36 protein-coding genes and 2 tRNA genes are annotated in these 42,151 nt (G+C 50.3%); 24 read left to right on the top strand and 14 right to left on the bottom strand.

The features are described 5' to 3' along the window. Both HMPREF3192_RS03245 and HMPREF3192_RS03240 read right to left on the bottom strand, forming a co-directional pair. A partial coding sequence (locus HMPREF3192_RS03245; protein WP_066305286.1) for a DUF3644 domain-containing protein occupies positions 1 to 832 on the bottom strand: 832 nt, incomplete at its 3' end. 72 nt (positions 833 to 904) lie between these two features. Further along, positions 905 to 1,552 carry a LexA family protein gene (locus HMPREF3192_RS03240; protein ID WP_066305285.1) on the bottom strand — a complete coding sequence of 216 codons (648 nt, stop codon included), beginning with the start codon at positions 1,550 to 1,552 and terminating at the stop codon, positions 905 to 907. Positions 1,553 to 1,667: 115 nt separating this feature from the next. On the opposite strand from HMPREF3192_RS03240, the gene HMPREF3192_RS07125 reads away from it, so the two are divergent. After that, positions 1,668 to 1,883: a helix-turn-helix transcriptional regulator gene (locus HMPREF3192_RS07125; RefSeq protein WP_066305283.1), complete on the top strand. Its 216-nt coding sequence runs from the start codon at positions 1,668 to 1,670 to the stop codon at positions 1,881 to 1,883. Positions 1,884 to 2,288: 405 nt separating this feature from the next. Here HMPREF3192_RS07125 and HMPREF3192_RS03225 read toward each other — a convergent pair whose 3' ends face one another. Then, a complete protein-coding gene (locus tag HMPREF3192_RS03225) occupies positions 2,289 to 3,338 on the bottom strand; it encodes an NADH:flavin oxidoreductase (RefSeq protein WP_066305280.1) in 1,050 nt (349 codons plus the stop codon). 228 nt (positions 3,339 to 3,566) lie between these two features. Between HMPREF3192_RS03225 and HMPREF3192_RS03220 the strand changes: the two genes are divergently transcribed. Then, positions 3,567 to 5,936: an HAD-IC family P-type ATPase gene (locus HMPREF3192_RS03220; RefSeq protein ID WP_082715608.1), complete on the top strand. Its 2,370-nt coding sequence runs from the start codon at positions 3,567 to 3,569 to the stop codon at positions 5,934 to 5,936. 152 nt (positions 5,937 to 6,088) lie between these two features. Further along, complete coding sequence (locus HMPREF3192_RS03215) at positions 6,089 to 7,729, top strand: potassium/proton antiporter (RefSeq protein WP_197414555.1); 1,641 nt, start codon at positions 6,089 to 6,091, stop codon at positions 7,727 to 7,729. A 19-nt stretch (positions 7,730 to 7,748) separates the two neighbouring features. Here HMPREF3192_RS03215 and HMPREF3192_RS03210 read toward each other — a convergent pair whose 3' ends face one another. Both HMPREF3192_RS03210 and HMPREF3192_RS03205 read right to left on the bottom strand, forming a co-directional pair. Next, on the bottom strand, positions 7,749 to 9,212 hold the full coding sequence (locus HMPREF3192_RS03210) for an MATE family efflux transporter (RefSeq protein ID WP_066305274.1): 1,464 nt from the start codon (positions 9,210 to 9,212) through the stop codon (positions 7,749 to 7,751). Between the two features lie 162 nt (positions 9,213 to 9,374). Next, the gene (locus HMPREF3192_RS03205; RefSeq protein WP_066305273.1) at positions 9,375 to 10,136 is read right to left on the bottom strand and encodes a class I SAM-dependent methyltransferase; all 762 of its coding nucleotides are present in this window, start codon (positions 10,134 to 10,136) and stop codon (positions 9,375 to 9,377) included. Between the two features lie 223 nt (positions 10,137 to 10,359). Between HMPREF3192_RS03205 and HMPREF3192_RS03200 the strand changes: the two genes are divergently transcribed. From HMPREF3192_RS03200 to HMPREF3192_RS03180, 5 genes are all read left to right on the top strand, one after another. After that, positions 10,360 to 11,583, top strand: a complete 1,224-nt coding sequence (locus HMPREF3192_RS03200) for an FprA family A-type flavoprotein (RefSeq protein WP_066305271.1) — start codon at positions 10,360 to 10,362, stop codon at positions 11,581 to 11,583. A 146-nt stretch (positions 11,584 to 11,729) separates the two neighbouring features. Next, a tRNA-Gly gene (locus HMPREF3192_RS03195) sits at positions 11,730 to 11,805 on the top strand. Between the two features lie 43 nt (positions 11,806 to 11,848). After that, a tRNA-Cys gene (locus tag HMPREF3192_RS03190) sits at positions 11,849 to 11,922 on the top strand. A 409-nt stretch (positions 11,923 to 12,331) separates the two neighbouring features. Further along, the gene (nox, locus tag HMPREF3192_RS03185; protein WP_066305270.1) at positions 12,332 to 13,675 is read left to right on the top strand and encodes a H2O-forming NADH oxidase; all 1,344 of its coding nucleotides are present in this window, start codon (positions 12,332 to 12,334) and stop codon (positions 13,673 to 13,675) included. A gap of 71 nt (positions 13,676 to 13,746) precedes the next feature. Beyond that, positions 13,747 to 14,550, top strand: a complete 804-nt coding sequence (locus HMPREF3192_RS03180; protein WP_156422848.1) for a hypothetical protein — start codon at positions 13,747 to 13,749, stop codon at positions 14,548 to 14,550. A 244-nt stretch (positions 14,551 to 14,794) separates the two neighbouring features. On the opposite strand, the gene HMPREF3192_RS06780 is transcribed toward HMPREF3192_RS03180, so the two are convergent. The 5 genes from HMPREF3192_RS06780 to HMPREF3192_RS03160 form a co-directional block, all read right to left on the bottom strand. Further along, a complete protein-coding gene (locus HMPREF3192_RS06780) occupies positions 14,795 to 14,998 on the bottom strand; it encodes a hypothetical protein (RefSeq protein WP_156422847.1) in 204 nt (67 codons plus the stop codon). A 650-nt stretch (positions 14,999 to 15,648) separates the two neighbouring features. After that, positions 15,649 to 16,500, bottom strand: a complete 852-nt coding sequence (locus tag HMPREF3192_RS03175; RefSeq protein ID WP_082715605.1) for an LOG family protein — start codon at positions 16,498 to 16,500, stop codon at positions 15,649 to 15,651. 153 nt (positions 16,501 to 16,653) lie between these two features. Beyond that, entirely contained in the window at positions 16,654 to 16,986 is a 333-nt protein-coding gene (locus HMPREF3192_RS06775; protein ID WP_156422846.1) for an alkaline phosphatase family protein, read from the bottom strand. A gap of 92 nt (positions 16,987 to 17,078) precedes the next feature. Beyond that, entirely contained in the window at positions 17,079 to 17,570 is a 492-nt protein-coding gene (locus HMPREF3192_RS03165; protein WP_066305263.1) for a hypothetical protein, read from the bottom strand. A gap of 183 nt (positions 17,571 to 17,753) precedes the next feature. After that, a complete protein-coding gene (locus HMPREF3192_RS03160; RefSeq protein ID WP_066305262.1) occupies positions 17,754 to 20,165 on the bottom strand; it encodes an LTA synthase family protein in 2,412 nt (803 codons plus the stop codon). 146 nt (positions 20,166 to 20,311) lie between these two features. Between HMPREF3192_RS03160 and HMPREF3192_RS03155 the strand changes: the two genes are divergently transcribed. The 3 genes from HMPREF3192_RS03155 (at position 20,312) to HMPREF3192_RS03145 (ending at position 23,505) form a co-directional block, all read left to right on the top strand. Beyond that, the gene (locus HMPREF3192_RS03155) at positions 20,312 to 21,430 is read left to right on the top strand and encodes a nucleoid-associated protein (protein WP_066305261.1); all 1,119 of its coding nucleotides are present in this window, start codon (positions 20,312 to 20,314) and stop codon (positions 21,428 to 21,430) included. Between the two features lie 83 nt (positions 21,431 to 21,513). Beyond that, positions 21,514 to 22,830, top strand: coding sequence for a peptidase U32 family protein (locus tag HMPREF3192_RS03150; protein ID WP_082715604.1), 1,317 nt, complete (start codon positions 21,514 to 21,516; stop codon positions 22,828 to 22,830). Between the two features lie 84 nt (positions 22,831 to 22,914). Then, on the top strand, positions 22,915 to 23,505 hold the full coding sequence (locus HMPREF3192_RS03145) for a DJ-1 family glyoxalase III (RefSeq protein ID WP_066305254.1): 591 nt from the start codon (positions 22,915 to 22,917) through the stop codon (positions 23,503 to 23,505). A 38-nt stretch (positions 23,506 to 23,543) separates the two neighbouring features. On the opposite strand, the gene HMPREF3192_RS03140 is transcribed toward HMPREF3192_RS03145, so the two are convergent. Together HMPREF3192_RS03140 and HMPREF3192_RS03135 are read right to left on the bottom strand one after the other, a co-directional pair. Then, on the bottom strand, positions 23,544 to 23,852 hold the full coding sequence (locus tag HMPREF3192_RS03140; RefSeq protein ID WP_066305253.1) for a hypothetical protein: 309 nt from the start codon (positions 23,850 to 23,852) through the stop codon (positions 23,544 to 23,546). A 154-nt stretch (positions 23,853 to 24,006) separates the two neighbouring features. After that, on the bottom strand, positions 24,007 to 27,432 hold the full coding sequence (locus HMPREF3192_RS03135; RefSeq protein ID WP_066305252.1) for an ABC transporter ATP-binding protein/permease: 3,426 nt from the start codon (positions 27,430 to 27,432) through the stop codon (positions 24,007 to 24,009). Between the two features lie 445 nt (positions 27,433 to 27,877). Between HMPREF3192_RS03135 and HMPREF3192_RS03130 the strand changes: the two genes are divergently transcribed. Together HMPREF3192_RS03130 and HMPREF3192_RS03125 are read left to right on the top strand one after the other, a co-directional pair. Then, entirely contained in the window at positions 27,878 to 28,522 is a 645-nt protein-coding gene (locus HMPREF3192_RS03130) for an AzlC family ABC transporter permease (protein WP_082715607.1), read from the top strand. Beyond that, positions 28,519 to 28,863 carry an AzlD domain-containing protein gene (locus tag HMPREF3192_RS03125; protein ID WP_066305251.1) on the top strand — a complete coding sequence of 115 codons (345 nt, stop codon included), beginning with the start codon at positions 28,519 to 28,521 and terminating at the stop codon, positions 28,861 to 28,863. Before HMPREF3192_RS03130 ends, HMPREF3192_RS03125 begins: the two co-directional genes overlap by 4 nt. 83 nt (positions 28,864 to 28,946) lie before the next feature. On the opposite strand, the gene HMPREF3192_RS03120 is transcribed toward HMPREF3192_RS03125, so the two are convergent. Next, complete coding sequence (locus tag HMPREF3192_RS03120) at positions 28,947 to 29,924, bottom strand: diacylglycerol/lipid kinase family protein (RefSeq protein WP_066305249.1); 978 nt, start codon at positions 29,922 to 29,924, stop codon at positions 28,947 to 28,949. A 162-nt stretch (positions 29,925 to 30,086) separates the two neighbouring features. On the opposite strand from HMPREF3192_RS03120, the gene rnd reads away from it, so the two are divergent. The 6 genes from rnd (at position 30,087) to HMPREF3192_RS03090 (ending at position 35,705) form a co-directional block, all read left to right on the top strand. After that, on the top strand, positions 30,087 to 31,301 hold the full coding sequence (gene rnd, locus HMPREF3192_RS03115; RefSeq protein WP_066305247.1) for a ribonuclease D: 1,215 nt from the start codon (positions 30,087 to 30,089) through the stop codon (positions 31,299 to 31,301). 162 nt (positions 31,302 to 31,463) lie between these two features. Then, positions 31,464 to 32,171 (top strand): zinc metallopeptidase, encoded by a 708-nt coding sequence (locus HMPREF3192_RS03110; protein ID WP_066305246.1) that lies wholly within the window; start codon positions 31,464 to 31,466, stop codon positions 32,169 to 32,171. Between the two features lie 74 nt (positions 32,172 to 32,245). Beyond that, positions 32,246 to 33,667, top strand: a complete 1,422-nt coding sequence (gene xseA / locus HMPREF3192_RS03105) for an exodeoxyribonuclease VII large subunit (RefSeq protein WP_066305244.1) — start codon at positions 32,246 to 32,248, stop codon at positions 33,665 to 33,667. Positions 33,668 to 33,742: 75 nt separating this feature from the next. Next, a complete protein-coding gene (xseB, locus tag HMPREF3192_RS03100) occupies positions 33,743 to 34,009 on the top strand; it encodes an exodeoxyribonuclease VII small subunit (RefSeq protein WP_066305242.1) in 267 nt (88 codons plus the stop codon). An 11-nt stretch (positions 34,010 to 34,020) separates the two neighbouring features. Continuing rightward, positions 34,021 to 34,359 carry an HIT domain-containing protein gene (locus HMPREF3192_RS03095; protein WP_066305240.1) on the top strand — a complete coding sequence of 113 codons (339 nt, stop codon included), beginning with the start codon at positions 34,021 to 34,023 and terminating at the stop codon, positions 34,357 to 34,359. 167 nt (positions 34,360 to 34,526) lie between these two features. Then, a complete protein-coding gene (locus HMPREF3192_RS03090) occupies positions 34,527 to 35,705 on the top strand; it encodes an acetate/propionate family kinase (RefSeq protein WP_066305238.1) in 1,179 nt (392 codons plus the stop codon). Between the two features lie 133 nt (positions 35,706 to 35,838). On the opposite strand, the gene HMPREF3192_RS03085 is transcribed toward HMPREF3192_RS03090, so the two are convergent. Further along, positions 35,839 to 36,402, bottom strand: coding sequence for an N-acetyltransferase (locus HMPREF3192_RS03085; protein WP_066305236.1), 564 nt, complete (start codon positions 36,400 to 36,402; stop codon positions 35,839 to 35,841). A 466-nt stretch (positions 36,403 to 36,868) separates the two neighbouring features. On the opposite strand from HMPREF3192_RS03085, the gene HMPREF3192_RS03080 reads away from it, so the two are divergent. The 5 genes from HMPREF3192_RS03080 (at position 36,869) to HMPREF3192_RS03060 (ending at position 41,900) form a co-directional block, all read left to right on the top strand. Beyond that, positions 36,869 to 38,224: an SPFH domain-containing protein gene (locus HMPREF3192_RS03080; protein WP_066305234.1), complete on the top strand. Its 1,356-nt coding sequence runs from the start codon at positions 36,869 to 36,871 to the stop codon at positions 38,222 to 38,224. Positions 38,225 to 38,279: 55 nt separating this feature from the next. Continuing rightward, the gene (locus HMPREF3192_RS03075; protein ID WP_066305233.1) at positions 38,280 to 38,954 is read left to right on the top strand and encodes a hypothetical protein; all 675 of its coding nucleotides are present in this window, start codon (positions 38,280 to 38,282) and stop codon (positions 38,952 to 38,954) included. Positions 38,955 to 39,016: 62 nt separating this feature from the next. Then, positions 39,017 to 39,835, top strand: a complete 819-nt coding sequence (locus HMPREF3192_RS03070; protein ID WP_066305231.1) for a hypothetical protein — start codon at positions 39,017 to 39,019, stop codon at positions 39,833 to 39,835. Positions 39,836 to 39,891: 56 nt separating this feature from the next. Further along, positions 39,892 to 41,547 carry a hypothetical protein gene (locus HMPREF3192_RS03065; RefSeq protein ID WP_066305229.1) on the top strand — a complete coding sequence of 552 codons (1,656 nt, stop codon included), beginning with the start codon at positions 39,892 to 39,894 and terminating at the stop codon, positions 41,545 to 41,547. Positions 41,548 to 41,618: 71 nt separating this feature from the next. Next, positions 41,619 to 41,900 carry a hypothetical protein gene (locus tag HMPREF3192_RS03060; protein WP_066305227.1) on the top strand — a complete coding sequence of 94 codons (282 nt, stop codon included), beginning with the start codon at positions 41,619 to 41,621 and terminating at the stop codon, positions 41,898 to 41,900. Positions 41,901 to 42,151: the final 251 nt, after the last annotated feature.

The following is a 42,151-nucleotide window of genomic DNA, read 5'->3' as shown; positions in this document are numbered from 1 at the left end:
TTTCTGCATTGTTTACATATATTTTTACATTATTTTTTCTTAGTCTTTTGTTTATTTCCACTATGCATTGTGTGGTGGAGTATGGATGGCTATTTTTAGGATCGATATACTCTTTAAGTACAGTAACATTCTCGTCAGCTTGTTCTGAAGGAACAAACGCGACTTTTTTCGACGTGCCTTTAGTTTTCTTTGATAACACAAGCTCCTGTTGTACTATGCAACTGTAGCCCTTGTTTGCATAGTGCTCTTCGTTATTACTGATGGTCTCTTTTCTGCTCATTAAAGCAAGTGCTACATCGTCAGGATATCGAGCAGTAATATTTTTTACACCATATATTGAGGCGTTAATACATAAAGTTAGATAATTAGTGGGGAAAATATCTGCAATTCTACGCCTATGCCACATGCTCATATATCGTTCGTAATTCGTTATACAAGATTGGAATAAACCTAAATAAATCTGGTTATCCTCTTCCACAATAAAATGAGTACTTGTATTTCTTAGGGTAATGACATCGCTTAGGTTTTTAACCATGAGTGATTTTTTATTAGTAATTGTTAACGCTAGTGCTTTTTTAAGAGTAATGGTTCTCTGTTCTCCGTTTTTATTGGTATAGCTTAGCTTTTTGTAGCCCAAAGTTTTAATAACCTGAGCTTTAGCCATAAGTTCCCATGCATTGCAAATAAAGAATGAAAACCCTTCGACCCTATACTTAAGTGAGGGACGGTTATAAATCTCGATTGCCATAATGAACGCTTCTTGAGACTTATCGAGCATCCTCTCGATAGTGTTCTTTTCTTCCTCGGTAAGAACGTGATTTATTTTATTCACCGTATCTCCTAAATACTCCAATTGAAATCTTTCGTTGTACTAGCCGTAGCTAACCAGACAATTGAGTACGCGTTACTCCATCATCTCGGCAGCTTGCCACCATACAACCGTGCCAACAAGCTTTATTGGCTCATCGTCTTTGTAAATCACATCTTGGTGTGCCTCATTAAAGCTATCGGGACTCAACATAAGCGACTGTGAGCCACGATAATAGCGGCGCATGATAGAACAGTAGTTTTCATCTTCAACGACCACTATAGAGCCTGTATGCGGCTCTGCATATGGATCTACCACAACATGTGAGCCGTCAGGGATAACTCTATCCATACAGTCGCCTTCTACCTCAAGAACAAATGCGTGCTTATGAGACAAGGCTACCTTTTCGGGGACTTGGATCTCGTCTGTTATGACTTCTTCGTCCGTCATAGTGCCTGCGTGGACTTTACCAAGTACCCGAAGAGGGAGCGTCGCCTTAGAGCCTACGATTGGGTGAGCATTTTTAGGGCGGATAAATGCATCCATCTCGTTATCTTCAATGATGCTGCCTTTTGAAATGCCAAAATAATCAGAGATTTTTTGCACAGCACCCATTCGAGGGACAGCCCTGCTGTTTTCCCATTGAGACACCGCCATCGAGGAAACGCCAGCAATCTCCCCGAATTCTTCTTGCGTTAAGTTGTTCTTGATACGTAAGGCACGAATATTGTCAGCGATGCTCATTTGACACCTCAAAAATCGTCGTTTCTAAAATTTATTTTTATTTTACTAAAATTTGCTTTACAAAAACTATAAATTTAATTATAGTTGTAATCAAGACGAAAGGAGGACTTTACCGATGGTAACTGAAACCACTCGATCTCTAAAGTTAAGAGATATCAGAAAAATAGCTCGGTTCACACAAGAGCAGGTAGCTGGCATATTAGGAGTCTCAACACCTACATATATCAAGCTTGAAAAGAACCCCGAATTACTTACTATCGAGGATGCCCGAAGGCTTGCGCAGCTATTCAATGTGTCGGTGACTCAAATTTTTTTTGATGAGAAACTATAGTTAAACCTATAGTCCTCTGCACGACCGAGCAGCACCGAATAACGCTATAAGCGCTTATTCATATGTACCTTGAAAACTGTATAGCGATTAGCGTTTCTCGAATGGTAAGAAACGTACAGGTAATGACAAAAGTAATTACTTTGAAAGGAAGTGTTATGGAAGAAATGACCACAGGCAACTGCAACACAGGCAACCACAACACAGGCGACCACGGAAGAGACCGTGGGTTCAAATCCCTCATCGCCCACCATTTGCACAGGTCAGCGAGTAGTTTTAATCACAAACTACTCGCTTTTTATTTTCGATATTTGCTATACACACTTTTTGTCCTATAGCTCTCATGCGAGCCCCGTTTTTAAAGGTTAGCTTATAGATCGCGAGAAGCGGCTGCCGAGTAGCGTTTTTTTACAGCGTAAAGCTGGGGTTCAAAGCGGCTCTTCCAATGCCCGCAAAGTCACATGCACCTTGTAAAATTGCAGCTTCAGCCTCGCTTTTGCTGCGCAAACCACCCGCCAGTAACACGGGCGTATCATATCCATAAAGTCGCAAGCTCTGTCGTATTGCATGAGAGGTCTTGCTAAAAAAGCCATTGGCGCTGCGTGCTTGATTGTCAGGCTGCTCGACGGTCTTCTCGGCAGACTGGCTGTGCTTGCGCTTATCGCTCCAATCGTGGCGAGACAAATAATGGAAACTCCCCGAAATATCAAGTGCGCTGAGATGCGGTGCAAGTACGCACGCCGCCTCGCAGGCGTCCTGCAGTGTGTTGCCTGCTGCCTCGTAATCCTGAGCGCCCAAGCGCAGCAAAACGGGGAAGTCACCCAGCGCTGCGTGGACGCCGTCGAGAACTTCGAGGTGGATGCGTAAGCGATTGAGCAGAGAACCACCGTAGTCGTCGGTGCGCTTATTGATGAGGGGAGAATAAAACTGATTGAGCAAATAGCCGTGCGCCGAGTGGATTTCCACGCCATCGTAACCAAGTGAAGCCACTCGCACCGCGGCGTCAACAAACGCTTGCACGAGCTGCTGTATCTGCTCGACCGTGAGCGCGCGGGTTGTATGGTGCGGACGCATTTTTCCGAGCGCGGGTTTCTCGGCAGCAATAAGCTTACTCGGAGCAAAGGTGACGGGAAGGTCGGCGCGGGTAGAACATCCCGCATGAGAAATTTGCATAACCGCACGGCAGTCCTGTTCATGAATAGCATCTGCAATGCGCCCGAGCACGTCGGTGTTATAGTGTTTATCGATGCCCATTTGCTTGGGCGATGCCTTGCCCGCGGGCGTGACGTAAGCATGTTCCAAGATGATAAGCCCAAAGCCCTTGCGCGCCATTGCTCGGTAGTAATCGATGAGCTTCTCGCTTGGCTGACCATCGATTGAATCCTCGCGGGCCATGGGTGGTAAGAACAAGCGATTCTTACACGCAAGCTGCGTATTTCCGCAGATAAAACCTTGCATAACTCGTCCTCTCCTTAACGTGGTATGCATATGCGTGCCAGCGTACCGAGACTTTGGCATGGTACTCATGCGTCCATGCGTCGCTGGCGGATGTGGCTTTTATTTTAGTGCAGCTTCTCGTTAAACTCATGTCTAAACGCTGTCTAAACTCATGTCATTTTTATAGGTAGCATCCGAGCCTTTTGAGAGGTTGGTCTTATTGGCATGTTTTACCCTATAATTGACAGCATGAAAAAAAAGATTGACAGAACAGAATTAACGCCGCGTGCCATAGTGGTCAATAACGTTTTTACGTACTTCAACGCCATTTTTGTTGCGATTGCTATTCTGCTGATTATCGCAGGTAGTTACCGCAGTTTGACCTTTTTGCCTGTGGTTGTTGCCAACGCGCTAATCGGTATTGTGCAGCAGTTGCGCGCGCGCAAGGTGTTGCATGAGCTTTCTCTGCTCGCTCGCTCGACCTACGTTATCATTCGTGACAATCAGCAGCTGGAGCTTCCCAGCGAGGAGCTGCTGGTGGGCGATCATATTGTGCTCACGGCGGGCCAGCAAATTCCTGCCGATGCCGTGGTTATCGAAGGCAGCATCGCAGCAAACGAATCGCTGCTCACGGGTGAGGCTGACGAGATCGAAAAAACCCCCGAAGCAACCCTTTTGTCGGGAAGTTTTGTGGTCTCGGGTCGTTGCACGGCGCAGTTGACGCAGGTAGGCGAGGATTGCTATGCTGCAAAACTCCAGGCAAAAGCCAAGCAACTTCGCGAGAAGCCCTCCGAAATGGTGCACGACATTGATCTTATCGTCCGCGTGGCAGGCATTGTGATTATTCCTTTGGGTGCGCTGTTGTTTTACCAGTCAATGTTTGTGAACGGGCAGTCGTTTTCGGCATCGGTGGAGGCGATGGTTGGCGCCGCTATTGGCATGATCCCCGAGGGCTTGTATTTGCTGGTAACGGTTGCGCTTGCGCTGTCGGCGTTGCGCCTGGCTCAAAATCATGTGTTGCTGCATGACATGCGCAGTACCGAGACGCTCGCGCGTGTTGATGTGCTGTGTGTCGATAAGACCGGTACTATTACCGATAATAACATGGAGGTCGTCGAAGCATTTTTGCCCGATGGCACGGCGGCGTCGCAGACGGATGCGTCCGTGGTGTTGTTGCAGCGCTACGTTGCAAGTATGGATGATTCTAACGCCACGATGCAGGCGCTCCATGCATTTACCCAGCCGCAGATGATGGCCAGGCAAGCTGGTGCGTCAGGGCAGGACGAGATGCCCGTGGTCAATGCCTCGCAGGTTGCTGCCGAAATTATCAAGCCGCTTGATGCGGTCAAGCGCTTGGCCTTCTCGTCAAAAAATAAGTTTTCGGAATTGCAGACCGCTGATACGCGCTATCGTTTGGGCGCGCCCGAATTTGTGTTGGACGAACAGACCTTTTTGTCCGTGAAGGCATGCATTGATGAACGTGTCAATAAGGGCCAGCGTGTGCTGGTGTTGGCAGCAGCCTCTGGCGATGGCGCTGACGGCGCGTCTAGTGACGGTGGCCACCACAGCTTTCAGCCGCTCCTCTTTGTGAGCCTTGTCAATGGCCTGCGCCCCAACGTTGCCGATACCTTTGCGTGGTTTGGCCAGCAAGACGTGCGCGTTATGGTTATTTCGGGCGATAATCCGCAGACGGTTTCGCGCATTGCGTCGCAGGTAGGTATCCCTGCTGCCGATAAGTTCGTCAGTGCCGACCATCTAGCCGACGTCGATCTTCTCGAAGCGGTCAAAGAATTTACCATTTTTGGTCGCGTGAAGCCAGAGCAGAAGAAGGATATTGTCGAAGCGTTGAAGGCGCACGGCCTTCGCGTTGCGATGACGGGCGACGGTGTGAATGATATTTTGGCCATGAAAGAAGCCGACTGCTCTATTGCTATGGGAACGGGCGGTGATGCGGCGCGCCAGGCGGCCCAGGTCGTTATTCTGGACGATGACTTTAGTCACATGAAGCAGATTATTTCTGAGGGTCGCCGCGACATCAACAACCTGCTGCGCTCGGCGACACTGTTTTTGTACAAGAACATTTTTTCTATTTTGCTGGCGACGTTTTCGATTCTGTTTGCGTGGGTGTACCCGCTTAAACCTTCACAGGTTTCGCTGGTTTCGATGTTTAATATTGGCGTACCTGCCTTTTTGCTCGCCATGGAGCAAAATAGCAAGAAGCAACAGGGGAGATTTTTATACGAAGCGCTGTTTCAATCGATTCCGCCTGCACTCACGGCGTTCTTCTCGATAGCAATCATGGTAAGCGTCGCTCGTTGGTTGGGTATTGGCTCGCAAGAAGCGGGTGTGGTCAGCGCATTGCTTCTGTCCTTTGCAGGCTTTATGGTGCTGTTTGATTTGAGTAAGCCATTTACGCCCTGGCACAGTTTCATTTTTATTGGATGCGTGCTTGGCTACATTTTGACGGCCGTGTTTTTGTCAGATCTGTTTGCCATGTCGGCGCTCTCGTTTGAGGCAAGTGTGCTGGCGACTGGCTTTTGTGTGTTTGAAGCCGTGGTTATGGTTGGTGCAAAAAAGCTCATCGCATTGCTGCGCGATCGCACACCGCAGGCACAGTAATCTGGGCTTTTACTGACGTTGACGCTGGCGCTGCCGAGAAGATCATCGCGTAGCAGCTCGTTTGTACAGCTCAGCGCTGTGCATCGTGCCGAGACGTGCCACAAAGTACAAGTTCTACCTTTTGTTGGGAGGGTTCACACTTGGAGCTGTTATTGTTTTCTCTCGTGCTCATGTTGGCGCTTCTTGCGATTCATATCGCTCAAAAATCGGGCATCCCGTCGCTGTTGCTCTTTTTGGCGCTCGGCATTGCCTTTAAAGCAGCAGGTATGCATTTTGATGACTACCAGCTGGCCGATACGGTCGCGAGCCTTTCCCTAATGGTCATCATTTTTTACGGTGGCTTTACCACGAATTGGAACATGGCAAAAGCAGCTGCGTGGCCTGCCATAACGCTCGCCTCAGCGGGGGTAGTACTGACGGCAGCTGCTACCGGATTTTTTGCGTTTTACGTTTTGCGCTTTGAGCTGTGGGAAGCATTGCTGTTAGGCTCTGTCGTGGGCTCGACTGACTTCGCGTCGGTATCGAGCATTTTGGTGTCGAACAACCTCAATCTCAAATACAACACGGTGCCCCTGCTCGAGATTGAATCGGGCTCCAACGACCCCACCGCTTTTACGCTCATTATGGTGTGCTTGGCCATCCTTTTGAAGCAGGATATTTCCATTCCGCTTCTGGTGTTTGAGCAGGTCTTTTTTGGCATTACGCTCGGCTTTTTGATGGGCTGGTTTTGCATGGCTATCATTCGCCGCTTCCACTTGGCTGAAGATGGTCTGTTTATTGTGTTTATCGCAGCTGCCATGTTTGGCACCTATGCTATTTGCAATGTGCTTGGTGGCAACGGCTACCTCGCCCTGTACATCCTCGGGATTTACTTGGGCAACAAAGAGTTTATCCATAAGAAAAATGTCATCTTCTTTTACGATGGCATGAGCAATCTGGTCGAAATCGCGCTCTTCTTCTTGCTCGGCCTTTTGTCCGAACCAGCAAAAATTGTCCAGTTTATACCCGTCGGATTTCTCGTCATGGCCTTTATGCTGCTGATTGCGCGCCCAGTGAGTATTTTTGCGCTGCTCAGCGTGTTTAAAACGCGCTTGAATCAGAACATTTTGATTTCGCTTGCGGGTATTCGCGGTGCGGCGGCTATCGCCTTTGCGATAATGGCGGTGAATTCGGGAGCGCCTCTTGCGATCGATTTGTTCCACATCGTGTTTGTGATCTGCCTCTTCTCGCTGTTCTTGCAGGGCTTTTTGATGCCGTGGGCAACCAAGGTGCTCGACATGTACGACCCTTCCGATACTGTGCTGAACACCTTCAATTACTATCAGTTTAAGTCGCCCTTCAAATTTATTCAGCTGCGTGTGAAGCCGCAAAGTCCTTGGTGCAACAAGACAATCACGGAGATCGATCCGCAGGCGAACATGATTTTTGTCAAGGTGTTGCGCGACGAGTCTGGCGCCGACGACGAGTCTGGCGAGAAGACCACCAGTGCAGAACCCGCTGCCGAGAAGCTCACCGACACCGTAAGCATCGTTCCTTCAGGTGATACCCGTATTTACGCAGGTGACGTGCTTGTCGTTGGGGGAGAGGGATTCTTTGATCACAGTGGGGAAGAGCTCGAAGAGATTCGGGTAGACTCACAGCATCCATGGGTTTCTCGCCAGATCAAAGAGCTTGCGCTACCCGCCGAGCAGCTTATTGTCATGATTCAGCGAGCCAACCACGATTTGATTATCCCTGATGGCAATACGCGCTTGAAAGCAGACGATCGCGTGGTGCTTTTGTCGCAGTTCTAGCGCCAGTACTAGCGCAGTACTAATTCTGTGATGTGGGCATGTCAGCTTCCTTTGCGCTTACCTCATGCGCGATCTCGTCTGGAGCCGTTGTCGACACAGCAGACACAGCAGACGCCTTATGCACCTTGGTCTGCCCGTGGGCTTGCTCGCGGCGGCTCTTCATCTTGCGCAAAAAATCGCTCAGAAGCCATGCGGCAATGCCTGCCGAAACGAAACTGGAAACCACAGGATTGAGCCAGACGCCCAAGAGATCAAAGGGCATGAGCAGCACGATAGCCGCCAAAGGCAGCACCAGCGTTGCAGCAACAGAAAGCCCAACCGCGTGGCGCGATTGCCCGCAGGCGAGTAAAAACGAATTGGTGCTCATGACAAACCAACGGACAAGCCATTGCAGCGCCATAATGTAAAACGCACCCTGCGCCGCGACAATAAACTCGCTTGCGGCATTAAACATAAAGATGCGCACGATAAGTTCGTAGCCAAAGCCGATAAAAGCGATGTAGAGAAGGGCAAACACGGCCGTTAGCACATAGAGGCTTTTTCCGATGGCAAACACGCGCTTGTAGTTTTTGGAACCCCAGTTATAGCCCAGTGACGGCTGCAATGAGTCTACGATGCCGTACAGCACCGACATAATAAAGGTATCGGCAAATACCATAATGCCGTAAATCGAAACTGCCTGCGTTCCGCCAATGGTGAGCATGCGCGCGTTGAGCAAAATAGCGACCACACGACTGGCAATATTGTTCAAAAATGCAGGCATGCCAGCCATAACGATCTGCTTGGTCAGCGCTACCGTGGGCTTTGGGCGCGAGAACTTCAAAAGCATCTTCCCCTGGAAGAAGGGCCAAAAGCCGATAATAGCAACCACAACCATGGCAAAACTGTAGGCAAAGGCCGCGGCCCACACATCTGCCTTGAGGAAGATAAGCAAAAATGCCTCGAGGACAGCGCCCGCACCCGCCATAAAAATGTTGAGCACCATTGAGCGCTTTACCTTGCCGCAGACCTTCAGGTAATTATCAAGCGCAAAGTTCATACTCGAAATCGGAATAAAACAGGCATAAACGCGCAGGTAGACGATTGCAGTTTCGGCGAGTTTACCCGTCGCTCCTTGCAGGGCAATAAGCGTTGGCGTAATAAAGAACATAACCAGACCAACGAGTAAACCCGAGCTAAAGAGAAGGGCGACGGAATACGAAAAGATGCTATTGGCAGCTTCGCTGTCCTTCTCGCCAAGTTTAATAGAAATGGGAATCGCACTGCCGACGCCGATCATATCGCCCACGGCAAACAGGATGATGACGTAGGGCATGGCGAGGTTGATGGCGGCAAAAGCCGTTTCGCCAAGCACGTTGCCGACGAGCACCCCGTCGATAACATCGAACAACGCCGAGGTCAGCATGCTAATTGCGCCCGGAATAACAATGATGATGAGCATCTTGAGCAGGGGCGTCTGCGTAAAAAGTTTATCGTGATCCATGATGTATCCAATACGTCCAATAAAACTGTGAGGGTTATACTGATGGTTATGCGTACAAAAATCGTGCGCGTACACGTTTGTGCGAGGGTGCGCTGCGTACAACAGGCGTTGTATCGGTTGCTGACCTACAAGCGTCAGGCGCCAACCGAGTTGCCAACGCCGCTAATATTCTTTGTAGGCAAAAACCTCAATCCAGTCTTCGGACGGATGACGGCAGGTTTCGGTCGAGCTAAAACCAGCCTTACGCAAAAGCTCGTCTAATTGCTCTTGCGAGTAAATGGTGAGCAGATCGCGCGCTTGTGTAAAATCGTTCCAACGCAGCTGGTCAAAGCTCCGACCGTCGGTCTCGTTAATAATTACGAATATGCCCCCAGGCTTCAAAATGCGCAAAACCTCTGTAAACGCCTGCTCAAGATCGGGCCAAAAATAGGTCGTCTCGAAGGCGGTGACGATGGAGGCGCTTGCATCCGCGTAGGGGAGTTGTCCCACGTCTCCCGCGGTGACATCGCAAAGCCCCTGCTTAATGAGGCTTGCGTTGAAGCGTTTTGATTTTTCGACTGACACAGGGGAGTGATCGAGCCCCGCCAGCTGTGCTTGTGGGAAGAGCACATGATGGCGCGCCAAGTTTGCACCCCCGCCGCAGCCAAGGTCAACGATGGACATGGTGGGCGAGAAGGTCTTCTCGGTGGACTGATGCGAGTCCGACTGACACACAGCTGGCTGCTGCGCGTCCGCTTGTTGTGCGCACGCTTGCTGCTCTTGCGCGCGCTGCTCCAAGGTCTGCCGCGCGACTCGTTGTGACAAAAGGGGCAGCGCCCACAACGCAAGTTGTTCGTGCGTGCCGCTATTCATGGTATCAAGCATGGATGAACCATACTCTCCCGCTGGATTTCCAGCATTCTGATAGTGTTCGCGCGAGGGCATACAAGCTCCTTTAAGAGGGTTTATTCGAGTTTAGTGGTCGTTCGTATCGTTTTGACCTAGCTATAAATATCATACCATCGAATAAGGTTTTTGAACATCTGAGCAGGTAGTTAGCCTGACCGTTGGTCTTCTCGCCAGCACCGATGATCTTCTCGACCACGCCGTATAACGCTATACTAAAACGGTGCCTGCACAATGGCACCTATTTGAAATGAGGCTTTTTATGCATATGATTCGTGAAGTTTGCGAGGACACTTTTTGGATTGGTGCCTCGGATTATCGCCTGGTCATGTTCGAGAACAGCTATCGCATTCCCGATGGCATGGCGTACAACAGCTACGTCATTCTTGACGAGAAGACCTGTCTGCTCGACGGTGTGGACGATGTTGTTGCTGCGCGCTTTCGGGAAAATTTGCTCCACGTCCTGGGCGGGCGCGCGCTTGACTACATGATTATCAACCACATGGAGCCCGATCATGCCGCGCAGATTCCCTGGCTGCACGATCGTTTTCCTGAGATGAAGTTGGTGGGCACCAAAAAAGCGTTTGACCTGCTGCGACAGTTTCACCATATCGATCCCGAGCCTTTTAGTATCGTCGTGACCGAAGGTGCCACCCTTGAGCTCGGAAAACACATCTTGCAGTTTGTCACGGCGCCCATGGTGCACTGGCCTGAGGTTATGGTGAGTTTTGATCTGGCAACGGGTGCGCTCTTCTCGGCAGATGCCTTTGGCGAGTTTGGCGCGCTCGGCGGCAACCTTTTTGCCGATGAGGTTTCGTGGGAGGCAGCATGGCTTTTCCGCGCTCGCCGCTACTACACCAACATTGTAGGCAAATATGGAGCCAACATGCAAAACTTGCTCAAAAAGGCTGCTCAGCTGCCCATCTCACTCATTTGTCCTTTGCACGGGCATGTCTGGCGTCACGACCTGGATCTTATTTTGGATGCCTATCAAAAGTGGTCGACCTATACGCCTGAAGAGAAGACCATCGTGATGTATTGCGGAAGTATTTACGGCGGCACCGAGCAGGCGACCGAGATCTTGGCGCAGCAGCTGTCGCAACGTGGTGTGCGCAACATACATATTTATAACGTAGCTACGGCCGATATGGCCACGATGGTCTCGGAGGCGTTCCGCGCGTCGCACCTCGTGTTTGCGTCCTCGACTCACGACTTGGATATGTTTAGCGCCATCCGCGATCTTATCGCCGAGCTGCGTCTGCACGCTCTGCAAAAGCGCCACGTTGCCCTTATCGAGAACGGCTCTTGGGCTCCGCGCGCCGCGGCGCTTATGACAGAGCAGTTCGCCAAGATGAAGGATATCGAACTGCTGCAGCCGACGGTCTCGGTTCGTTCGAGCGTTGACGAGAAGACCGTCGAGCAGCTGGGTTTGCTGGCTGACGCACTGGCTCGCTCGCTTGACGAAACGTCGATTCGTATGGCGTAAGTCGTGACGGAAGCTGTACACACCTACATATACCTGCGAAAACCTGCATATACCTGCGCAGATATGAGTGGCTCATGAAGGTTTAAAAAAAAGTTCAAAATCTACTTGCGGAAAAAAGACTTTTCACGTAAAGTAGTTATTCGTTCGCGGGCTTAGCGCAGTTGGTAGCGCGCAACCTTGCCAAGGTTGAGGTCGCGGGTTCGAACCCCGTAGCCCGCTCCATTGAAGAGCGAAAGGCCGGATACGCATTCGGCCTTTTTTATCGGGCGGCATGGCCAAGTGGTAAGGCATGGGACTGCAAATCCCCTACCCCCCGTTCGAATCGGGGTGCCGCCTCCAATTTCTTGCAGCTCAATCACATTGTTTAAGATTTTATTTATTTCGTTTTTGATAGCTTATTACGTAAATCATCAAAATATAGATAAGGCTATTTAGCTGCTGCAACGTGTTGTGGTGGATGTCACTAAAAACTTTCATGTGACAGAAATGTGACGGCTAATACTGTTAATCCGCCTAAAAATCTGACCGTTTTACTACGAGCAGATCTAGTGATGGACTTCATCGCTAGCCTGCTTGTTTGTCGGCATACAATAAGCTCTAGTATTCTCCCAAAAATTTGTATATAAAGCCCTAGTAATTCTCTTCCTGATGTATAATATGCTACATATTTACTAGCATATGGCATACCATTTCGTACTACGCGTACCATCCAGCACAAGAACGTATGCCACGACCAAAGGAGAAGCATATGTCAAAAATCGTGGTCATTGGTGCTAACCATGCAGGAACTGCAGCTATTAACACTATTTTGGGTTCGTATCCCAAAAACGAGGTAGTGGTATTTGATCAAAATTCCGTTATCAGTTTTTTGGGCTGCGGCATGGCCTTATGGATTGGCAAGCAAATTTCTGGCCCCGACGGGCTGTTTTATCAGACGCCCGAAGGTTTTGAGGCGAAGGGCGCCAAGGTGCATATGCAAACGCGCGTAACGTCCATTGACTACGACGTCAAGACCGTCCATGCAGTTGGTCCTGACGGCAACGAATGGGACGAATCGTACGACAAGCTCATTTTGGCGACGGGCTCGCTCCCCATTATTCCTGCCCTCGAAGGCAGTGACTTACAAAATATTCAGCAAGTCAAGCTCTTCCAAGATGCTCAAAAGGTTATCAAAAAGCTCGAAGATCAGCAGATCAAGCGCGTTGCCGTTGTCGGCGCAGGCTATATTGGTGTTGAGCTCACCGAAGCCTTCAAGCGCACGGGCCGCGAGGTTGTTCTTATCGACAAAGAACATAGCTGTGTTACCAACAATTTTGATGATGCTTTCTCGGATCGCATGGCCCAAAACCTGCGCGATCACGGCATTGATTGTCACTTCTCTGAGGAAGTCGTGCGTTTTGAGGGCTCCGATGGTAAGGTCACTCATGTCGTTACCGATAAGGGCAGCTATGCTGCAGATATGGTCTGCATCTGCGTCGGCTTCAAGCCCAACACGGCGCTTTTCGTCAACGACGGCTTCGAGACACTTAAAAACGGCGCCATTCTCGTCAATCATCAGCAGCAGACGAGTAAGCCTGACGTGTACGCTATCGGCGACTGCTCGAGCGTCTTTTATAATGCGGAAGATGGCAAGCCGTCCTATATTGCGCTGGCGACGAATGCCGTGCGTTCTGGTATTGTGGCGGCGCACAACGCTTGCGGTACCGAGTTGGCGGGCATCGGCGTGCAGGGCTCTTCGGCGCTGTGCATCTATGATTTGAAGATGGTCGCAACGGGTATGCCGCAGCACATTGCGCAGGCGGCTGGCTATGATACTCGCGTGACCGATTTTACTGACGTGCAAAAGGCCAGTTTTGTCGAGACACCCAATCCCGAGGTGCAGATTCGCATTGTGTACGATGGCAAAACGCGCAAGGTTCTCGGCGCACAAATGGCTTCCGAATACGATATGACCGCAGGTATCCACATGTTCTCGCTGGCTATTCAAGAGGGCATTACGATTGATAGACTCGCGCTGCTGGATATCTTCTTCTTGCCGCATTTCAACCAGCCGTACAACTACTACACGATGGCAGCGTTGTCTGCGAAATAGTAGCGTTTGTCGGCTGCGGTACTCGATAGTGATCAGATAAAAGCGGAGCTATAGGACAAAAAGCGCGGGGTGTGCAAAACAATGCAGCCCGCGCTGCGCTTCTCGGCACTCGCTTTTACGACTATGGTATCTACTTCAACATTCGCTGCGTCATGCGCCGTGTTTACGACACTCGCATCGGTATCCGTCGCCACGCCTGCGGCATCTACGGTATAATACCGCCACCTGAAGTTTTACCTGAAGTTTATGCGAGAAGGGCTTGTGTTATGAAGCGTCGCGTCGTGCGTTGGATTATACCTGGAATGATGGTGTTTGCTATCGCGGGCATTATCGCCTATGTCATGTTACCCAAGTATCTTAATACTCCCGAAATGCCGCCGGCATCGTCATCACAGCAGACACAACAGCAAAAGCCCAACACGCAGACGGACGACTCTGCTGCCGCGGACAAAAATCAATCCAATTCGCAAAGCTCAAGCAGCGCTTCATCGCAGCAGTCCTCCTCACGCCCCGATTTTGATGGTGCAAAGCAGCGCGAAACGGGGGAGGGCCTGGTGTACTTGCGCACGCCAGGAGGAGATTACTACCCTGGTCAGAAAAAGGTTCCGTCCTTTGGTTTGACGCCTCATGAGCCGCAAACGATGGTCGAGCTCGCAACCGAAGCGGTGAACGACAAGCACAAGACTTTCGTGTTCGTTGATGGCAAAAAACTCACCACGATCCAAAGCATCAGCAATTCAGAAACGCTCACATTGACGGACTCCGCTTTACGCACTGCCGCCGAGCACAAAATAGAAGTGGTGCAGTTCAGTGATGATAATCACGCTTCCGGCAAGGTGATATTTTACAGGCTTTGCAAGTATCGCATCGAGTAGTGAGCGCTGACCGAGAAGCCCGATGAAAAGGTCTGCATTGCCGAGAAAGTCAGTGCTGCCTAGAAGCTGGGCGAGAAGATCGGCGAGAGTCCACAACGACCACTCTAGCAAAACACAAAAAGGCACCGCGCGCTAATGAGAGGGATGCACGCGGTGCGTCGTGGTGTTTGATGTTATGTGATGCGATCGGCTGGAGCTCAGCACGATGCGCATGAAACACGAAGTATAAAGCTGCAGACACTACTTAAATGCAGCGGAATTCAACCTCGCTAGGATACGTGGTGGAATTGTAAGGATTCGTCTTTGATCCCGTGATAAAATCAACGAGTTGTTTTATGACAAAAGCAATGCCCAATACAGAGACGAGCAAAGCAATCTCACACAGCGCAAGAAACATAAGCATCAACGGCATTGGTAGGGTAAGAACCCAGGCTCCTAAAGATCCCATCAAGCACCTCACTTCAGCACGAAACACTACAGAAACATTCGAAACAATTTAGAAACAATCTTTACAATTCATTAATAACACGTTAAAAATATCTTTGCAAGGGGTATTTTTGCGAAAAGTATAAGCAGGTAAAAGGTGCTTTTTGCATAAAATACGCGAGTTTTTTACCGGAGCCGCCTGAACGGGAATATTCAATAATTTTGTATATATCACAGGCATTTGTGAATACTACAAACGAAATTTGTTTTCTCGAGGATGATTTTGTCGCCATTGGTTGTTTAGAGAAGAAGCATCTTTTCCTGAAGGATAATAGTGTTCTATAGCTTTTATTCAGCTGGAGTAAATGTGCAAAATTATGCATAAAAACGGAATATTTTTTCATATAAAATCATGTGCATTTGGCAAATACTACACAAATATTTTTTGTGAACGGTGCTCAGCGATACGCGTACTCCGACACGAAGGTGCGTGTCGGGGCTATAAGTGAATGGTTGCAATTCTGAAGTGGCGCGGAGTGCACAACGTATACAAAGCCATGCTCGTGTGAATATACATCGTAATTGCGACCGAGCACGACGCGATCGCTTGCAGCTAATTAATCGGTCGCAGCTAACTACAAGCTCTAGTCAGCTCGCCGGTCTTCTTGGCTTCTAATTAAGCTCGTTGGGACATACAACCTCTACGGCCTGCTCAGGGTTATCGGTAAGTGTGATGAGCGAGGTATCGAACGATGAAATCATCTTTTGTTTGACCATGGTGTTTTGAATCCAGTCGATAAGACCTTTCCAGTAGTCGATACCAAAGAGCACGATGGGGCGCGACGAGGTTTTGTGGGTTTGAATGAGCGTTAAAAGCTCGAAAGTCTCGTCAAGCGTGCCAAAGCCACCTGGGCAAATAATGGCCGCCGAGCTGTACTTTACGAACATGGTTTTGCGCACGAAGAAGTAGCGGAAGTTGATGCCGAGATTGACCCACTCGTTCATGCCTTGTTCGTGGGGGAGTTCTATACCCAAGCCAACCGAGACGCCGCCTGCTTGCGTTGCACCGCGATTAGCAGCTTCCATGATGCCAGGACCTCCGCCCGTAATAAGGGCGTAGCTCTTGCGTGCGATAAGAGCGCCCATCGCACGCGCAGCTTCATAATACGCAGTGTTGGGCGCTACGCGCGCCGAACCAAATACCGAAATGGCAGGTCCAAGCTGCGCAAGCGTATCAAATCCATTCACGAATTCGGCTTGAATGCGCAGCACACGCCAAGGATCTTTTTGAAGCCACTCACCTTGGATCTCTTGATTTTTGAGGAAACGCTGTGTTGAGGTGGCCGAAGGAATCATACGCCCGCGCAAGGTCACGGGCCCGCGTTGATAGCTGGGACCCAAGTTGGGGCCGAGGTCGTTTGCGTTGTTGCTGACACCACTGCTGCTGGCGTTTGTGGCGAGCTTGTCGGTCTTCTCGTCAGGGTTGGTGTTTGTATTGTTAACGTTGGTATCGTCAAAATGCATGAGACTCCTTGGGGATGTGTGAATTCTCGTCAGGTCATAAGGTTTATTGTAACTGTCACGCAAATTTATGGTAGGTGATTGTGTGAAATTCTTCGGAAGTGCCATATAAAGGGGAATTCTGATCTGTTGGATCATGCCACCTGCCAGCCGAATCTAACAAACAAAGGCGTTGAGGGCTGGGATTTTGCTTCGTATGGCCAACTGTGCTTGTTGATATTCTGTCAAAGGCGCCCTGATGTGCCAGAGCAGTTTTGCTGCAAGGAAGTTGGGACTAGTCGTGATGTTGTGGTTGCTACTTGTGTCACTTGCTCCAAGCGGGTAATTTTCCCAAATCACGTATGAAGAGTGGTAGATGCGCTGGTTGTGAATGATGTCGCTTTCACCCTGGTAGAAGGCATCGTTATAGACGCTCGAGAAGTTCGGCTGGTGGTCACCAAAAAAGACAAGGACGGCGGGAGTTTTGAGTGCGCGGAGTTTCTCGACCAAATAGCGCAGGTCTTTGTCGGCGCTCCCTTGAAGTCGTCAATAGTGTAAAAGCGATCGAAACCCATGCCCGTGTAGGTTTTTGTCGATTCCAGTTAGTTGCTAAGTTGGGGTGGATAGCCGAAGCGGTATATCCCTGCTTTTTGAGCAGTCAGGCAAGCTATCGCAGCGCGAAAAGTTGTAGATGGCGTAAGGATATTTGCCAGCCCGATGTAGGCCATGCTATTGCCCGTCAAAAACTCGAACTCGGAGTTGGCAGCCCCGCCAAAAAGCGTCGAGAGACCAAGTGCAAGCAGCGCTCTTGCATAGGTGTTAGCTGTTATGACATTCGTAAGCGTTGCTGCGAGTAAGCGCGCAGCATTCGCGCGTGTTGCCCCCGCGCTTCGCGTGTCCACGCCAGCAGGACGACCCTGTTGACCTTGCACGTTTTGTTGACCATGCACGCTTTGGTGAAGTTGCAGATCAGCATGATTTGGATCCTGGCACCGCAAAACCCTATTCAAAATAGTAAGTGTTACAAACAAAACGATAAAAACAAGAGGTACGAGCGGTAGTGCCTCACGCAGAAGCATGGTAAGAAGAGTCATCGTGTAATTCTCGCAAACATAGATCAACAGCGACACAGGTAAACGATGGCTATTGTAGTACCATGCTTGCGCATGACTTACAGAACTGCAGGGTTTACAAGTTTTTGTAACCAAACCGATATGACTGGTAGCACCAATACGATCAGATCCCTAATATGCCCAGCAATTACAGACGCCCAGCAATTACAGCTTTCGAGCAAAGTTGTAATAACTCATTTTTGCAAGATCATTTTGCAAGCTTGCTGTTGGCGCGTTCTTATCGGTTGGTAAATACCATGTACCGTCTTTATCCATGACCGTAAAGCTTGTGACAATTGGCAACTCTTGATTGATGGCGAGTTGTGCCTTTTGGTAATCGGTTAAGGGGGCACCAATGGTATGAAGCGTATAGCTACTCAAATTTGATGCCGACGCATGAAGCTTAGGATTGTTCTGTGCTGCACCAGAAACCTTGTAATTTGCCCAAATGATATAGGTGGTTTGGTATAAGCGAGCTAGGTGAGTTGCTTCATCTTCATCTTTAAACCAAGCATCGTTGTAATAGGTGGGGAACGATGGCTGATGGTCACCAAAAAAGACTACAACCACAGGACGCTTCAACTGCTTGACCTTCTCGATAAACCACTGAAATTCCTCTTCAGTTCTCTTGATGGAGCCGAGGTATTCGTTGAGCTCATTGGTGATTTTTTCACCGCCAAAATCGGGTTGGTAGCCAGGGCGATAGTCGTCGCCAACGCGCTTATCGTCATAGCCGCTATGGTTGGCAACGGTGACGTCGAGAATAAATTGTGGCTTGTCACTTTTTTCGAGAACATCGAGCACTTTTTGATAGCTCGCCTGATCGGAAATCCAGCCGCGCCAGCGAGGAGCATCACGGTCAAAATCCGTGTCAGAAATAAATTTGTCAAAACCCAGGTCGGGATAGGCATTATTGCGATTCCAGTTTTGCGCACCAAAAGGATGCATGGCCGTTGTCTGATAGCCAAGCTTTTTAAACTCGCGAGCCAGCGAGGGGGAGTTTTTAAGATTATAAATGGAGTATGCAATGCCAGGACCCGTAAACAAGCATGATTGATTCGTTAGGTATTCGAACTCAGAATTGGCAGTACCTCCGCCCAAAATTGACATTGATAATGTTCCTGACAATAGCGCATCAGAAAGCCCATTCTTGATATATTCGGGTCCCTTGTAACCGACGTGCATGCCATCGTAGATCGAAAGGTCACTATAGGTTTCATTCATGATTGCCACGACAGCGGGCTTGAGCTGGTTAAACTGCTCAGCTGCCTGCGCGCGCTGAGGCGTGGCTCCAAGGGTTGTATCGTACTTGTTCGCGTAGTGCTTAATAAGCTCTTCGGCCTTTTCGTCAGAGTAATCTTTGGGAACGGGGAGCTTGAGGTCCTGCCACTCCGAAATGAAGCTCACCAGCGTGCCCTGTACGCGGTAGGTTTCCCACGGTGACCAGTAGTTATTGATAGCACCAAAGTCTCGATAATTAAGCACGAAGCAAACCACATAAATGAGAAATGCACCGATGAGAAATGCTCCCATATTTTTGGCAGCTGTTGGTGCGCTTTGTAGGTGAGCACGAAGTTTTGCAAACGCTGCCTTGAGCGGGCAGCGTTTTGTGGGGCACGTACGAGCAGTGCTTACGAAATGTGCACCATGTTTCACCTGATCTACTGTTTGTTTAAGCGCAAGGTTCGGCATAGGACGTAGCCACGAACAGAAGCCACAGACAAGCATAAAGTAGCAGGCGGCCCACAACGCGTCAGGAGTCAAATAATAGTTAAAGTTATTTGCTACCGACGCTGCCGTACCCAGAGCGAAAAAGTCAGAGGGGATAATGACGGTATATTTGAATCGCAGCAGGTAGTAGCAGCCGATGCCAAAATCAAAGAAGACAAGCGCAAGAAGGGCAATAAGCCCGCCGCGACGCTGCGCCAAAAAATACAGCGTTGTGATAAATAATAAAATCAGTGCAAGGTTGGAAATGAAAAACAGAGGATCCATCGATTCAAGAATTTTGGAGTATTGCGCAAACTCGAGACTCATAAAGAGTAAAAACGATATAAGTAAAAACAACCCTGTGGTTGCCAGCTTTTGCAGTGCACATGGGGTTTTAAGTTTTGCACGTAGCCTTGCAAGCAGAGAAGGTCGCGTGGCGTGTGCAGTGGCCTGGGTGACTTTGCTGGTCTTCTTGCTAGCGTCACCTGCGGCTTCGTCGGGCTTCTCGCCAGCAGAAGCGCTGCTATTCGTCGTTGCTGCAATTTCTGCGGCACGCTTTTGCAAAAATGCTACGAAGCTGCCGTGCACGAAGTCGCGCATCAAGATCATAAGGCCTACCGAGAAAACCGTTACCACAAAGAACAGAATCGCCAGGCGATCGCAGGTAAACAGGTCCAAGTAAATGGCTACGGCCGTGGCAATATTCATGCCCACCACAGGTACAAGCCACGCAACAGTTCCCAGTCCGACAGGGTATTTTGCCGTCTTACGTTGCTTGTATAGATAGATAAACAGCGCAATAAGCACCATGCTTAAGACAAGTGGAACAATGAGCCAACGCGCCCTGAGCGGAAGATGTTCGTCCATGCAGCACTCCAAAATATACACATACGTAAAGTCATGATTTTGAGTATAGTTATTCTGCTACGTATTCAAAAAATTACCAAGCTTCATTTATCTTACGCTAAGCCACGCATGAATGCGAATGTAAAGATGAGCCTTAAGGAGGCACTGTGCTGCGTATTAACCACGCTGTACTGCATGGATTCGAACTGGAAATTGGACAGTGTGATCTTTCGCAGCGCGAAATGGATCTGTCGGTCAAGCAAACCAAGTCGTACGTCACCAAAAGTGTGCGTCATATTTTGAACAATGCCTCCTCGAATCATGGAAGCTTTTTGGAAGGGTCAGCTTTTTGCGAGGAGCTGGGCGCTTACTTTGCTGGAACGCAATCGTTTTTAGACATCAGCTGTTATGTTGCTGACGTTTTGTACGATGCACTGCGCAAAAGCGAGGATCTGGATTCGTGTGATTTGCTTGTGGTCGATTTTATCGATACAGCGCCCAAGCGCTCATCTGTTGGTTCGCAGGAAGCTGGCGGCGCTGGAGCTGGTGATAGCGCTGGCCCATCCATCGATGCCGCCCCTGATGCCGATGTAGATTACGACGATCCTGGCGCTCGCGGTTTAGCGCTGTTGCTTCTTCCGCGTAAACGTGCCTTTGTGCATGATGTGCGCTGTGAGGCTGGTCAGGCCTATAACGACATCGTGCGTCACGATTCGACCCTGCCCAACCCTTCTCAAAAAATCGATACCTACGTGGTGATCATGGCTGATGACATGAGTATTGATTTTCATGATGTGTCGCGCACTGTTATGGGTAAAAAAACAAACATCGTGCCTGATCTGCTCTTATCCTGCACGCGCATGGCGTCGCACAAAGAGGTTGTCGACAGTGTGACGCGCCTTGCCGAAGAGGTGGCGCAGGACTTTGGTATGTCGAGTGCCTTGGCCGCTGCAAAAGCCAAATCGTATGTCATCGATGTGGCAAGCGGGGCGGACAGCCTTGCGCCAGAACGCTTGGGCGATGCGGTGTTTGCTGATGAGAACCCCGAGGCGGCTGCAAAATATCGCCAGGAGCTTGCGCAGCAAGATTTACCATGCAAGGTGAGCGTCGGTAAAAGTGCTGCTAAACGTTTGGCGAAGTCGCATCGCATTCGTACGGACACGGGCATTGAGATTAGTTTTCCCTCGTCGTATGCTGCATCGTCTGATTTCATTTCGTTTGAGCGTGGCGAGAATGGCAAAATTGTGATTGCTATTAAAAACGTGAACAGCATCGAGAACCGCTAAGACCCGCAAGCCGCAAGACCCGAGAACAGCTAAAGAATCAAAACCATTAGAGCATAAAAACCACTAGAGAAGTGCTACCTGTCATGACGTCGTCCTTATCATCATTACGATTACTTGCCCCCGCGGGCGGTCCCGAACAGCTCCAGATGGCGCTGCACTTTGGTGCCGATGAGGTGTTTTTAGCAGGTAAACACTGGGGCATGCGCGCGCGGAGCAAGAACTTTGATCGCGAGCAGCTGGCCTGTGCCGTCAAGCAGGCGCATGCACAGCATGCAACGGTGCATCTCACGCTTAATACCATTCTGCGCGATAGCGACATAGATGAGATGCCCGAGTACCTTGATTTTATCAACCAGATCGGCATTGATGCTGTTATTGTGGCTGATTTAGGCGCGATGGCGCTTGTGCGTCGCTATGCACCAAACGTGGAAATGCATATCTCGACGCAGACCTCCGTCATGAATGCGCTTGCAGCCGAGGAATATATGCGTTTAGGTGCGCGCCGCCTGGTGCTTGCACGAGAAATGACCTTGGACGAGATCGCCCAGCTTAAAAAGCGCATCAGTCCAGAGTTGGAGCTCGAGGTATTTGCCCATGGTTCGATGTGTATGGCTATGTCGGGAAGGTGCTTTTTATCAAGCGAGCTTGTGGGTCGAGAGCGTGGCGCTAATGCGGGCGCCTGCACGCAGCCGTGTCGCTGGGGCTGGGCGCTGATCGAAGAATCTAAACCAGATACGCGTCGCATGAGCTTGGAGCAGGACGATCGCTGGAGCTACATTTTGTCCTCAAACGACCTTTGCATGCTCGAGCATCTGGATGACATTGCGGCGGCGGGGGTTACGGCCATCAAACTTGAGGGACGCGCAAAGGGAGCCTATTACACGGCGTGCGTGACCAATGCCTATCGCCACGTCTTGGATGGCGAAAGTGCCGCTTCCTGGATAGGCGAGCTCGATGCAGTCAGCCACCGGCCCTATTCTACAGGTTTTTTCTATGGCAACCCCACGCAAAACCCTGGCAACATCGACTATGTGCGTGATCGTCTGATGGTCGCGACCGTGATCTCGTGCAGCGATGCGCCCGCTGAGAAGCCCGCCGCGCTCGAGGATCCCACCACGGCATTTGCAGAGAAGCCCAACGAGCCTTGCAGCGTCACGCCTGGCAACCAGCCCCTCTACGAGGTGCTCATCCACTGCCGCAATAAACTCGAGTTGCCCGCACAAATCCAGATCTTATCGCCAGGCCAACACGTCCGAGAATGCGAACTGGATCAGGTGTACGAATGGAATGGCTACGACGCGTTTACCCCGCAAACTTGCATGTCGCGTGCCATGGGAACATATAGGATTTTCTTGCCCTATCGTATGGATGAGCACGATATTATCTGTCTGAAGCAGTAAGCTAAAACTTCGCAATAGCAGTAAGCCATCATTGCGCAATCAATTTAAACAAGCACATAAACCATAACGTGAAGGGAGCAGTATATGCAAACACAAACCAAACAAGCATCTGACAGGCGAGTCGCGGTATTCTTCGCTGACGGAACAGAAGAAGTCGAAGCCCTTGCCGTTGTTGATATTTTGTTCCGCGCGGGCATCGCATGCGACATGGTCTCGATTACTCCGGAGCTGCAAATCACTTCGTCGCACAACATCGGCATCGTCTGCAATCGCAGCATTCTGGATGACGATTTTGATTTTGAGGCCTATGACATGCTGGTTTTACCTGGTGGCGTCGTGGGAACGCAAAATCTCGAGGCCTGTGAAGCGTTGGGTAAAGCACTTCGTGCTCATGCCGAGAAAGGCAAGGATCTTGCCGCTATCTGCGCTGCCCCATCCCTCTTTGCAAAGCTTGGCCTGCTGAAGGGCGTCCACGCCACATCAAATCCTGGCTTCCAAGATGTGCTCGTCGAGCATGGGGCAATTCTTGAGCAGGAGCGTGTGGTACATGATGGCAACATCATCACAAGCCAGGGTATGGCCTGTGCTGTTGGGTTTGCACTTGAGCTTGTCAGAACCTATGCGAGCGAAGACGTTGTCGATAAGGTCAAAGCGGGTATCGTAGAGCTTTCGTAAGCCCAGTCTCGTCTTGCGCGTGAAGCGCCTGCCCAAGCTTAGGCATCTAAGAACTTAACAATCGCAAATGTGGTTTCGGTATCGGGCGTTGCTGTAGAGGCGGCGCCCGTATTGTTAGAGGCAGCACCTGCATTGACCCCACGAACTAAACGCACACTGGCAGCAACGTCCTCAACGTATACGGGCGGTACGATCGTGTCGCCGAGTACGGCCGCATGCACGTATTGTACGCAGATGCGTTTGAGCTGCTGCAACGGCAGTGGTGGCGTGAGCTTTGACGATGATTTAGCACTTTTGTCAGTCTTCTTGTCAGTCGCTGCTTGATCCGCGGCGCATACGGAGCCCATTCTTCTTCGGGAGCCACGATGGGACGCTGCTTGATACGATCAAACATGAACCACAAAGCATCGGCGCGTGCATAGAGCTCACCCGTATCAATCTCATTGGTTTCGCTGTAACGAACACGAGAAGCAAAAAAGCACATACAAAAGCGCTACATTTCTATTCACTGCGCAGGGCTTCGACGGGGTCAGCCTTGGCGGCCTTCCTAGCGGGAAGAATACCTGCAATAACGGTCAGTACAATAGAAATTATGATGAGCAGCACCGCCGAAAGGGGAGCAAGCTGCATGATATTTTCGATACCGTTAATATGCTTCACAACCGCATTGATGGGTACCGAGACCGCGCCGACAAACAAAATAGCAAAGAGTCCGGAGATAAGACCTTCGATAAAGGTTTCGGCATTAAAGACATTGGCAACGTTGGCGCGCGAAGCACCCATGGCACGCAAAATACCAATCTCTTTGCGGCGTTCTAGTACCGAAATGTAGGTAATAATGCCAATCATGATCGAGCTGACAACCAGTGAAATGCTGACAAAGGCAATCAGGACGAGTGAAATCATGTTCACGATGTTGGTCACCGAGTTCAGGAGGGTTCCCGTAAAGTCGCTGTAGGTGATGACCTGCTTTTCTTTACCTTCCTTCTTGAGTTTCTCGTTATAGGCATCAATCTCGTTCATGATCTGCTTTTTTGCATCAAAGTCCTTGGGATACAGGTCGATCTTCGAGGGTTGCGATAAGTCGCCATAGCCAAGTTTGACGAGGTTGGACTCATAATCGTACTGCTTGCCACCCGCCAAGTTCGAGAACAAATCACCCAGCTCTTCTTGCGTCATATTAAAGTGAATGGCGTTTGCAAAAGCCTTTTGGTCAAACGAGAAGGCCTTGGACAAGTCGGGCATGCCGCCCATGGCTCCCAGCGCATCGGGACTTGGCATCGCTTGCCGCATGGCACTCGTCAGATTTTTAGTCAGTGTTTCCTGCAAACCCTTTTGTACCACGCTCATCTGCGCCTGGATCGACGCACCAATTTGCTGCATCAGGTTTTTGGCAGCTACCTCCGCCAAGGTCTTCAGCTGATTTTGCAAATAGGGGGCAAACTGCTGCGTGAAATACGTTTGCATAAAGCTTTCGATCTTCGTTTTGAGCGTTGTGCCCGCCTGCGAAGCCAGGTGCGAGAGCTGCGTCTGTACGGCAGGTGTTTGCAGGTACGCCTGCAAATCTTGTGTGAGATCGGTTGTCTCGGTCAGCGACTCACCAGGATGCTGCGCAAACCACCAGGGCACAAAGCCACGGGCAATCTGGAAAACGACCTGTCCCATTTGCTCTTGCTGCGCCTGTCCTAGCTCGCTCGAAAGTTGCGAGAAGTCTGGTTTCGGTGCCGTTTGCATAAGCGTGGCGATAAGATCGGCGGGGAACACCTTTTTGAGCTCTTCGGGATCATAGGTGATCTTGCTTGGATCAAAACTGCTGGTCAGGTCAAGTCCATCAAACAGGTTCGAAAAATCGACCTTTGGCTTGAACTTCTCGGCATTACCCGCAAGTCCTGCCAACTTTGAGGTATCAAACGAAAATGCCTTGGCCATCGCGGCCTGATCAATCGAGAAGAGCTTGCTCAAATCAAAATCCTTGTGCTTGCTTGAGTTGAGCTCATCGAAGCTCTTTTTGGTAAAGACATCAATATCGGGTTGTGCGAGCTGCTGTTTGACGATCTCGGTTTGCGAAGTGTTCTGCATCAGCTTTTGCGTGAGCGCGGGCGTGTAACCAATGCCCTGTGCAATGGCGGCTGCTGCATTGGAAGTACGCGGACGAATGACGCCGACTACGCGCACCTCGATGCCATTTTCGATAGCTTTGCGCATGTAGGCAGTGTCTTTTGACATGTCCGACCAAGTCTTGGTCGCCTCGTTAAACTGATACAGATTGGGCTGCTCAACGACCTTGTAGCGGAGCTTCAAGGCGTCTTCGTAGGTGAAGTTAATATTTTTGACGGGCTCGATCTCGGCTGCATTGCGCTTCGAGAGGTTGTCGATCAACTTGCGGAAAATCGCAGGATCAAGCACGCCGATGCTGTACAGCGTGTAGTCAGAAATCTGACCGTTTTTGTCGAGGGTGAGCACCGCTTCGTTGTACGCTTTTGGCCAGCGTCCCGTCACGACCTTGTACTGGGCATCCAGCAATTTTTGGTTACTTAGCAGCTCGTAAAAGCTGTCGGTCGAGGTGTTGCTTCCCGAAGAATAGGTGGCGGTCATGTTTTGCAGGGGGTTGCTCGATTCGGAGCTGCCTAGCAGGTTACCTAAGGGCAGCGTGCTAGCGTTCTTCTCGGGCTGATAAAACTTCGGCTTGGCACCGTAGTGGTACTGGATAACGTGGGTGTAGTCCTTGATTTTTGAGTCCTTTGACTCAAGGTAGGTTTTGAAGCTTGCGAGGTCATTCTTTTTGACCGTATCGAACATGGACGAAACATCCGAGGTAATACCCACCTGATCACTGCGGACATCCTTCTGCTTGTCCTCATCGTTGGTGCGTGTCATGGTGGTGAGCAGCTTACCAAAGTCAGCCGCGCGGTCGGTAATGCTGACAGGGTAGGAGGCCATGGCATCCGACTGCATGCGCTCAATGTAGGCATTGACTCCGTTCGAGAGGGCAAGAATTGCTGCAATGCCGATAATGCCGATGGAGCCTGCGAAGGCTGTTAGAATCGTGCGACCCTTTTTCGTAAACAAGTTGTGTGCCGACAGTTCCAGCGCCGTCAAAAACGACATCGATGCCTTGCGCGATTTTTTAAAGCCGCCACGCGTGTTTGCCGCGGATGCCTTGATAACAGCGGTGGCGTCATTGCCTGCGTTTGTGTTGGTAGGTTCCGCTCCCGCCGCAGCAGCCGCATCGCCCAAGCGCTCCTTTGCACTGACTGGCTGCGTGTCGTCAATAATGCAGCCGTCCTGCAAACTTACGATACGCGTAGCATAGTTGTCTGCAAGCTCGGGGTTGTGTGTGACCATAATAACCAAGCGATCGTGCGAAATTTCGCGAAGCAGATCCATGATCTGCAGGCCTGTTTTTACATCCAAAGCACCTGTGGGCTCGTCGGCAAGCACAATGTCGGGGTCGTTGACCAACGCACGAGCAATAGCAACACGCTGCATTTGTCCACCCGAAAGCTGATTGGGCTTCTTGTGAATGTGCTCGCCAAGACCAACCCTAGCAAGTGCCTCGCTGGCACGCTTTTTCTTCTCGGCCTTGGGCACGCCCGAAAGCGTCAATGCCAGTTCAACGTTCGAAAGAATTGTCTGGTGGGGAATGAGGTTGTAGCTCTGAAATACGAAGCCGACGTGATGGTTGCGGTAGGTGTCCCAATCCTTGTGATTGTAGGTTTTGGTCGAGACACCGTTGATCAAAAGCTCGCCATCATCCGCGCGGTCAAGGCCACCAACAATGTTGAGCATCGTCGTTTTGCCACTTCCCGAGGGACCCAGCACGGCAACAAATTCGTTGTCTCTGAAGGTTACTGAAATATCGTTGAGTACTTTTTGTACAAACGAACCAGTTTTATATGATTTTTGAATGCCGATAAGCTCAATCATGGTTGCTCATTTCTCGTACACAAGTGCAGGTAGTATCTCTAGTTTACTACATCGAGCGCCCCGTACGGAGCTGTGCGTTTGCGCGTCTGCTCACGTGTGTTTTTTGCGTGCCTTCGCGTGTACAAACACACAAACATAAACTTACAACATATGTACCACTGACTGGGGATATGTAACAGAGCTTATGCATCAGCACACAGAAAACGTCTAAATACTATATTTTTCTTTTACGCTGCGCTTTTGCGCGGACCCGCAACACCAAATACGTTGTATCCTTAGCGAGGATGAAGAAGGGTATGAAGAACAAAACCAGTGAGGAACGCACGTTGTGGAAGTAACACATCAAACTGCCGAGAATACCGACGAGGACGTCCGCGAGACGGCTAGCATCCATCGTCTGACGCCAGACCGCCTAAAGAGCATTTTTATGTTGGCGTTGCCCGTCATGCTCGGCTACGTCTCCATAGGTATTCCTTGTGGGATTCTTTCGAATTCAACAGGATTTACGCCTTGGATGGTGGGTATTTTTTCCCTCATTTTTTATTCGGGCACAGGTCAATTTATGGCAGCAAACATGCTCCTTGCGGGTGGAAGCATTTTGTCCATCATCATGAGCGTGTCGTTTATCAACACGCGACAACTGTTATATTCAACGGCGCTTTCTCCCTATGTCACCAACACGGGCAAGCCTCTGACCATGTTATTTGCAGCGACCGTTACCGACGAAAGCTTTGGTCTTAACCTCGACCGTCTTGCACAGGATGACGACTGGGATATTGCATCGGCCACCATACTCAATCTTTGCTGCTTGAGCGCGTGGGCCTCGTCGGCATTTTTGGGGAGCTTGCTGGGAAGTCTCATAAGCATTCCGTTGGCTGTGGCAAGTTTTGCAATGACCTCCATTTTTATTTGTCTTCTCTGCACACAACGCATGAATAAACAGGCCTACCTCGTGATCGCAACCTCGGCGGCCAGCGTGTTTGCCTGTAAATGTCTTGGCCTCAGTGGCGTTGCCATTTTGGTCGGCGCGACCATTGGCGTGATCGCTGGGCTTGTCTACGAAGAAAAAAACGAAATGAGTGTTTCATGAGCTTGAGTTTGTCGACCATTGATTTTTTGATTATTTTTGGCTGCTGTACGGTCACCATTTTGCTTTTTCGCATTGCGCCCATGCTCATGCTCAAGGGTAAGGTGCTGCCGCATCGGGTAAAGGACGCTGTGTCGCTCATTCCTCTTGCGGCCTTCGCAGCGCTGCTCGCGAATGATTTGCTGAGTCCTCACATGTTCGAGAAAGGCATAGTGCAGGGCCTTGTACCGTTGATTGCTGCTGCGGCGGTGATTGTTGTAGCGCGCATTACGCGTTCGCTTGTGTGGTGCGTGGTGGTAGGTCTTGCTGGCTTTACCCTGTTAACCATGGTGTTTCCAGGGTAGCGATTGAGCAGCAATCGGGGTGGCGACCTGGGTGGCGACCAGTCGGTCTTCTCGTCAGCGTAATGCTCCCGAAGATCATCCGTTTACTCAGCGGGATAAGGCAGGATCACCGCTCCAGGCAAATTCGTCGCTGCTTTTTGTGCCTGTGACGCATAAAAACTCGTGGCATCAACAATCAAATCATTTACTTTTGGCAAGACTCGCGCGTGATACCAGCGCGCCTCACAGGCGCTTGGGTCTCCATCAGTCTGTAGAGGAAGCATTTTTGTGGATGTGACTTCAATGTCCTTGCCACGGAAGGTTTCTATCATGGGGCGACCAAGATTTTTGCCAGTCTTATCGAACAGCGAGGTAATGACCGAGGGCAAAAGCTCATAGGTGCGGTTGACGCGCAAGACCATGATATCAAGCAGGCCATCAGTCATGGTGTTATTGGGGATGAGCTTGATGTCTCCCTGGATCATAGCGTTATTGGCAACGATGCACGAGATGCCCGTGCGTTTGTAAGTTTTGCCATCGACGGTAATCGTGAAGTGCGACACCTTGGGAGTCAAAGTGCTGATGGCGGCTGCGAAGTATGCAGCTTCGCCGAGCGCGGCTTTGTTTTGGGCTGCAAGCTGCATAAACTCGCCATCGTAGCCAAGGCCACTCATGAGGCAAAAACCCTTGGTATGCACGCTGCCGTGTGCATCTTTCCAGCAAATCTCGCCCAGGTCACTTTTAATAACAAGACCATTGCGGCAGGCATTGGCAATGGCGGCAGGGTCGGCGGCATTGCCCAAGTTTAGGAACAACAAGTTTGACGTGCCCGAGGGGAAAATGCAGGTAGGAATAGCAAATTTCTTCAGGTAATACAAAAACGTGGCCATCGTGCCATCGCCGCCCGACAATACCACAAGGTCAAAATCAGCAACGTTATGGCAGGCTGCCTCGGGATTGAAGTTGTCCTTCAGGACTCGTACCACCGCCTCGTCGCCCTGCTGCAGCAACGAGCGCTGAAATTCGTAGATGGCATCCGAGCCAAAACCCGAGAGGGGATTGTGAATGATAAGCGCACGCACGATTTTCTCCTCAGATGTTGCGTCATTTCTATTACCGTAGAGAGCGTACTGATTGTGGCACCGCACAGCCATAGTGCCGTACGAGCCATGGCGTAGTACACGCCGCCTCGGTATCATACTAACGGTAGCATAACGGTAGCACCACACAAGCGAAAGGGGCTCATGTATATTTCAGCCTTCTCAGAATTAGAAGCATTTATTGCACAGGTCCGTGCCGAGAAGTTCGTGGCAGTCGATACCGAGTTTGTGCGTGACAATACCTTTTATCCCAAGCTGTGCCTTGTGCAGCTGGCCACCCCAAGCGCCAATGCCCTTATCGACCCCATATTGATAGAAAATTTAAGCCCCTTAGCTGAGCTTTTAAAAGATGAGTCAATCGTCAAAATATTTCATGCGTGCTCTCAGGATTTGGAAGTGCTGGAGTATGCAACAGGTGTGGTCGCCCATCCGATTTTTGATACGCAGATTGCTGCCGGTTTTTTGGGGCACCCGCATCAGCTGGGACTGGCGCCGCTTGTGCAGTTGTACGAAGGTGTGCGCCTGCCAAAAACGGTGACATTGACCGATTGGGCGGCCCGCCCGCTGGATTCAGAGCAGCTACGCTATGCCGCCGATGATGTGACGTATTTGCCGCACATCTATCAGACCATGATGCAGCAGCTTATCGAGAAGGACCGTCTGGGTTGGGTCATGCCCGAGATGGAGTCATATTGTGACGCCTCGCGTTGGAATATTGCTCCCGAAGAGGCCTACAAGCGCTTAAAGCGTTCCAACTCCTTTACACGTAGACAGCTGGCTATTGCCCGCGAAGTGTGTGCCTGGCGCGAGGGCGTTGCACAAAAAGAAAATCGTCCGCGCCGCTGGGTCTTATCGGACGAGACGACCATTGAGCTGTGTCGGCTTGCTCCTACTACCGAGCATGATGTTCGTCGTGTTCGTGGTACGGAGCATCTAAGCTTCGCAGAGCGCTTAGCGATCCTTAAGGCGCTGGAGGCAGGTCGCAACTGTCCTGCTGCTTGGACGCCTCAGACCGCTGAACGTCATCAGCACAATCCTGCATTCGAAAGCGTGCTCGATTTGGCGTATGCGCTTTTACGCATCATTGCCGATAAGTCTGGCGTGGCTATATCACTCATCGCATCCCGCGATGACCTGCGTAACTTTGCCGAGGCGCTGTATCAAAAGGACGCTGCTGCCGAGAAGACCGCGAGCTCGACGGGTGCTGCCGCAAAACGCACATCATCACGCAAGAAAACAACACCCCCGTCGCGCTTATCGGAAGGATGGCGCTACGAACTTGCAGGTAAAACGCTTGAATCGCTCTTCCGCGGGCAGACGGCTCTGACCGTTAAAAATGGACGTCTCGAGATTTTTTAGTGAGCTATAGCGAGGTTAGATGATCTTCTCGGTCACGTTGTGCGCTTGATGTGCTTCTCGACGTGCTTTGCTCGCCCGCAGCGCTTGCGAGTAGCTTTTGGGTATAACAAACATACGTACACATAAGCAGATAATAAGCAGATAAAGTAAGGATGCAAATCTATGAACGGCCTTTTTTATGGAAGTTTTTACGGTGGCGGTCTTTGGTACTGGGCGCTGATAATTGTCTCGATGGTGCTGGGCTTATCGGCGCAGTTGTATATCAGTAAAACTTATAAGCGTTGGAGCGCGGTTGATGCAAAGACGCCGCATACAGGTGCGCAGATCGCTCAGCGTATGTTGGATTCGCAGGGTGTATATGGTGTCGATATTCAGGGCATCGCAGGTGAGCTTACCGATAACTATGATCCGCGGACACGCGTACTCAATCTGTCGGAGCATAATTTGCGCGGCGGTTCGGTGGCGTCGATTGCGGTGGCTTGTCACGAGGCGGGTCACGCGATTCAGCACGCCAAGAGTTATCTGCCGTTGAAGCTTCGTAGTGCACTTGTTCCTACTGTGCAATTTGTTTCGTCTGCCTGGGTATTTATTCTGATGGCGGGTTTGTTTATGGGCATCGCAGGTCTGGTGAACCTTGCCATCATGCTCTATGTGGCCATTGTGGTGTTTCAGGTTGTGACCCTTCCTGTTGAATTTAATGCTTCACGTCGTGCGTACAACTACATTCGCTCGTCTTCGTCTGGTTTAAGTCCGCTGGTAGCAAAGGGTGCGCGCAAGGTACTGATTGCCGCCGCTTTGACTTATGTGGCTGCTGCACTTATTTCTGTCTTAGAGTTGTTGTATCTTTTAAAAAGTCGTTCTGACGACTGATGCTGGCACCTAGTGCCAGCGCCTGCCCGCAAGCGCTTGCACATGCCCGCGTACGTAAGAGATAAGGAAGATGCATGCAAGAGAATTACCAAACCGTTGCATGGGATGCCGAAGAGAAGCCCTTATCGGTATCCGACGCGATCAAGCTTATCAATGCGGCTGCAAAAACGATTCCTGCCTTTACGGTGGTAGGAGAGGTCTCGGGTTTTAGAGGGCCCAACAGCAGGAGTGGCCACTGCTATTTTCAAATTAAAGATGAAACTGCCGCGATGGAGGTCATTGTTTGGAAGAGCCTTTATCAAGCAAGTGGTGTGCAGCTTGCTGATGGTCTCAAAATTCAAATGACGGGCACCTTTGATATTTATCCCGCTTCAGGAAAATTAAGTTTCAAGGCCAAGAGTTTATCGATAGCAGGCGAGGGCTTGCTGCGCCAGCAGGTTGCAGCTCTGGCCAAAAAGCTCGAAAACGAAGGCCTGATGGATCCCGCTAAAAAGCGCCATATTCCTGCGTTTTGTACCCGCGTTGCAGTCGTGACTTCTTTGTCGGGTAGCGTCATTGAAGACGTGCGTCGAACCCTGCTGCGTCGTAATCCGTTGGTTTCGCTGCTCTGCGCAGGTTGCTCAGTGCAGGGCACAACCGCTGCCGCTACTATTATGCGCGCGCTTGATATTGCTGCTACTGCCCAGCCCGATTGCATTTTGCTCGTGCGAGGCGGTGGATCGTACGAGGATCTTATGTGCTTTAACGACGAGGCGCTCGCCCGCGCGGTGGCGGCCTGTCCTGTGCCTGTGGTAACGGGTATCGGCCACGAGCCCGACGTCACGATTTGCGATATGGTCGCCGATAGGCGTACCTCAACGCCCACTGCTGCTGCCGAAAGCGTTGCCCCCGCGATCAGCGAAATTGTTGTTGCGGTCAACAACCGTCAAGAGCGTCTGGGCCGCGTGATGGGAACGTTGGTGCGCCAGCACAAAACAGAGCTCGAAACAGCCAGCTCTCGCACGCGTCTCGCATTGCAAAACCGCCTAGCTGTCGAGAAGAGCCGTCTTGAGGCTTTGGCGCAGCGCCGCTGCCTTACAGACCCCACTGCTATTCTGGACGATTACACCTCCGCGCTGCTGCAAACTGAGCAGCGCCTCGTTGACAGCCTTCCTCGCTTTGTGGAGCGCTACAAGACACAGGCGCAAACCCTTTCGCATCGTCTGCATATTTGCGGTTCCAAGATGTTGCACCCCTACGTGATGCGCATCGACAAAAATGCGGCATCCCTCGAGGCCTTGTCGCCGTTTGCCGTGCTTTCGCGTGGGTATGCGATCGTGCGCAATGCAGGAGGGCACGTGATAAAAAAGACAAGCGACGTTACCCCAGGCGATGTTGTGAACATTACGCTGCGTGACGGCTCGCTGCAGACGCGGGTCACTTCTGCCGAGCAAGCCGATAAAGCCGATAAGACTGCTTCTGCCGAGAAGATCGACCGCTCGGCAAGCAAACGTTAAGGACTGAAATCAAATACCAACTAAGGCAAACGCCAACACCAACTAAGGCAAACCATCAAGAACAGGAGATCAACCATGGAAAGCACCCCGCAAACACCCATTGAAGAGTTAAGCTTTAAGCAGGCAAATATCGAGCTTGAGCACATTGTGCGCGCATTGGAAAGTGGCGACCTTGAGCTTGAAGAAGCGCTCGATAGGTACAGTCGTGGCGTCAAGCTTTTAGCCGATCTTCACAAGCGCCTGGAAAATGCTGAGCAACAGGTGCAGGTATTACTTGATCAGGATCAGGCGAGCGTACCTGATACCACCGCCGCACCTTCCACTGCGTTTATCAACGAATAGAAGGGCTAAACATGGACGATTGTATTTTTTGCAAACTTGCCCAAGGCGCCATCCCTACCGATATGGTGTATCAAAACGAGCAGGCTGCAGCCTTTAAGGACGCACATCCGCTTGCACCCGTGCATGTCTTGGTGGTTCCCAAGACGCATCATGAAAACATCTTAGATGGTGTTGACGGACAGCTTCTTGCAGGCATGCTTGATTGTGTTGAGCATGTAGTCGACACCTGCGGTGTTCGTGAATCAGGTTTTCGTATTGTAGCCAACACGGGTGATGATGCTGGGCAGACCGTGCATCACTTGCATTGGCACATTCTTGGCGGTCATCGCTTGTCTGATACGCTTGCATAAGTGCATATATGACGTATAGTATATTAGTTTACGTGTAGCGCACGTCTGCGCATCACCGAAGGTGCGTGCACCATACGCTGCTGCAATACACACGGCGCTTCGCCGCGTATTCGCATCCGGCCGGCACTGCGCCGCGCAGAGGCTGAAATGGACAAAAAGGAGTCTTAATGAACGTTCTTGTTATCAATGCTGGCAGTTCATCTTTAAAATATCAGTTGCTGGACACCACTACGCATGAGGTGAAGGCAAAGGGTAATTGCGAGCGCATTGGTATTAACGACTCTTTTATCGGTCATGAAGAGCGCGGTCAAAAGTCCAAGATGGACGTGGAGCTTCCCAATCACCGCGTTGCCGTCCAGTACGTCTTTGAGATTCTTAAAGGTGCTGGCTTTGACATCAACAGCATCGAAGGCATCGGTCACCGCGTGGTACAGGGCGGTTGGTACTTCTCCAAGTCGGAGGTCGTCACCGATGACACTCTGCAAAAAGTGCGCGAGGTTGCGCCCTTAGCGCCCCTGCACAATTACGCCGAGGCCGACGTTATCGAGATCTGCCGCGATTTGTTCCCCTCCATCGGTAACGTGATTGTTCCCGACACTGCTTTCCACTTCAACATGCCCGAGAAGGCCAGCCGTTACGCTTTGCCGCGTGACGTGGTCGACAAGTACCATATTCGTAAGTACGGTGCACATGGCACTTCTCACCGCTATATTTGGTATCTCACGCACAAACTCATGGGCGAGAAGACCCACAAACTCATAAGCTGCCACATTGGCTCAGGCGCCTCGCTGTGCGCCATTCAGGATGGTAAATCCATGGACACTACCATGGGCTTGACCCCGCTCGATGGTCTGATTATGGGTACGCGTACGGGCACGATCGACCCTGCGACGGTCTTTTATCTGTATCGCGTTGGTGGCTACAGTATCGACGAGATCGACACCATGATGAACAAGCAGTCGGGTCTGCGCGCGCTGTCGGACATCTCGAGCGACTCGCGCGACATTGAGCAAGCAGCTTCCGAGGGTAACGAGCATTGCCAGATGACGCTCAAGATGTTTTATTACCGCATCGCGCAGCTCATTGCCGAGATGGCACAGTCGATGCACGGCTTTGACACCATCGTCTTTACCGCTGGCATTGGCGAGAATTCTGAGCTGACGCGTGCAGAGGTTGCCAAAGAGCTCGCCTGGCTTGGTATTAAAATTGATGTCGAGAAGAACAAGGTTCGCTCGGATGAGCCACGCATTATTTCGACGGATGACTCTGCAGCTACCGTGCTTGTGGTGCCCACCAACGAAGAGCTCATGATTGCAATGGATGTTGAGGATCTTCTTGGCAAGTAGTTCGGCGGTTAATTTTGCTTCATGCGGCGCGTACGTTGACAGGTAAGTCGACGTACGCGCCATTGAATACCATATATATATATATGACACATCTTCTGCGTGAGCATGTATTGTATTGTTGTGAACGGTGGTGTTACGCCGACAAGTCAAACTTACCAAGCCACTGATATGCGATGCGTGGGGTGCCATCTTCTACCCACACGGTGCCACACTCCTGGTAGCCAAGATTTGTAAGCAGCGTACGCATGGCAGTGTTAACCTCATGGGTGTCAACTCGAACGCTCATGTTGCAGCTCATAGCGCACTGCGCAAGAATTTTGCCAATGCCGTGGCGTGCAACTCGCACCGCAAGGCGATGTATGGTTGCATAGGGAACGGTGTCATCCAGCCAATTACCGCTGATGTTTGCATAATTATCCTGCGGGGTAAAGTACAGTGCCATATAGCCGACGACCGTGTTGTGTTTATCGAGACATACCACCCCGCGTCCGCCTGCGACATCTTCTGCGATGTCCTCATGGGCGGGGTAGACACTTGTCCATTGGTTAAAGTTGTTGTAGCGACGCATGATCTTGCGCGCCGCCTCGATGGTTTGCATGATTTGAGGAATATGATGTGGCTGTGCTTGCGCAAGGGTTAAACCATGGGGAAGCGGTCGCATCTCACTGAATTGAGATACCAAAGCTGCGATATCCATGAAGACAGTCACCTCTCTTGTTCATATATGTGTCGCCGATTGTCTGGGCCCAAGCTTCGATTTAGTCTCTGACGTGGCTCAAGACAGCTGTAGCAAAACAACTTCCATTAAAAAGTTGTTCAATTTTAAAGGTTTGTTCCCGTTTTTAATAGAGGCGTTTGGATAAAGCCGAGAAGACCACGCTGGCCTTCTCGCCAAACGGTATATTTTGCGTTCCAAATGGTATGAACAGGCATTTTTAAGCCTTAGCTGTGCACAACTCATGCACAACTTATGTGCAATTTTAAGTAACTGTGTGCTGTACAAATTTTTAACGCTAGTGACCAATAGATGTAAATTGCTTCTTTCGGTCACTTCGGGGTCACTATATAAGATAAATTGATGATTCAGCCTTTTAGCAACAAGTTGTGTCTGCAGTGTATGCTATATTTTTCCTGAGATACCACAGAGGCAAAAGGAGGAAATCATGGGCCTCTTTAGCAGTACCAACCCTAAGGAACAAAAGCACACAGGGGTTGTAGGATCTTTTTCCGTTGATCTTATCAAATGGGAACCAGAAGACGACGTTGCGGCTTCTATGATTGCCCATAAGTTTGAATACGAGGATTTTCCAACTGGCTCATACCTTATTGTCGGTCCCAGCCAAATTGCTATCTTTACCAACAACATGTCAACGGGCACCTCGCTTGACGAAAGTGCTGGTCAGACCCAGGTATCCATTTTTGTGGGGCCCTGCAAAATAAAGCTCGAAACGGGCGACGCGCGTTTTGCTCCCTTTAGGAATCTGGCGCACAAGTTCACGAGTGGCGAATCTGCATTTCACTCGACGGTATACTTCATTAATACCACCTATATGAATGAGCTTAAATGGGGGACACAACAGCCAATTCTTTTACAGGATCCCGAGGAAGAAGTCAACGTGCATGTTCGCGCCAATGGTTTGTTTGGTGTGCATCTTGAGCAGGTAGACACCAGCATCGCCGCAACTTGGGCACGCATCTTTTTGCAAAAGGTGGTTGGCACACGGGCGAACTTCTCGCGAGCCGAATTTGTGAGCTTCATGCGCGCAAAAATTCTTGAGTACGTTCCCAATTTGCTTGCCGCCGAGATGATCGATAAGCGCATTGGCATTCTTCGAATTTCGACGCATTTGTCCGAGTTTTCGGACGCGGTATTTGAGCAGCTCAAACCCTATTTTGAGGAATTTGGTTTGGTACTGGACAACTTCTCGTTCCACTCCATCAATGTGCCCGAAGAGGACCTGGCTGCCATCAACGAGATGAAAATCCAGCGCAAGCGCGATCAGCTCAGTGCGGAAGGCGCTGCCAAAAAGATGGACATTGAGTCTGCAGCACGTGCGCGCATGCGCGAGCGCGAAGGCTATACCTATCAGCAGGAACAGGGCTTCAACGTCATGCAGTCGGCCGCGCAAAACGAGGGAATGTCGTCGACGTTTATGGGTGCAGGCATGGGCCTAGGCATGGGTGCTATGGTTGGTACTGGCATGGGAAGCGCCATAGGCAGTATTGCCGAGAATACCTTGCAAAGTATCGACATGGCCACGCCTGGTGCCGTTCGTGCTTCGAGTTGCCCTACCTGTCAGGCACCCGTGGAGCCAGCTGCTAAGTTTTGCATGAGCTGCGGCGCAAAGCTCGCACAAGAAAAGCCAAAAGCCACCTGCCCTAACTGTTCACATGAAGTGTCTGTGGGTGCCAAGTTTTGTTCCAACTGCGGATCAAGCCTTGCTACGACTTGTGCCAACTGCGGGCATGCGTTAGAGCCCGCCGCGAAGTTCTGCATGGAATGCGGACAGACGTGCTAAGGCCGCCGAGTCCGCGTCGCTGCCGTGCTAAAACAATGACGTTTGGGAGAATACCATGAAGAATACCGACCTAAAGTCTCTTATCGTTCCCGTGCTGCTGGTTGTGGTGTGGGGCGCCGCAATGTTTATTTTTAAGACAGATCAAATAACGGATGAACTGTTCCTTACAACCTGCGTTGCTGGTGCGATAGCAGCGCTTGTAAGCACTGTCTACTTGCTTGGCTTTTTTGATGGGATGCTCAAAACAGATGAGATCCAGTACGCCTCACTTGTTTACACTGACGTGTATTTGGTGCTAGTGCTTGCCATCAATTTTATTGTAAGCCAAACAAACTATAAGCTCAGCTATACCATCTTTATTAACCTTATCTGCCTGTGCATCTATGCGGGACTCATTATGTTTTCTCACAACTATGCAACAAGCACCGATGCTAAGGTCAGCATGGTCGAGGGTAGTGTTCAGACGCATCGAGCGCTTTCTCAAAAGATGGGGGAGGTGCTTGCTTCTGCGACCGACCTCGATGTCAAAAAGCGCCTTCTTGAACTCAAGCAGTTCCTCGATTACAGCAATGCCTCGTCGAATCAGTCAAAACTTGTCATCGAAAATGAACTATATGACCAGCTCAACGAGCTTCAAACGCTTCTTGCCGAGAAGACCGATGCCTCGCGTATCATCGAGCAGGTCGACAAGCTTATGACCAACGTAAAAACACGCAATGCCATACGGTAGTACGTGGAGAAGATGTACGTAAAAGATGTATGTAAAAGATGCATGTGTAGGGAAGACGCACAATGGAACTAAATGACCTTAGCTGTACTGGATGCGGAAGCCATGATGTCGACTTTCTTGCTGCGGAGCGCAAAATCATATGCAATCAGTGCGGCAAACAAGCCTACTATTCGCGTGCCACGATCGGCAAGAACAAAAATGTCATCCTTGCTAAAGATAATGCCATCACCTTTTTTATCAATGGTGACTTGGACTCGGCGCGCCACTACGCGCTTGACGTGCTCAATGTGTTTATCGACAATGCGCCCGCGCTGTATATCGTGAGCTATTATGATGAGGTCAAAAATGCGAGAAACTCGAGCGTACAAAACTTCTTTGCCTCGCTTATTGAGCGCGACGCAGACCCGCTTGAGTACGACGAGATCCGCGAGTTACAATCATTGATCCTTGCGAGCGCACCCACGCTTATCGACTACGAAAAGCAAATCATTTATATTTCCACTTCCAACATGCAGGCGGAGGAGGATGCCCGCGAGCTCGCAGCATTTATCGATGCGCTGTGCCCCTACTTTATTCAGCGCAGAAGCTCGATCGATTTTCTCGACGAACAGATGGCTTCCTACTATCAAGAGCTTGCAGCGCATTTAGATATTCCAAAAACCTGTTTGGCGCTCATCAAGGCAATACGGCAAAATCCAGGGTCGCCCTACAAGCACGACACGTTTTCGCTGCGGGCAAAAACTACGTATTTTTACGAGCACTTTGTGCTGGTCATCGGTTCTATTGTCAGAGGCATGAAGAATTCGCCTTACAAGACAAAGCTTTGTTTGGCATATGAGCAAGAACTGCAGAAGTTTAAGCAGCAGATGAGCAAGAGCTAAGCAGCATGTGGAGAAGAACAAGCGTTAAAGAAGCGAAGCGTTAAAAGGAGTACGCCATGGCAAAAGCGGCTGTTAATTTTATTGATATCAAACCACTGGTAAGAGACGTAAGCGAACTGAAGCAGGAAATGCATCAGGTTCACAATAAAGTGGATACCATCTCGGACGATTTGAGCGTCGCCAAGGATGATTTGGCGCAGCTCAACCGCCAGTTTCAGGAGTTCATGAAAGACCGCATTCGTGCAGAGGCGCTTTCGCAGGCCACCACGGAGCTCGTTCGCGTTCGTCAAGAAATCGAGAAGGAATTTGGTGAGTACGGGCAGGTCCGCAAAACCATGCTCGGTGTCCTGCAGGCAACCGATTTGGCGCTGGTCAAAAAGACGACGATCTCGAACGTTTCGGAAGAGCTTATGATCTCGACGCCCAAGTACTGGCTTGCGCCCTGTCTCATTGCTGTAGCCGCATGGATTAACAATGATCGTGATCTGGCGGACCGTGCTATCCGAGAAGCTCTGCGTCGTGATGAGGAACGTACCGCGCTTACGATGGCCCTTATCTGCCGCAGAAATATGAGGACCGATACCTGCTACGAGTGGCTCAACATTTACTTCTCGCATATTAACGCTGGAAACTTTACCGCAGGATGCTATACCTTTATTGATGCTTATATCAATGGCGTTTTTGGACCCGATACCAAGCACCTTTGCAGCGATTATGTCGATAAGTGGCTCGGGCAAATTAAAACGGGTGGCCCTGGTTTTGAAGAAGCGCAAACCGAGTGCTGGAAGGACTTTTGTGTTGCACGCACTAGCTCTCATGACAAGGTCTACAGGAACCTACAGGCGCACGTTGACAACTTTGACGCTATCAAAAACTACACTGATCGCGTGTATTCTTCCTACGATTTGGTGCAGGAATTTAAAGATATAGAGGACGCGACAGTTGACCTTGAGCAGATAAAACAAGACGTCGATGACAACCTCGTTGAGGTTATTAACAATTATGCTGTCGAAGAGGTGCGCCTACGCGATGAGGAGTATTGCTTCGCGAAGGTTAAAGAGAGCAACGGAAACATTCGCTATCCCGAGGTAAAGAAGGCGCTTTTGGCCGAGCGAGCACGCACGCAAAACGAAAAACTGAGCCTCGCTGAGCAAATGGTCAAGTCGATTCTTAACAAGGATGAGGCCTCGCTTTCCGAGAAAAAGACCGCCATCTCGTTTTTGAAGCCGTACATTAACCACGGATACACGAAGTACCTGGAAGAGACCAAGCCTGCATTTCCCGAAAGCATCCAGCTTACGCTCAATGACTACATGGTTACCATTTACAAGGATTCAGACGCAGACGAGCTCAAGAGTGCTTACAAACAGTACTTGCATGAGACAAAGGCACAAGAAGTTGAGAATCGTAAGCAGACAAAGGGCAAAACGAACATGTACATTACGATTGTCTGTGGCGTCTTAGCGCTTGCAAGCATCGTGCTCCAGCCCATCTTTACTCCGCTGCTGTTGGGACTCACGGCGTTCTTCGGTTATAAGTTCTATCAAACGTATGTGAATCCTACCATATTCCTCAACAAGATGGATGAAAAGTACGGTCAACTCGAAGCCGCTGGATGTGATGTCATTGACGCCTGCGTCGCTGAATGGAACACGATTAACGAGAAGGTCAGCGAGTTCGAAACACAGGGCCAGAAGTACTTGGCATCCTAAGGCTTCGGTCGAGGGCTTGGGTTGAGGATGGATTGAGAGTCTGAATCGAAAGTCTGGATCGAGAATCCGCTATGAACAATACTGCAACAATTTCCACCGCGAAGGACGGCGATACTATGACGAGTACCATGAATGCCCATATAGATGACTCAATGGGAATGCGTGACGGATCATTTAATGCCATGGGTAACGACAATGGCCTGGGCGACACCGACTATCTAAGTGAGCTCGATGCGCTTTTAGGTGGCGATACAAACGAAATTGCCCAAAGCGAGAAGGTCGTCCTCAAGCAAAATCTTGAAGGCTTTGCCAGCTGTTTTCCTGACTGGGACTTGCGTCCACCTGTGAGATAAGATTTTGCTGCTGTCCGTGCCGCACGTCACCAATGCTGCTCGGCATTATGCTGCGCCATGTTGCGCGTGGATATAGATGTTCAAATGGCCGTTCTCAGTGTCGTTCTATTGACACTGAGAACATAGGTTTATCGTAATGTTGAGCAGCGCGCGATTTGAATGTATGAGGTGTTTTGAGTGACAAACTGTCTTTCAACGGAATTTACAACAGCCTTTTACCGAATACCAGATACGTTTGAGGAATTATAAAA

The organism is Atopobium deltae (assembly GCF_001552785.1).
GTDB lineage: Bacteria > Actinomycetota > Coriobacteriia > Coriobacteriales > Atopobiaceae > Atopobium > Atopobium deltae.
The sequence above is the reverse complement of the archived record's forward strand: the minus strand, read 5'-3'. Positions and strand labels throughout refer to the sequence as shown.

What these genes read in the sequence shown, in the direction of transcription:
- HMPREF3192_RS03240 (WP_066305285.1), bottom strand. Translation starts at nt 1,552, where the DNA reads ATGAGCATCGCTGACAATATTCGTGCCTTACGTATCAAGAACAACTTA.
- HMPREF3192_RS07125 (WP_066305283.1), top strand. Translation starts at nt 1,668, where the DNA reads ATGGTAACTGAAACCACTCGATCTCTAAAGTTAAGAGATATCAGAAAA.
- HMPREF3192_RS03225 (WP_066305280.1), bottom strand. Translation starts at nt 3,338, where the DNA reads ATGCAAGGTTTTATCTGCGGAAATACGCAGCTTGCGTGTAAGAATCGC.
- HMPREF3192_RS03220 (WP_082715608.1), top strand. Translation starts at nt 3,567, where the DNA reads ATGAAAAAAAAGATTGACAGAACAGAATTAACGCCGCGTGCCATAGTG.
- HMPREF3192_RS03210 (WP_066305274.1), bottom strand. Translation starts at nt 9,212, where the DNA reads ATGGATCACGATAAACTTTTTACGCAGACGCCCCTGCTCAAGATGCTC.
- HMPREF3192_RS03205 (WP_066305273.1), bottom strand. Translation starts at nt 10,136, where the DNA reads ATGCCCTCGCGCGAACACTATCAGAATGCTGGAAATCCAGCGGGAGAG.
- HMPREF3192_RS03200 (WP_066305271.1), top strand. Translation starts at nt 10,360, where the DNA reads ATGCATATGATTCGTGAAGTTTGCGAGGACACTTTTTGGATTGGTGCC.
- nox (WP_066305270.1), top strand. Translation starts at nt 12,332, where the DNA reads ATGTCAAAAATCGTGGTCATTGGTGCTAACCATGCAGGAACTGCAGCT.
- HMPREF3192_RS06780 (WP_156422847.1), bottom strand. Translation starts at nt 14,998, where the DNA reads ATGGGATCTTTAGGAGCCTGGGTTCTTACCCTACCAATGCCGTTGATG.
- HMPREF3192_RS03175 (WP_082715605.1), bottom strand. Translation starts at nt 16,500, where the DNA reads ATGCATTTTGACGATACCAACGTTAACAATACAAACACCAACCCTGAC.
- HMPREF3192_RS03165 (WP_066305263.1), bottom strand. Translation starts at nt 17,570, where the DNA reads ATGACTCTTCTTACCATGCTTCTGCGTGAGGCACTACCGCTCGTACCT.
- HMPREF3192_RS03160 (WP_066305262.1), bottom strand. Translation starts at nt 20,165, where the DNA reads ATGGACGAACATCTTCCGCTCAGGGCGCGTTGGCTCATTGTTCCACTT.
- HMPREF3192_RS03150 (WP_082715604.1), top strand. Translation starts at nt 21,514, where the DNA reads ATGACGTCGTCCTTATCATCATTACGATTACTTGCCCCCGCGGGCGGT.
- HMPREF3192_RS03145 (WP_066305254.1), top strand. Translation starts at nt 22,915, where the DNA reads ATGCAAACACAAACCAAACAAGCATCTGACAGGCGAGTCGCGGTATTC.
- HMPREF3192_RS03140 (WP_066305253.1), bottom strand. Translation starts at nt 23,852, where the DNA reads ATGGGCTCCGTATGCGCCGCGGATCAAGCAGCGACTGACAAGAAGACT.
- HMPREF3192_RS03135 (WP_066305252.1), bottom strand. Translation starts at nt 27,432, where the DNA reads ATGATTGAGCTTATCGGCATTCAAAAATCATATAAAACTGGTTCGTTT.
- HMPREF3192_RS03130 (WP_082715607.1), top strand. Translation starts at nt 27,878, where the DNA reads ATGCTCGGCTACGTCTCCATAGGTATTCCTTGTGGGATTCTTTCGAAT.
- HMPREF3192_RS03125 (WP_066305251.1), top strand. Translation starts at nt 28,519, where the DNA reads ATGAGCTTGAGTTTGTCGACCATTGATTTTTTGATTATTTTTGGCTGC.
- rnd (WP_066305247.1), top strand. Translation starts at nt 30,087, where the DNA reads ATGTATATTTCAGCCTTCTCAGAATTAGAAGCATTTATTGCACAGGTC.
- HMPREF3192_RS03110 (WP_066305246.1), top strand. Translation starts at nt 31,464, where the DNA reads ATGAACGGCCTTTTTTATGGAAGTTTTTACGGTGGCGGTCTTTGGTAC.
- xseA (WP_066305244.1), top strand. Translation starts at nt 32,246, where the DNA reads ATGCAAGAGAATTACCAAACCGTTGCATGGGATGCCGAAGAGAAGCCC.
- xseB (WP_066305242.1), top strand. Translation starts at nt 33,743, where the DNA reads ATGGAAAGCACCCCGCAAACACCCATTGAAGAGTTAAGCTTTAAGCAG.
- HMPREF3192_RS03095 (WP_066305240.1), top strand. Translation starts at nt 34,021, where the DNA reads ATGGACGATTGTATTTTTTGCAAACTTGCCCAAGGCGCCATCCCTACC.
- HMPREF3192_RS03090 (WP_066305238.1), top strand. Translation starts at nt 34,527, where the DNA reads ATGAACGTTCTTGTTATCAATGCTGGCAGTTCATCTTTAAAATATCAG.
- HMPREF3192_RS03085 (WP_066305236.1), bottom strand. Translation starts at nt 36,402, where the DNA reads ATGGATATCGCAGCTTTGGTATCTCAATTCAGTGAGATGCGACCGCTT.
- HMPREF3192_RS03080 (WP_066305234.1), top strand. Translation starts at nt 36,869, where the DNA reads ATGGGCCTCTTTAGCAGTACCAACCCTAAGGAACAAAAGCACACAGGG.
- HMPREF3192_RS03075 (WP_066305233.1), top strand. Translation starts at nt 38,280, where the DNA reads ATGAAGAATACCGACCTAAAGTCTCTTATCGTTCCCGTGCTGCTGGTT.
- HMPREF3192_RS03070 (WP_066305231.1), top strand. Translation starts at nt 39,017, where the DNA reads ATGGAACTAAATGACCTTAGCTGTACTGGATGCGGAAGCCATGATGTC.
- HMPREF3192_RS03065 (WP_066305229.1), top strand. Translation starts at nt 39,892, where the DNA reads ATGGCAAAAGCGGCTGTTAATTTTATTGATATCAAACCACTGGTAAGA.
- HMPREF3192_RS03060 (WP_066305227.1), top strand. Translation starts at nt 41,619, where the DNA reads ATGAACAATACTGCAACAATTTCCACCGCGAAGGACGGCGATACTATG.